Here is a 57523-nt window from a genome sequence, read left to right as displayed (position 1 = left end):
AACGCATGAAAATTCTGAGCCTGCGCCTGAAAAATCTCAACTCCCTCAAGGGCGAGTGGAAAATTGACTTCACCGCGGAGCCTTTTGCCAGCAACGGCCTGTTTGCCATCACCGGCGCAACCGGCGCGGGTAAAACCACCCTGCTCGACGCCATCTGTCTGGCGCTCTACCACGAAACGCCGCGCCTGAATAAGGTCTCTCAGGCGCAAAACGACCTGATGACGCGCGATACCGCCGAGTGCCTGGCGGAAGTGGAGTTTGAGGTGAAAGGCGTCGCCTATCGCGCCTTCTGGAGCCAGAACCGGGCGCGCAACCAGCCGGACGGGAACTTGCAGGCACCGCGCGTGGAGCTGGCCCGCTGCGAGGACGGCAAGATTCTGGCCGACAAGGTCTCGGATAAGCTGGAGCAAACCGCGGCGCTCACCGGGCTGGACTACGGCCGTTTTACCCGCTCAATGCTGCTCTCGCAGGGGCAATTTGCCGCCTTCCTGAATGCCAAACCGGCCGACCGCGCAGAACTGCTGGAAGAGCTGACCGGCACCGAAATCTACGGCCAGATTTCCGCGATGGTGTTTGAGAAACACAAAGCCGCCCGCAGCGTGCTGGAAAAATGCGAGGCGCAGGCGGCGGGCGTCGTGCTGCTCAGCGAAGAACAACAGCAGCAGTTGCAGCAAAGTTTGCAGGCGCTTACTGACGAAGAGAAAACCCTGCTGGCCCAGCAGCAAAGCCAACAGAAAGATTTTCAGTGGCTTACGCGCCATGACGAGCTCTTGCGGGAGCAGCAGCGCGTTGCCGCCCTGCAGCAGCAGGCGCAACAGGCGCAGGCGAACGCGGCGCCGGAACTGGCAAAACTCCAGCTTGCCCAGCCCGCCGCCCAGCTTCGTCCGCTCTGGGAGCATCAGCAGGAGCAAACCGCACGTCTGACGCAAACCCAGCAGCGAATTAAAGAAGTAAATACTCGCTTACAGGCCAAAGCCGCACTGCGCGCGCGGATCCGCAATACCGCCCTGCGTACCCATGAGCGGCTACAGGCCGAACTGACGGCGCTGGCGCAGTGGCTGGCGGAAAAAGAGCGTTATCGCCTGCTGGGCCAGGAAATTGCCGGCTGGCGCGCCCAGTTCTCACAGCTCAACCGCGACAAAAGTCAGCTCGCCGCGCTTGCTGCGCGGATGACTGAGCTTCGTCAGAAGCTGGCTGAGATGCCGGAAAATACGCTGACGCTGACGGCGGATGAGGTCAGCGCGGCCATGGAGCAGCAGTCCCGGTCCCGCACGCTGCGCCAGCAGCTGACGTCGCTGCATGCCCGCTATCAGCCGCTGCAAAAGCGCCTGAGCCAGAACGGTGAAAGCGTGCAGAAAGCCCAGGCGGAGCAGAGCAAGCTCAATGAAACCCTGGCGCTGCGCCGCCAGCAGTACAAAGAGAAACACCAGCACTATCTGGATCTGAAAGCCCTGTGCGAACGTGAAGCGACGATTAAAGATCTGGAAAGCTATCGCTCACAGCTTGAGGCAGGCAAACCCTGCCCGCTGTGCGGCTCCCACGAGCATCCTGCCGTGGAGACCTACCGGTCGCTTGAGCTAACGGACAACCAGCGTCGCCGTGATGCGCTGGAAAAAGAGGTCGCCGCGCTTAAAGATGAAGGCCTGCTGGTGCTGGGACAGGTTAATGCCCTGGCTCAGCAGATCCAGCGTGAGACAGACGAAGCGCAGGCCTTGTCTCAGGAGGAGCAAGCGCTCACTAAAGCGTGGCTGGAGGCCTGCGAGTCCTTGAATATTACATTGAATATTCAGGAGGATATCGCGCCGTGGATGAACGAGCAGGAACACTACGAGCGTCAGCTTTATCAGCACAGCCAGCGTCTGACCCTGCAACACCAGCTGAGCGAGCAGGAAGCGCAGGAACGCCAGTATCAGCAGCAGCGCACGGCAACGCGCCAGGCGCTGGAACATACCCTGCTCGCGCTCTCGCTTAGCGTTCCCGAAGAGGGCAATGAAGCCGACTGGCTGCACGCCCGCGAAGCGGAATTTGCCCAGTGGCAGGAGAAGCAAACGCAGCACGGCATGCTTCAGGAACGCGTGAGCGCGCTGAAGCCGCTGCTCGACACGCTTCCGGAAACACACGGCGAAGAGGCTGAACCGGCCATTCCTGATGACTGGCGCGACGTCCATAATGAATGCGTGTCGCTGCAAAGCCAGCTCGCCGCCCAGCAGCAGCAGGAAGCGCTGGAGCGCGAGCGACTGCAGCAGTCGCAGACGCAGTTCACCGCGGCGCTCTCCGCAAGCTGTTTTGCCGATCGGGACGCGTTCCTTGCCGCGCTGCTGGATGACGACGCTATTCGCCGCCTCGAACAGCTGAAACAGTCGCTGGAAAACCAGATACAGCAGGCCGCGGCCCTTTCCGGCCAGGCTAATCAGCAGCTGCAGGCGCACCTTGCGCTGCGCCCGGAAGAACTTGACGCGGATGCGTCTACCCTGCAAAGCCAGCTGCAGCAGCTGGCGCAACGGCTTCGTGAGAACACCACGCATCAGGGCGAGATCCGCCAGCAGCTTAAGCAGGACAGCGATAACCGCCAGCATCAGCAGGCGTTAATGCTGCAAATTGAAGAGGCCGCGCGCCAGGCCGACGACTGGGGCTATCTTAACGCGCTGATCGGCTCCAGCACCGGCGACAAGTTCCGCAAGTTCGCGCAGGGGCTGACGCTGGATAACCTGGTCTGGCTGGCTAACCAGCAGCTTAACCGCCTGCACGGGCGTTATCTGCTGCAGCGCAAAGCCAGCGAGGCGCTGGAGCTGGAAGTGGTCGACACCTGGCAGGCCGATGCGGTGCGCGATACGCGCACGCTCTCCGGCGGCGAGAGCTTCCTGGTCAGCCTGGCGCTGGCGTTAGCGCTTTCTGACCTGGTAAGCCACAAAACGCGGATTGATTCCCTGTTCCTCGATGAGGGCTTCGGCACGCTCGACAGTGAAACGCTGGATACCGCGCTGGATGCGCTCGACGCGCTGAACGCCACCGGGAAAACCATCGGGGTGATTAGCCACGTCGAGGCGATGAAAGAGCGCATTCCGGTGCAGATCAAGGTGAAGAAGATCAACGGGCTGGGGTACAGCAGGCTGGACAGGGAGTTTGCGGTGGGGTGAATGGTGGAATGGTGCGGTCTGGAGCCCTCTCCCACGGGCCTGAGGGTTCCCCACAAAATAATGCCGGCACGGACGACCCCCTCTCCCTTGAGGGAGAGGGCTGGGGTGAGGGGGAACATACGGCTCTGGTGGTCATTCCGTTCACTTCACGTTCCTTGCTACTCTGTGAGGACATGACCGGTGAACGTGCCAGGGCGGCTCAATCGCCACCGCCCTGGCGACCCGGGCTCCCGGCGGTAAATCGCCGCTCCGCGGTGCCCTTAGCTTATTCCTTCAGGCTATCGGGTCGGGCATGAGCCTGCATCCCTGCAGGCCACGCCCTCTCGGCGCATCCCTGCACCTCGCCCCGGCCTTACGGAAACGCTTCGGCGATTTACAGCCGGACCAGGGCATCGCTGAAAGCCTTAACTCGTTCTGAAACAACGTTATTGCTTCTGCTTATAAATTACTGGGGATTCCTCAGCCCACGGGGAGAGGGTAAAAACATCAAAAACAGCAACTTGCGTTGCTTTTTTGCGTCTATTCCGGCCACAGCCACGCCGCGCCGCGCACGCCGCTGGAGTCGCCGTGGACGGCTTTGCGGATCGGGGTTTCGCACTCGCCGCCGAAGACCCACTGCTTAACCAGGTTCGGTACCGTGGCGTACAGCCGGTCAACGTTGCTCATGCCGCCGCCGAGCACAATCACGTCCGGATCGAGAATATTCACCACGTGCGCCAGCGATTTCGCCAGACGCATTTCGTAGCGGCTGAGCGCCAGTTCGGCCACCGGATCCTGTTCTTCCACCAAACGCATAATCTCGTTCCCCTTGAGCGGCTGGCCGCTCAGGCGGTGGTAGTCGGTCGCAAAACCTGTGCCGGAGATAAACGTCTCAATACAGCCCTGCTTGCCGCAGTAGCACGGCACTTCAGCGCGGTATTTGAGTTCATCTTCATCCATCCACGGCAGCGGATTGTGTCCCCACTCGCCCGCCGTGCCGTTGCCGCCGATATGTGAACGTCCGCCAAAGGCCACGCCTGCGCCGCAGCCGGTACCGATAATCACCGCAAACACGGTCTGCGCCCCGGCTGCCGCGCCGTCGATGGCCTCAGAGACCGCCAGGCAGTTGGCGTCGTTAGCCAGACGCACTTCCCGTTTCAGGCGCGCGCTTAAATCTTTATCAAACGGCTGACCGTTGAGCCAGGTGGAGTTGGCGTTTTTTACCACCCCGGTATACGGTGAGATCGACCCCGGGATCCCCATTCCGACGCTGCCGGTTTGCCCTGTCGCCTGCTCGGCCATCTCAACCAGTTGGGCAATCGTCTCGATCGTCTGGTGATAGTCATCGCGCGGCGTCGGCAGACGGTGGCGGAACAGCTGTTCCCCCTGCTCGCTCAGTGCGATGACTTCTGTTTTGGTGCCGCCCAAATCAATCCCAATGCGCACAAGACTCTCCTCATTATTTTGATTATCAACAGAGTAGAAGCACGCTTCCCGATTAGCAATGCAAGCGATGCGACAATTCGTTATCATGCCCGCTGATTTAACGACAAGGCCGTGGAAATTATCATGCTGTGGTTCAAAAATTTGATGGTTTACCGTCTCAGCCGCGACGTTTCGCTGCGCGCAGAAGAGATGGAAAAACAGTTAGCCGCTTATAGCTTTTCCCCTTGCGGTAGCCAGGATATGGCGAAAACCGGTTGGGTTCCGCCAATGGGTTCACAAAGCGATGCACTGACCCACGCCAGCAGCACGGGTCAAATCATCGTCTGCGCCCGCAAAGAAGAGAAAATTCTGCCCACGCCGGTGGTTAAGCAGGCGCTTGAAGCAAAAATTTTCAAGCTGGAAGCCGAGCAGGGCCGCAAGCTGAAAAAAACCGAAAAAGACTCGCTGAAAGATGAAGTTCTGCACTCTCTGCTGCCGCGCGCCTTCAGCCGCTTCAGCCAAACGATGATGTGGATCGATACCGTTAACGGGCTGATCATGGTGGACTGCGCCAGCGCCAAAAAAGCGGAAGACACGCTGGCCCTGTTGCGTAAAAGCATCGGCTCTTTACCGGTCGTACCTCTGGCGCTGGAAACGCCGATTGAGCTGACCCTGACCGAGTGGGTCCGCAGCGGTACCGCGGCGCAAGGTTTCCAGATCCTGGACGAAGCCGAGCTGAAAGCCCTGCTGGAAGATGGCGGCGTGATCCGCGCGAAAAAGCAGGATCTGGTGAGCGACGAGATCGCCGTACACATTGAAGCGGGCAAAGTGGTCACCAAACTGGCGCTCGACTGGCAGCAGCGTATTCAGTTCGTGATGTGCGACGACGGCTCCGTGAAGCGTCTGAAGTTCTGCGACGAGCTGCGCGATCAAAACGAAGATATCGACCGGGAAGATTACGCCCAGCGCTTTGACGCGGACTTTATCCTGATGACCGGCGAGCTGGCCGCGTTAATTCAGAATCTGGTGGAAGGTCTCGGCGGCGAAGCGCAGAGATAATTTCCCCTCACACTGCTCCTCTCCCCAAAGGGGAGAGGAAAGAAGATTATTTCAGGTAGCGGCAGAGATAAGAGGTCGGTTCAGCGACCTGTAAATGAAATTCGCTGTGGCCAGGGACGTTGAAAACTTGCCCGGCAGCGTAAACTTTCCATTCCGTTTCACCCGGCAGTAAGACGTTCAGCGCGCCGCTGACCACCGTCATCTCTTCCGCTTCCGCCGTGCCAAAGGTGTATTCCCCTTCGGCCATAACGCCCACACTGGCGCGGCCAGTGCTGCTGCTGGTAAAACCGATGGATTTTACTTTACCGGAAAAGTATTCGTTACTTTGAAGCATGAACTGGCCCTTATATTCAGAGATAAAAATTCACTATAGGGGCCATGCTCATCACCTGTCACGCAAAATCATTACGTCAGAAGCTCTGAGGCCAGGCGAGCCATCAGAACGTTGGACAACAGCACCGGCACGTCCAGCGCCTTTTGCAGTAAATCCCGGTGATGCTGGTGGAAACCAAGACAGTCCAGAATCAATACATCTGCCCCTCTCTCCAACAGCTCCTTCCCGGCGGCAATGAGTTTAGCCTCGCTGTCCCAGAAGGGGTTTGCCAGGGCATACAGGGGCGTTTTTTCGAGCACGTGCCATTTTGCTTCCTGGTTGTCCATGAGCTCCTCAATGGGGACAATTACCCCCACCTGATGCCCGTCAACAATGGAGGCCACCAGAGGAGGAATAATGCGCATCGGCTCAAGCAAAATTGCATTGCGCGCAATGAGTCCCTTAATGGGGGCGGTGCTCATCAGCAAAATAACGTCATATTGTTGATTATCGAGTACTTCTATTACTGCCTGCAGCGAGCGCTCTATTTTCTGTCGAGAAACATGCGCCAGTTTACCGTCGCTTAATAACGTCGCCAGGGGATCCTCCCCCGCCTCTACAGCGTAGTCTTCCATGACCTCTTCCCGACTCATCTTACCCAGCAGGCTGAGATGCGTGATCTGTTGTTCAGATACATGCTCGGTTAAGAGCGGTAACACTTCGCTTACAGGGACCACACCAATGGTGAGGATCGCCAACGTTGCCTTCATTTTCTTCGCCTTCCATCACTACAAAAACGTGTACACAGGTACAGGCTCACTACGCTGTACAGTTCGTTTTTTCAACAAAACAGCACCAAGCGTAGCAGGCGATCTCTGCCCCGAAATGTAAAGATCGCCTGCCGGTAACGGAGCTACCTGTAATAACTAAATATTAACTCCTGCTTAACATTTGCGATGAGTAAAAAGTGTGATTCAGGCACGGTATTGGAGCGTTTAGGAAAACATTCACGACTTTTCGGGATCTTCGTAGCGCCGTTTGGCATCCAGCGCTTCCTGTTCAGTCTCATGTTCACTGATCAGCGAGTCCGGTTTGGGGTGATCGGCACGCAGCTGGTACCAGGTCACGGTCTGGTCGCCATTGCCTTTTTCAACGGTAACGATACGTGCTTCGCGCGGATAGGGAGGTCTGGTTGGCATAGCTCATCCTTTTTTTATGTCTGAGCTATCAGTATAGACGGCGCTTAGCTGGCACACGCCAGACGCAGGGCGGTAATAATCTGAATTACCACATCTTCCGGGGCCGCAGAGGCATCCACGACATGGTGCGCCGCTTCACGATAGAGGGCATCACGCTCGGCCAGCACTTCGCTCACCTCTTCGCTGAGCGGTCGTGACGTCAGCGCCGGGCGTTGTCCCTCTTCAGGAAATGCCTCAAGGCGCCCTACCAGCGCCGCCACCGGCGCGCAGAGATAGATCACAATGCCTTTTTCGCGCATAAAGTGACGATTACATTCGGCCAGAACAATGCCGCCTCCCGTCGCAATGACGGCTGACGGCGTGGTGACCGCTTTCAGCGCGGCCGTTTCGCGGGCGCGAAAGCTTTCCCATCCCTCTTGCTCCACGATGTCGGCGATGGTTTTGCCGGCTTCGGTCTGCAGCCAGTGGTCGGTATCAACAAACTGACGATGACACGCGCGTGCCAGTTCCACGCCAACGGTGGTTTTCCCACAGCCGCGGGGGCCAACTAAAAAGATGGGTTGGGTCATAGCCAGGTGTTCCCCTTGATGCCGAATGGCTGAAGAGTGTAAAGAAATAATTGCAGAAGATGTGTCGATTACTTTACTGCAAAGCGGTACGGGATGACAACCCTGTGGAGGCCACACTGTACCACATATTGACAATAATTATCATTACGCCGTACGGCGCTTCACTTCCAGCAGCCATTTATCCAGTTCGGCAGCAAACTGCTGGCGATCGCGCTGGGACAGGCTGTCCGGTCCACCGGTCTGCACGCCGCTGGCCCGCATCGTATCCATAAAATCACGCATGGTGAGTTTTTCCCGGATGGTCGAAGGCGAATAACGCTCGCCGCGCGGATTGAGCGCCGCCGCCCCTTTCTCAAGCACTTCCGCCGCCAGCGGTATATCGGCGGTGATGACCAGATCCTCCGCGCAGCACAGACGAACAATTTCATTATCCGCCACGTCGAACCCGGCTGGCACGCGTAAAGAACGGATGAACCGCGAAGGCGGGACGCGAATATTCTGGTTCGCAACCAGCGTCAGCGGCATCTGAACGCGCTCGGCGGCGCGGAATAAAATCTCTTTAATCACATTCGGACACGCGTCCGCATCAACCCAAATCGCCATGTTGTCTCCCCATAATGACTCTGCCGACTATTGTCGCCTGCATTTCGTTGTTAAGCTATCAATCAGAGAAAACAACGCATAATGACGGAGAATCATGATGGACAAGAAAATCGGGTTTATCGGCTGCGGTAACATGGGCAAAGCCATCCTGGGCGGCCTGATCGCCAGCGGGCAGGTTCTGCCGGGTCAGATTTGGGTCTATACCCCGTCACCGGAGAACGTCGCCGCATTGCGCGATCAATACGGGATCAACGCCGCCGAAAGCGCGCAGGAGGTGGCCCAGGTTGCCGATATCGTCTTTGGTGCCGTTAAGCCGAACATCATGATCAAAGTGTTAAGCGACATTACCTCCAGCCTGAATAAAGAGACGCTGGTCGTGTCGATTGCCGCAGGCGTGACGCTCGATCAGCTGGCGCGCGCGCTGGGCCACGATCGTAAAATCGTCCGCGCGATGCCGAATACCCCTTCACTGGTCAACGCCGGTATGACCTCCGTTACCCCTAACGCGCTGGTGACCTCAGAAGAGGTGGCGGACGTGCTGAACATTTTCCGCTGCTTCGGCGAGGCGGAAGTGATTGCAGAATCCATGATCCATCCGGTGGTCGGCGTGAGCGGTTCAGCCCCCGCGTACGTTTTCATGTTTTTAGAAGCGATGGCGGACGCCGCCGTGCTTGGCGGCATGCCGCGCGCGCAGGCGTATAAATTCGCCGCGCAGGCCGTCATGGGCTCCGCCAAAATGGTGCTGGAGACCGGTAAACACCCGGGTGAACTGAAGGATATGGTCTGCTCCCCGGCCGGTACCACCATCGAAGCGGTGCGGGTGCTGGAAGAGCGCGGGTTCCGTTCGGCCGTCATCGAGGCGATGGCAAAATGCATGGAAAAGTCAGAGAAGCTGAGTAAATCCTGATATCTGGTCGGGCGTCAGGCGGCCACTTCGGTGCGGCCGCGCCCGGCATTTTTCGCCTTGTACAGCGCCACATCTGCCGCCTTCAGCCATTCCCGATAGTGCACAAACTGCGGCCCCCAGGGAGCCACGCCCACGCTGATGCGCAGAGGCTCTTTCGGCGCGCACGGTAACGACAGCGTTTCCAGCCGCGCGTGAACCCGCGACATGACGGCGATGGCGCTTTCAGCGGCAGTCTGGGACATAATCACCGCGAACTCATCCCCGCCAAACCGGCCTATCGCATCGCCCGACCGTACCGACATCTGAAGCTGGCGGGTGATGGCCACGATGGCCTTGTCGCCTGCGTCGTGCCCCCAGGTATCGTTGATGTTTTTAAAGTGGTCGATATCAATCAGCAATATCGTGGCGGTGCAGTGGCTCCGGCGACAGTGCTCAAATTCATTGCGCAGCAGCATCTCCCAATGTCGGCGGTTAAAGACCCCGGTCATACCGTCACGGGTGCTCATCATTTCCAGCCGCCGCTTATGTTCCGCCAGCCTGACGGCCGTTCGATGGCTAAGCCAGGCAAACAGCATGGGATAAAGCATAAGGATGGGAAGCGTTAAGCCCCACTCCAGCGCCCCCGGATTAAAGGGCACCGCACTGCCAACGAGGGGTAATGTGACCAGCACGGAAAGCGCGGTGAGCGCCACCCCCGAAATAAACAGACGGCAGCCCCCTGAGCCCATCATATTTATTCCCACCATCATCACCAGCGCTGCCGCAGGTAACGCATAAATTCCCATCACGCCAATCCAGAGCCCGGCGACAATGGCATCCGTCTTAAGGTTGAAGATCTCCTGCTGATGAGGTGAGGCGGCGCGGCAGGATAACTGCCAGGCAAAATGCGGCCAGATGAATGCCCACCCCACCAGCAACAACCACCAGCCGCCAGGTAAAAAACGGCTGACCAGCATCTCCGCCACGGGGAAAAACATCGCCGCCAGCCCGACAACGCGGGCCAGCCGGGCTCGCCTGGCAAACTGGATGCCGGTACGGTAAGGGTCATCCTGAGAAAGGGTTAAACTCCACTCTCCCCGAATGCGCTTTTTATTGTAATAAACGTCATCATTCATCATTTTTGGGAATATTCTGAAACATTTTCCCAAATTATAGAGAGGGGGTCTGCGGGGAAAGTATGAAATTTCGGGTGAGCCGCCGGAGCCGCTCACCCGTTAGAACTACACTTTTTTCTTCAGGCAGGCACTCATGAACTTGCTGCGATCGTCACCCTTGAGGGACTGTTCGGTCGCTTTCGCATTACACTCGCGCATTTTTTGCTGCTGCGGCGTCAGGCTTTTTTCACCGGGTTTCGCGGCGCCGTTTTTCAGGCAGTCGCTCATGTAGGTTTTACGTGCATCCCCCTTCAGACTCTGGGACGTCGCCTGTTGATTACAGGTGGTCATGCGTTGCTGTTGCGGCGTTAATGTTTTTTCTTCCGCGTTCGCCGAGGAGAACAGGAACAGGCCGGAGAACAGAGTAACCAGTAATGTCGTTTTCATTGCACCATCCTTTTGTGAACATTCCCTGTAAGTCTGGTTCGTGACGGGAAAAAAACCACCCGGCAGATGTGATTTCCGCCGGGAATTTATCATTTCAGATCCAGCGCGCAGGAATTGGCGGTATCGGCATAAATGGCCGGGGTAATTAACAGCGGTTGTAACGCGATAAAAAGCGCGCTCTGTTTCAATTTAATTACTTCATGTACAAATACAAAAATAAAACAGAGCGACTCAGGCATCCTGCATGACAATCCTATGACATGTCAGTAACGGCTTAACTGCGCGGATGCCTCAACAGCTTCTTTACGTATTGCTGCAGCAACTCGGCATCCTCTGGCGGAACCTGGGTATCGGGCCGTGCCTTATCCAGCGCCCCTTCAATGCTATCGATTAACGCCTGCTGGTCAGATGTTGCCATCTGCCGCAGCAGCGCGGTGACAACAATTTCCAGCGCTTCGACCTGGGCGACCAGCTCTTTCGACTCCTCTTCCTTTTGTGCAAGCTTAACCAGCAACTCAGCAATGAGATTTTTCATCGTGCTATTTCCTTATGGGATTTCCTCTGAAATTAACACCAGGAATGAAATATGCAAAGCGGAGAAAAGTATTATCTTATGCAAAAGTGACATTGCCGCCAAATTAGCGCAGCGATCTTTTCAGCGAAACGTTTTTCTATAAAAAAACGCCGCATTTTGTTATATAAAAATGCGGCTACCATAAGAATATATAATACATCTGGCAATGATTATTTCGCCGATTTCGCCTCCGCTAATTGCCTGCGGCGACGCAGGGCAATAGCCAGCTGGATAATATTGATTAAAACGACAATCGCCGTCGCGGCAAATACCCAGCGAAAACCCGCCATTGCAGAAACGGATGCACCAATAAGCGGACCGGCAACGTTGCCTAAATACATAAACGACTGGTTATAGCCAAAAATACGCCCCGTGACCTGGTCGCTGGAATATTTGACCAGCAGTGTCTGTACGGCGGGCAACATAGCGCCATCCGCAAAGCCGAGTAAAAACCGCAGCACGCCCAGCTGAAGCGGAGAGGTAACAAACGACATGGCGAAAAAGAGCACCACCGCAAAAATCAGCGTCGCCATCAGGATGCGCGCCGTGCCGATCCTGTCGCCCAGTTTTCCCAGACGCGGGGCAGAGATCAGCGCGGAGACGCCCGGCACGGCGGCAATCATGCCGCTGAGAAAGGCGATATTATTGCTGTCCGGCTCCATCGACTTGATAAACAGCGCCAAAATCGGGCCGACCGAACCGTTGCAGAGCTGGATCACCATGGTGGTGACAAACAGGCTAATCACGAGTCCGGGGTAAGGCAGCGAGGCGAAGACGGCCCTGCCGCTCAGGCGCTCAGATTTACTGATAACGGGGCGGCCACCCTCCTTGATAAGAAAGAGCGTAACCAGAAAGCTGATCACCAGCAGGATTGCGGTGATGATGAATACCGCGCGCAGACCGACATGGTCAGCCAGAAAGCCTCCCAGCAGCGGGCCGCCGATAACGCCGCTGATCTGGGCGGTGGAAAGCGTACTCAGCGCCCAGCCGCTGCGCTCGCGCGGCACCTGAGAGGCAACCAGCGCCATGGCGTTGGGAATATACCCGGACGTCAGCCCCATCACCGCCCGCAGGAAAAACAGCTGCCAGACGTTGGTGGCGAAGGCCTGGAGCAGAATAGCAATCGCCATCCCGAGGGAGGCGCGCAGCAGCATCAGCTTGCGCCCTTTCCGATCCGCCAGGCTGCCCCACATCGGAGAGACAATGGCGGAGACCAGAAACGTAACGCTGAACGTCAGCCCGGACCACATGGAGAGCGCTTCGTGGGAGGTGACCCCCAGCTGTGACACGTACAGCGGCAGGAACGGCAGGATCTGGCTGATGGCAAGCCCGGTGAAGAAGCAGCCGAACCAGACCGAGATAAGATTAACTTTCCAGGATTCCATACAGAAATAGTCTTCATTTTTAGGCGAATTCGCCGTCAGATTAGCAAGTTACGCGCCTTAACGTCGCACCAGAGATGCGGCCTCGCTGACTTTGGTGTTTTATCTTCCCAGTCATCATATTTGTGAAATAAGTCACAATTCATCCATTTTCTGGCGGAAGATTATGCTTCAACGGCAGAGACCAAAGCCGCGCATTCCCAGATGAAAGTGGCTGGCGTGCGCCGCGTTATATTCCGGCCCAAGACCGTTTCCGTAGTAGCCGCAGCTTGCCGCCAGCAGAGACTTAAGCCAGGGCTGCGTTTTTGCCGATTTCCAGCCGTTAAGTACCGTAACGCGCTCTCCGTTCGCCAGCCGAAAAGCGGCGATATCCAGCGCCTCTGCCGTGGCATGCTCGCTGCGCCGCGCATCGGGCCGGTGGTAGATATTGCGGCAGGCAAAGCTGCCGAGGTGCTCAATGCGCGTCAGTTCACTGCCGGTAAAGCGTTTGGTCAGGGGCCGGGCCTGCTGGCTGACGAACAGTGCTGAGCTGAGCGCCAGCGGACAGCTGGCAAGAAAACTGCCGTTCAGGCTCACCGGGCCGAAGTCACGCACGCGCACGACGTTGTTCAGCGGGCATTCCCCGCCGCTGTCAGCGACCGCCTGGGTGCGGATCAGTTTTTTTTGATTAGCCTGCGCTAACAGGCTCGCGCAGGCTTCGGGCGTTAAGCGCCGCAGCTTATACTGGGTAATACGGCCAGGCGGGTCGTCCAGGTTCAGCGGCGTGAAAGGGTTGTAGTGAGACGGCAACCAGCGATAGCCCGCGGTTGCGATTGCTCCAAGGATGAAAATGGTCAGCAGCGTTTTTCCTTTCACTCTCCCCCCTCACTGTTCCCCAAAACATTATGGCAGAAGGCCGCGAAACCCGCAGGGCATCGTGGTATGTTATTGGCTTTTCGTCAGACTGGAAGAGAGTGAGATGGCAAAGCAGCGCGTAGGTATTGTCTTTGGGGGAAAATCAGCGGAGCACGAGGTGTCCTTGCAATCGGCTAAAAATATCGTCGATGCGATCGATAAAAGCCGTTTCGACGTGGTGCTGCTGGGCATTGATAAACAGGGCCAGTGGCACGTTAACGATGCCAGCCAGTATCTGCTGAATGCCCACGATCCGGCACACATTGCCCTTAATCCTTCGGAAATTAGCGTCGCCACCGTACCCGGCGTTGTGAAGGGACAGCTTATCAACGCCGGCAACGCGCAGGCTCTCGCCCAGATCGACGTGGTCTTCCCTATCGTGCACGGCACCCTCGGCGAAGACGGTTCCCTGCAGGGGATGTTACGCATGGCTAACCTGCCGTTCGTGGGCTCGGACGTGCTGGGATCCGCCGCCTGCATGGACAAAGACGTCACCAAACGCCTGCTGCGCGATGCCGGGCTGAATATCGCGCCATTCGTGACCCTCACCCGCGCCAACCGCGACAAGCACAGCTTCGCACAGATTAGCGCTGAGTTGGGCCTGCCGCTGTTTGTGAAGCCAGCCAACCAGGGCTCCTCCGTGGGGGTCAGCAAAGTCACCACCGAAGCAGAGTTCACGCAAGCCGTCCGTCTGGCGTTTGAGTTCGACCATAAAGTGGTGGTTGAGCAGGGGATCAAAGGCCGAGAAATTGAGTGCGCGGTGCTGGGCAACGATTTTCCACAGGCCAGCACCTGCGGTGAAGTGGTCTTAAACAGCGACTTCTACTCGTACGACACCAAATACATTGATGATAAAGGCGCCCAGGTTGTTGTTCCTGCGGATATCGATCCGGCCATCAACGATAAGATCCGGACGATCGCCATTCACGCCTATCAGACGCTCGGCTGCAGCGGCATGGCGCGCGTGGACGTGTTCCTGACGCCGGAGAACGAGGTGGTGATCAATGAAATCAACACGCTGCCGGGTTTCACCAATATCAGCATGTATCCAAAACTGTGGCAGGCCAGCGGGCTTGGCTACTCTGAGCTGATCACCCGCCTGATCGAACTGGCGCTGGAGCGTCACGCCGCCGACAGCGCCCTGAAAAGTTCCGTTAACGGTTAATCGGCACCCTTAGCCGTTTCCTCCGCTGTCGTCTCTTCCGGACGGCGGCGGATAATCAACCCTGCCAGCCAGAAACTGATTACCCAGGTCACCAGACCCACGGCATAGGTTTGCCAGCCTTTTGCTTCAAATCCCAACAGCCCCACGACGCCGTTAAGAATAAAGATCAGCCCGATAGCAAAGGCGTAGTAGTGCCAGTCACGGCGAAGTTTGGACGTGAGCTTCATAACAACTCCGGCAGGGAAAAAAGACATCCTCTCACAGTTTTACCGACAGGTCTGTGGCAGATGCGGAAATTCTGAAATGCGGCGCAGTTTCATTTAAGTTAACAAATTGTGACATGCTGCAGAAATCAACACTCCAGGAGAAATCCTGAGCGAAAATTACCACGATTCTGATATTGACAAATGCGTTGACCTGTCAAACTCACCCCGTAAGACGCGTATTAAAACAGAGTGATATTTCGGGAGGTCAACATGGCTGACTTTACATTGTCGAAACCGATTTTTGGCGGCAAACCAAAAACCTCCACGGCGGGTAATATCGCGTATGCCCTGTTTGTCCTGTTCTGCTTCTGGGCTGGCTCCCAGCTGCTTAATATGCTGGTGCACGCGCCAGGCGTTTATGAACACCTGATGCAGGTGCAGGATAACGGACGCCCGCGGGTTGAAATCGGGTTTGGCGTGAGCACGCTGTTTGGCCTCGTGCCCTTCCTCGCGGGGTGTATGATTTTAGGCGTTGTCGCGCTCGTCCTGCGCTTTCGTCGCCGCCATTAAAGCCCCATACAGCGAGCCCGGCGATCGTCCACGCGTTTTGCGAACCATGCGGTGGTCAGGTTACGCGTGATCTTCGGGCTTTCCAGCTGAATCCCCGGCAGGACAGCCCTCGGTAACGTTTTCCCACTCTTCTTCTCTGCAAGGGCAAACACCTTCTTGTAGAGATCCGTTTTCTCAAATGCCAGGCTGTCGCCTTTCTCAAGCTGACGGCGAATGTCGCTGTTGCTCATATCAAGCGTTGTCGATAATTTCCGGATCGCCCGCTCGGTGCTTCCCGCCTCGCTGCTGCCGTAGGCGATAAGATCGCCGTCCAGCGCCAGCTTAACGCCGCTTGCGCGGCTGACCGCGCTCTGAAACGCCGCGTTACGGCTGGCATACCAGCCCGCGTTAAAGTCTGCGAAGCGGTACAGGGGCTCGCTGTAGTTCGCCGGATAGTTCAGCAGATGATATGTGCCGAACCACAGCCCGCCGCGCAGGGAGAAGACCTCCTGGCGCACCGTACCGTCAATTTCCCACGGGTAGCCGTCGGTATGCTTCTCGGCAAACGCAATGCTCACCTGCATCGGGCCGCCGGTGTGAACCGGGTTCAGTGAGCCAAACAGCTTCTGCCCCATCGGCACCATGTTAATGAAATCATCAAAGATGGCGCTGAGCTGTTTTTCGGTTTTCACCGTGTCCAGCCGTTCGCTGTAGCTTTTGCCGTTTGGCGAGGTGATTTTCAGCGCGGTATGCACGAGGAACACCGGGATATGCATCGACTCCGCGCGGCGGTCGATCTCTTTCCAGGCGATTTTGTTGAGACCCGGCACCACCGGGTCTGACTGGTACATTGACTCCTGCTGCGCCACCGCCAGCACCGAGCAGATATTCTCCTCGGTGGGGGCAATCTTCTGGCTTTCAAAGGTTTTTGCCAGCGCATCGGCCCACGCACTGCGATCCTTCACGCTGGCGGGCATTTTTTGCCGCACAACGCTTGCGACATCCACGGGCTTCTCGCCCTTTTTAAGCGGAGCAGCCCCTTTTTCGGCACAGCCCGCCAGAACGAGGGCAGCCAGCAAGGACAGCGGTAACGCACGCGGTACGGCAAAAGACATAGCAACTCCCTGTATTAGCTAAATGTGTTGGTGACTTCCTGCAGGTCCCGATCGTCCAGCTCATGTTCAAAGCTGCGCAGACGTTTGTAGATGGACATCAGCTCCACCAGCGTAGTCCAGGAGTTGATCAGATACTGGAACGAGTTTCTGACCTGATCGAACACGTTGGTTATCTGGGTCAGTAAGCCCAGCGTGATTGTTCCCGCAACAATAGACGGGAACAACAGGAATAGTCCAAAAACAGTATCGACCTGCAGATAGAAAATACGGGCAATATTGAAATACATGTAGTGGAAATAGAGCCTGAAATAGTTGAAACGGACGTTGCGGAACAGCTCTTTTATCGTCGGGGGCGCAGCGCGCGTTGGGTCGTCCTCTCCGTAGACCAGTTCCTTACGATAGGCTGCTTCCACACGCTGATTCTTAAACTCTAAGCCCGGCAGCTTAATCCCGACGACGGCGAGCAGGCCTGTGCCCATAAGCGACCAAATCAGCGCCGGGATGAGCAGGCCGTACGGTAAATGTCCGACAATCGGCAAGGCTGAAATATGGGGAGAAAGCGCAACCAGAATCGGTAAGAACGCAAACAGTTTCAGGATGGCATTAAGCAGGCTGACGCCCATATCCTCAAGCGTTGACGCGAAACGCATGGTGTCTTCCTGAACGCGCTGAGCAGCGCCTTCAATATGGCGCAGACGCTCCCAGTGGGTCATGTAGAATTCGTTCATCGCCGTACGCCAGCGGAAAACGTAATGGCTGACGAAGAAATTATTCAGCACCGCCACGGTGACGGCGATCATCGCAATGCCCATAAAAATTTTTAACTGATTGTAAAGCTCGCCGATTGGCACCCGGTTAGGGGCGCTCAGCGCTTTCTGGATGAGATCGTAGAACGGGGCATACCACGCGTTAATGGCCACGCTCACTTCGACCAGAAACCAGGTGACAAAAATAATCAGCGACGTTCCCAGAATGGACCACGTCTGCCAGCGATGTGGGGAATAATTAAACCAGAACAGCGCAAACAGCCCGACGCACAGCGCGTAATAGGCATAAAACAGCAGATAGCTGAACGACCAGAAGCGCGCCGCGCTAATCGGCACCTCGCCTGTCGCCCCCGCGATGCGCGTCAGCCATGCACCGCCGCCCGCCAGCCAGAACACGACGGCGATCAGTGCCCAAATAAATGCCGACAGGAAAAAAGGCCCCGGCTTTGGGAAAAAAGACTTAAACATGATACTTCCTTCTTGTTGTTATGGTTGCTGCTGTGCTCAACACATTACCACACGAATACCTTGCCCGAGCCGGTCTCCCGGCTCGGGCAAAAAGGTCAGACCCGTGGGTTGATTATTAGTTCGCTTTCCAGTTTTCGAGAATTGTTTCGGTGCGTTTCACCGCGACAGGGTTCGCCGGCGCAATGAAATTTCGCCAGACGTCGTTGTGGTGGTTAATCAGGATCTGTGCTTCGGCAGCCGGGCGGTTGGCGGTGGTATGGGCATCTTCCGCCACGGTAATGTGGTAACCGCGGCTGACGCCATTCTTGACCGTGGCGTCAACGCAGTAATCGGTGGCGCAGCCGCAGATGACAAACTCGCGAATGCCCTGCTCGCGTAACAGCGCTTCAAGCGTGGTGTCGTAAAAAGCATCACAGGCGGTCTTGGTCACGTACAGCGCGCCAGCAGGTTGATAGAGTTCAGGCAGCAATGCAAACCCGTCACTTCCCTCTTCCAGCCCCCCGGCCTCGGCATGCTGAATAAAAATCACCGTGTCGGCAGCCTGCGTAAGCTGGTTGATCAAAGAGACACACTTCTCGCGCTGATGACGCGGGGTTTCAAACACCCCGTTCTGCATATCAACCACCATTACCACACGCTTTTCAGACATACCGTTCTCCGCAAGATTGAGTAACACTGGTGCCTATCATAAGCCCGATGTCACAAAATGGGAGAGCGCTCGCAGGGAAATTCTTCATATTTACCCATGGTTACGTTTTTCTCGCTATGGTTATGCTATTAGGGGCATTGCACGGTGCCGATTAGTAGTATAAATACCCATTACTTTCCTCATTCACTTCATGGATGCTTTTCGTTGAAACGTTGTCTGCTCTCTTTTGCCGCGCTGTGTGCGGTGAGCTTCTCCACCGCCCAGGCAGCCCAGCCGCTGACGGCGCCCGTTTTGGCTTCAGATATTGCCGATCGCTACGCGAACCTTATCTATTACGGCAGCGGCGCGACCGGGATGGCAATGGTGGTCATCGACGGCAACCAGCGCGTTTTCCGCAGCTTTGGTGAAACGCGTCCAGGTAATAACGTTCGCCCGCAGCTGGATTCCGTTGTGCGCGTTGCGTCCTTAACCAAGCTGATGACCAGTGAAATGCTGGTGAAGCTGCTCGACCAGGGCGTGGTGAAGCTCGACGATCCGCTCAGCAAATACGCCCCGCCGGGGGCCCGCGTGCCGACGTATCAGGGCACGCCAATTCGCCTTGTTAACCTCGCGACGCACACCAGCGCTCTGCCCCGCGAACAGCCGGGCGGCGCGGCGCACCGCGACGTTTTTGTCTGGCCAACGCGCCAGCAGCGGTGGAACTACCTGAGCACCGCCACGCTGAAATCCGCCCCGGGCTCGCAGGCCTCTTACTCGAACCTGGCGTTCGATCTGCTGGCGGATGCGCTCTCAGCGGCAGCGGGCAAACCTTACCCGCAGCTGTTTGAAGAGCAGATCACGCGTCCGCTGGGCATGAAAGACACCACCTTTACCCCTTCCCCGGACCAGTGCAAACGCCTGATGGTGGCAGAGAAAGGCGCAAGCCCGTGTAACAACACGCTGGCGGCCGTGGGCAGCGGCGGGGTCTATTCCACCCCTGGCGACATGATGCGCTGGATGCAGCAGTTCCTTTCTTCGGATTTCTACTCCCGTAGCAGCCAGGCCGATCGCATGCAGACCCTCATCTATCAGCGTACTCAGCTGCACCGCGTCATCGGGATGGACGTGCCGGGTAAAGCCGATGCGCTCGGCCTGGGCTGGGTCTATATGGCGCCGAAAAATGGTCGTCCGGGCATTATTCAGAAAACCGGCGGCGGCGGCGGATTCATCACCTACATGGCAATGATTCCGCAGTCCAACGTGGGCGCGTTTGTGGTGGTCACCCGTTCTCCGAACACGCGCTTCGTTAATATGAGTGACGGCATTAATAACCTGGTGGCCGAACTGAGCGCCAATAAAGCCCAGGTACTTACCGCGTCTAACTAATCTTAATACTCCGTGGGCAAGCGGTTGATGCTGACCAGCTTGCCCCGGCTCATATTGATGTAATTCCCCTGCCGCAGCGCAGCCAGGACTTCTGCAACAACCGAGCGTGAAATACGGGTGCTACGCTGAATATGATTCATAACGCCAATTTTCGAGCGCAGCGAGTCATCCCACTCGGCCATATTGATCAACATCGCCCGGATCTGACTATAAGAGTTATTTCCCACCAGCTGCAGGTCACGCTTGCCCAGAATATGGTTAATCCATGACACCCAGCAAAAAGCATCCTGCCAGAGATGATCTTGCTGAATAAGTTGACGCGTGGCAGAGACCGGTAAATAAAATCCAGAACAGGGGGTGTGTGCCATCATGGAATATTCAAGATAACTATCATTTATCCATGCGTTCAAACCATAGATAAAAGGTGCCTGCGCAATGCCCATCAGAAGTTCATCAGATTTCCGGTGAACAGCGGTAAGTCCAGACTGTATTACAAAAGTAAACGGCTCATCATCATTATTGCCGGTTGTTATTAATTGCTGAGGTTCGATCTTAAAGGGGGTACCGGCGACTTCCAGAGATTTTGCGAGCCGGCTTAATTCAGAAAGTGGTTTCGCATTAACGTTCATGCATACCTCAAAACATCTGTATCTGTCGGTTCTTTATTTTTTTAAACCATATAAAAAAGCGGGGGAAAAATCCCCCGCGCTTTCTCTTTACCAGGTATATTTCACACCCAGGTTTGCTCCCCAGTTCTGGTCAACGTCGCCGCCGCCCAGATAAGTCGCATCGGTGTAAGCACTGAAGTTTTTCGTGAAGCTGAACTGGGTGCCCAGCCCCACGCGAACCGCAGAGCCTTCGACGCCGTTATCAATGCTGTCAGTGTTGATATCTGCATTATTGTCAGCATCGTCATAGACGTAAGCCAGCTTGAAGTACGGGGTCAGCGCCTGTTCGCCGCCGTAGTTGAAGGTGTAACCCGCATCCATACCAAGCTCATAACGCATGCTGTCGTAAGACTGGCCGTCGATACGCATATCGTTGCTTAACTGATAGTCATCTCCAGACTGGAACAGGCCGGAAATCGCCGCATAAGGGGTAATATAGCCTGACAGGTTTGGTTTCCAGTCATAGCCCAGCTTCATCCCGAAGCCAACAGCGTCAGACGTTGTATCACCATCAACATACTGACCGTTGCTCATCGTGGCTGAGAGTTCGTTGTTGAAGCGGGTGTAGCTCAGGGAACTGTCCAGGAAGAGGTCGTTCATGAACTTCGCCGACGCGTAGATCATCGCCGTCTGGCTGTCCTGATCGACCTGGCCCGTACGATCGCTGATATCGCCTTTCGCAAAACCTGCTGCACCACCGACGATCCACTTCGCATTATTACCGTCAATCTGCGTATCCAGACCGACCATAATGCCGCTTACGTCCTGATCGTAGCTGACGGTGCCGTTATCCGCGTCAAAGTTGCCGCCGAAATAGCTCACCCACGCGCCGCCGTTGTCTGCCAGGCCATGACGGCTATTGGTCAGACGCGTGCTAACGGTATCCTGCTGTAGATTCCAGATGTTAGTATTGGCAGAAGGAATGCTCAGCGCCATGTTGGCGTAGTCAGTCAGCTCTTCCTGCTGAAGAACAACGGAATCCCCCTCCTGCTGCGCCTGATAGGTATAAGCACCTAAATCAGCTTTGTTTGCGGCAGTAAAGCTGGCTGCGGTATCTGCGTTATTGTCGTAGACGCGAACGATCTCTTTGTTTTTGTAGTCGGCAACTGAACCAGCGCCGGTTGCATCGTCGATGCGCACCTTGTAGTTACCGGCAACGTCACCATTCACCGCCAGATGACCGTCGGAGTTCAGCGCGACAACGCCGTAGTCATACTCCGCGCTGTAGCGATCGTTGGTGACATAGCGTGCGTTGCCCAGGTCGCTGTTCAGCACATAATCGCGGCTCGCGACGTTGAGCACGCCGCCATCGGTCAGCACCATATGGTGCGTATCAACCTGACCCATACCCAGCGCCAGCTCTGCACCGTTGTCTACGGTAATGGTGTTGGCATACAGCTCTGCTGTCTCTTCAGTCAGCGCTGCACGGCTATAGCTGTCCAGATACAGGCTGTCGGTAGCCACAGCTCCGCTGTCGCCGATATTCAGGCCAGACGCATTGGTCAGGGTGATGGAATCCGCCAGCAGGCCTGAGTTTTCAACATTGACCTGCGACTGGTTATTGACCGTCAGCGCGTCGATGTTAGAGGCCTTACGGGTATCCCACTCGGAACCATTATCCAGCGCCACGTTGAACAGGCCACTCTGATAAACGTCTTCACCCGCAACGTGACCGTTGCTGTCGAAGGTAGAATCAGGCCAGATGCTGTTCGGGGACAGAGCGTGCCAGTCAACGTTGCTGTAACCCTGACCGTACATCTGCGATGTGCTGATAGCTTCAACGCTGGACTGCGCCGCACCGACCCACTTAGTGCCGTTGGTCAGCGTGACGTCCAGCTTATCGGTGCCATCCCAGCCGTTGGTGGTTGGGTTATAGACGCCATCGTCTGTGGTGTCCGTTGCCGGATCGCCATTCTCGTAGAAGTTGTTATCGAAGGTGCTCGAGAAAAGAATATCACCCGTCACGGTGGAGTGATCGAAGGTGGCGGTGGTCTGCATGGCGTTATCGGACGCGCTGGCTGCAACGATCAGCGCCGCGTCATCCATGGCCGTGGCGTTCGTTTCACCGTAGTCGCTCGGCTTCGCGGTTTGACCATAGAACCCGCTGGTGCCCAGATCGCTGTACGCGCCGGAGGTCAGCACAGAATCTTTCACCACCAGCGTATCGGTAAAGACTTTGCTGTTGTCTGCCACACCTTCAGTACCATCGTATGGCGTGTTATCCAGTTCCTGATAACCTTGCGTCAGCGTGATACCCGCTACGTGGGAATTGTTCTGAATAACGATATCAGACTCAACATCCAGGGTGATTGCGTTACCCAGACCGTAGGTGTCCAGATAATCCGTTTCAGTGGTTTCGCCGTTAACGACATCATACGCGTAATGTTCGTAGGTATCGTTAATGGTGGAATTATCCACCGTCAGGCTAAAACGATCGTACTGTGTATGATTGGTGCCGTCAGCATCCACGCCACCTGAGCACGCCGGGGTCATACATTCTGACGTAATCATGCCGTTAATAGTGCTGTTGGAAATACTCAAGGCATTTGCATGGCCATTGGCACCATCATCCAGATAGTACGTTGAAATAATCCCGTTAACGGTTGATTTATTCACGACAGGATAAATGTCGCCATCATGGGCGGCATCCGAGTAATCCCAGTCTGCGTAACCATAATACCATGGCGTAGATGCGGTATTATCATATCCAAACGTATTATATGTTGTACCGGAAATATCTTTCGCATTAGCCTGAGAAGCGATAGCCAGCGTACAAGCTAATGCAAGTTGAGATACAACCAGTTTCTTTTTCCATGTTTGCATTGGGTCATCCCTCCTCAGGGACGTAAGCATGTTTGTCCGTAAATCAATTAGCAATGTTTAATTGCGGAGGGAATTATGCAGTTTCAATCAGAAAAGGTTCAATGAATGATTCATTTAAGTCCGTATCCAGACAAACAGCAGAAGTAAAACAAGAGAAAAGGAGCGCTAAATACAAATACTATAAAGAAAAAAGTCAAAATAAACAAAACAAGCAAAGGTGATATAATTTTTATAAACAGATCATTTCTATTTATATATTGCCTTCGTAATAGAATTAACATCAATAATTCGAACCGACATTCCGCAGGATTGGTTAACTAAATATAATTCAGAGGCAATCATAGACAGGCTGCATTAGACGGTATCAAAATGCCCACTTTAGTAAAACACCTCACTTCACTTTGAGGTACACTAACCTTCTTTGTTCCACAAACATCAGGCATACCATGACCGATTTAATTGCACGTCCCCGCCGCCTGCGCAAGTCACCTGCACTGCGCGCTATGTTTGAAGAGACAACACTGACCTTAAACGATCTGGTGTTGCCGATTTTTGTTGAAGAAGAGATTGATGACTACAAAGCCATCGAAGCCATGCCGGGCGTGATGCGCATTCCTGAAAAATACCTGGCGCGCGAGATCGAACGCATCGCCAACGCGGGGATCCGCTCGGTGATGACCTTCGGCATCTCCCACCATACCGACGCCACCGGCAGCGATGCCTGGAAAGAAGACGGCCTCGTGGCCCGCATGTCCCGCATCTGCAAAGAGACCGTGCCGGAGATGGTGGTCATGTCCGACACCTGCTTCTGCGAATACACCTCCCACGGCCACTGCGGCGTGCTGTGCGATCACGGCGTAGACAACGATGCCACCCTGCTGAACCTTGGCAAGCAGGCGGTCGTGGCTGCCGCTGCGGGTGCGGACTTCATCGCGCCGTCTGCGGCGATGGACGGACAGGTACAGGCGATCCGTCAGGCGCTGGACGCGGCGGGCTTTACCGACACCGCCATCATGTCCTACTCCACCAAGTTTGCCTCCTCCTTCTACGGCCCGTTCCGTGAAGCAGCGGGTACGGCGCTGAAGGGCGATCGTAAGACCTACCAGATGAACCCGCTGAACCGCCGGGAAGCGATTCGTGAATCCCTGCTTGATGAAGCCCAGGGCGCAGACTGCCTGATGGTGAAACCGGCTGGCGCGTATCTCGATATCCTGCGCGACATCCGCGAGCGCACCGAACTGCCGCTGGGGGCTTACCAGGTGAGCGGTGAATACGCGATGATCAAATTCGCCGCGCTGGCCGGGGCAATCGACGAAGAGAAGGTGATCCTCGAAAGCCTGGGCGCGATCAAACGCTCGGGCGCGGATCTGATCTTCAGCTACTTCGCGCTGGATCTGGCCGAGAAAAAAATCCTCCGCTAATCTTCACCAAACTGCAATACAACCGACATCTGCTCCTTCTACTGTCTTCGCAAGACGGCAGGAGGAGTAATCATGTTTAGCCTCGATAGCGTTCTCGACGATCTTTGGCCTCAGGCGAGGCCTGCACCCTGGCAAAAAAGTCTGTTAAAAAGGCTGTTTTACGAAGAAGAATTCCAGCAGTTTGCCGCCGCTCACCGCCACCTGAAAGGACTGGATATGGTGGAGCAAGTTCTGGAGCACCTTGATATTCTCTGCACCGTTTCCGCCCGCGATCTTGAACAAATCCCCGAACATGGCCCGCTGGTCATTATTGCCAACCACCCGACAGGCACGCTGGACGGGCTGGCGCTGATGTACGCCGTCTCCCGCGTGCGACGCGACGTTAAAGTCGTGACCAACCGGATGCTGACCCACCTTGAGCCTCTCAGTTCGCTGTTTATTCCGGTGGACAATATGGGCGGCAGGACGGCGAAATCGTCTCTGGTTCAGATGGAGCAGCATCTGCAAAACGCGGGCGTGCTGATCTTCTTCCCGGCGGGAGAAGTTTCACGCCCCACGCGCAAAGGCATTCGCGATAAAAAATGGCACTCCGGCTTTATCAAACTCGCCAGCAAGCTGCGCGCCCCGCTGCTGCCTGTGCATATTCAGGCGCACAACAGCCTGCTCTTTTATGCCAGCACGCTGGTGTCGCCGACATTGTCGATGCTGCTGCTGATGCAGCAGATGTTCCGCCGCCGCCACAGCCAGCTGCCGATTAAAATCGGCCAGCAGATCGCCTGGCATCACTGGCATAGCGCCACCCTTTCCTCGCGTGAGATGGCCGAGCAGTGCCGTCAGCACGTGATGCGTCTTGGCAAGGGATTGCCTGGCGTCTTCAAAACCCAGTGCGCCATCGCCCGTCCGGAAGACCGGGCCACCCTGAAACGCGAGCTGGCGCAGGCCGAGTGTCTGGGTAAAACCAGCGACGGTAAAACCATCTACCTGTGGCAGCGCAACGGGCAGGAAGAGGCGCCGCTTCTGCGCGAGCTGGGCCGCCTGCGTGAGATTGCGTTTCGCGCGGTGGAGGAAGGGAGCGGGAAACGCCGGGACACCGACAGCTACGACGACGATTATCTGCACCTGATCCTCTGGGATGAAGCGGATCTGGAGATCGTCGGCGCGTATCGCTTTATGCCGACGGCCATGCAGCTGGAAAAACGCGGCGTTGACGGGCTGTACAGCTACAGCCTGTTCCACTACGACGACAAAATGCAGGACGTGCTGGAGCACGGCATTGAGCTGGGGCGCAGCTTTATTCAGCCGCGCTACTGGGGGCGTCGCGGTCTGGACTATCTGTGGTCCGGCATCGGGGCTTATCTGGCGCGCTACCCACACTATCGCTACCTGTTTGGCCCCGTCTCCATCTCCGGCGGCTTACCGCCTGCGGCGCGGGATCTGCTGGTCGCCTTTTACCGCCTGTGGTTCCCCGCGACGCATCCGCTAGCCGCGTCACGTCAGCCGTATCCGGCGTCGTTACCGGACGTGCTCGCGCAGTTTGGCGGCGTGGACTACGTGGATGACCTGACGAAGCTGAAATCCCTGCTCGGTAATCTGGGCTGCGGCATACCGCCGCTATACAAACAGTATTCCGAGCTGTGCGAGCCCGGCGGCGTGCAGTTTATTGATTTTGGCAGCGACCCGGCGTTCAACAACTGCGTCGACGGTCTGGTGCTGGTGGATTTGTGTTACCTGAAGGCGAACCGCTATCAGCGGTATATTGAGGCGCATTTAATACCCTCACCCCAGCCCTCTCCCTGAAAGGGAGAGGGTGAAAACCGCACCGTACAGTCCCCTCGCCCCTTTGGGGAGAGGGTTAGGGTGAGGGGCTCAAAGCGCACGATAATACGGCTTATCCCCCAAAATCGTCGCCCGCTGCATAATCCTTCGCTGCGGCAGATAGTCCGCATTGGCATAGTGCTGCGTCACGCGGTTATCCCAGATCGCCAGGTCGTTCTCCTGCCAGCGCCAGCGCACCTGAAACTCCGGCTTAGTGATATGCGCGAACAGGAAACCTAACAGCGCCTCGCTCTCTTTTTCCGTCACGTCCACGATGCGCGTCGTGAACCCTTCGTTCACGAACAGCGCCTGCTTGCCCGTGACCGGATGGGTGCGCACCACCGGGTGCAGCAGCGGTGGATGCTTCGCCACCGCCTCCTGCCAGCGCTGATGTTCCTCTTCGCTTTTACGGTACTTGTATTCCGGGAACGATTTTTTGAAGTCGTGCTCCGCCCGCAGGCCGCTCAGCAGCGTCCGGAACGGCGCAGAGAGCGCCTCGAATGCGGCGATCCCGCTGGCCCACAGCGTATCGCCGCCGGTTTCCGGCAGCAATTTTGCCGTCAGAATCGCGCCCGCGGGCGGCGTTTCGATAAAGGTCACGTCGGTGTGCCAGTTGTCGTTGTCCGGCGGGTTATCGTTGTGGGTATCCAGAACGATAATCTCCTCCACCCCTTCCGCATGCGGATAGACCGGGTGAATATGAAGGTCGCCAAAACGCGACGCCAGCGCGCGCTGCAGCTGCGGGGTGATCGCCTGCTCGCGCAGGAACACCACCTGATGGCGCAGCACCGCGTGGTACAGCTGCTCAAACTGGTTGTCGCTCAGCGGGCGGGTCACATCCAGGCCCGACACCTGCGCGCCAATGTACGGCCCCAGCGGGGTGATGGTCAGTCGTTCACTCATTGTATTTCTCCATGCCAGGGCGTCAGGCGGCGCTGTAGCGCGCGCAGCCCCAGTTCTAATCCGAAGGCGATCGCGGCAATCACCGCAATCCCTGCCAGCACCACGTCAGTCGCCAGGAACTCTCCCGCCGACTGCACCATAAACCCTAATCCTCGCGTGGCGGCGATCAGCTCTGCCGCCACCAGCGTGGACCAGCCCACGCCGAGGCCGATGCGCAGCCCGGTTAAAATCTCCGGCAGCGCGCCGGGTAAAATCACGAACAGCAGCACCTGCGTGCGGCTGGCGCCCAGCGACTGCGCCGCACGAATGCGCACCTGCTGGGCACTCTTCACGCCCGCCAGCGCCGACATGGCAACCGGCGCGAAAATCGCCAGATAAATCAGCAGGATCTTTGACGTTTCGCCGATACCGAACCAGATCACCATCAGCGGCAAATAGGCCAGCGGCGGCACCGGGCGATAAAGCTCAATCAGCGGGTCGAGGATGCCGCGCACCGTCGGGCTTAGGCCCATCGCGATCCCGACCGGGATACCGATAACTACCGCCGCCAGCAGCGCCACCAGAATGCGCGTCAGGCTTGCGCCGAGATGCTGCCAAAGCGTAGCGTCCATAAAACCCTGCGGCCCGGCGATGGTGATGAGTTTCGCCAGCACCTGCCCCGGCGGCGGCAGAAACAGCGGGCTGACCCACTGCTGGGCCGCAACCGCCCACCACGCTGCCAGCAGCACCAGCAGCGTGCCGACGCTCAACGCGAGCGGGCGCGAGAACGGCCAGCGCAGCGCCGGACGCGTGCGGCGCGTTTTTTCACTGAAGACGATGCTCATGAGAAGGCCTCCCGCTGTTCGAACACGCGGCTTAAGACGTATTCACGCTGCTCAATAAACCGCGGATCGGATTTGATGCTGCGCACGGGTTCTCCCGCGACGTAGCGACGGGCGAAATCCAGCGGCAAACGCTCCAGCACGCGCCCCGGCCCCGGTGAGAGCAGCACCAGCTCTGTCGCCATAAACATCGCCTCTTCGATATCGTGGGTAATTAACAGCACCTGCTTGCCCGTCTCATGCCACAGGCGCAGCAGCAGGGTTTGCATCTGCTCGCGGGTAAAGGCGTCCAGCGCCCCGAACGGCTCGTCCAGCAGCAACAGCTGCGGATTCGCCGCCAGCGCGCGGGCGATCCCGACGCGCTGGCGCTGGCCGCCGGAAAGCTGCCAGATAAAGCGTTTTTCCGCCCCGTCCAGCCCCACTTTTTTCAGCATCGCCCGCGCGGTTGCCAGCCGCTGTTCGCGATTGATGCCCGCAAGCTGGAGCCCAAACGCCACGTTTTCCTGCACGTTGCGCCAGGGAAGTAATCCTTCGTTCTGGAAGACCACGCCGCGCTCGGCGCCTGGGCCCTCCACCTTTTTGCCTTCCAGCTGAATGGTGCCGTGCTGATACGGTACAAACCCGGCGATCAGATTCAGCAGCGTGGTTTTTCCGCAGCCGGACGGGCCGAGCACCACCAGCAGTTCACCGCTGCCCAGCGTCAGGTTGATGTCCTCCAGCGCGGGTTTACCACCGTAATCGGCATACAGGTTCGTAATGTTCAGCATGGCGGACTCCTTATTTCACAAAGCGGTCGGTGACGTACTGGCTGTAATCCGCCGCCACCGCGGGCACTTTGCCCTGCTCTTTCAGGAAGGTGGCGGTATCCACAATCGCTTTGCTCACCGGCCCGTTCAGCTGCTGCACCTGCTGCGCGGGGGTCAGATAGGTATTGCCCCTCACCAGGCCCGGCACGTCCGCTTCCGGCACGCCGCTCAGGCGGGAGAGTTTTTCCAGGTTGGCGGGCTGCTTCAGCCACTCATCCGGATTGCTGATGTACGGCTGCTGGGCGTCGATCGAGCTTTTGGCGAAGGCTTTCACCACCTCAGGATGTTTCTCGGCGAAGTCTTTGCGCACTACCCACACGTCGAGGGTTGGCGCGCCCCACTGGCCCACTTTTTCGGAGTCGGTCAGCACGGTGCCGTCTTTTTCCAGCTCGTTCACTGCCGGCGCCCACACGTAGGCCCCATCAATGTCGCCGCGCTGCCAGGCGGCTATAATCGCCGGCGGCTGAAGGTTGACGATCTGCACCTGACCCGGCTTGATGCCCCAGTGTTTGAGCGCCGCCAGCAGGCTGTAGTGGGTGGTAGAGATAAACGGCACGGCGATGCGCTTGCCGATCAGGTCTTCCGGTTTGGTGATGTTTTTCTTCACCACCAGCGCTTCAGAGTTACCGAGCTGCGAGGCGAGCAGGAAAACCTCAATCGGCACCTGCTGGCTGGCCGCGACCGCCAGCGGGCTGGAGCCGATATTGCCGATCTGCACGTCGCCGGACGCTAACGCACGCACGACGGACGCGCCGCTGTCGAACTTGCGCCAGTCGACGTTCGCGCCGCTCTCTTTCGCAAAGGTGTTGTCCGCCTGCGCAACCTTCGCCGGCTCCGCCGAGGTTTGATACGCAACGGTAACGTCCACCGCCTGCGCCTGAAATGCCCACAGCGCCAGCGCGCCGAGAAGTGTGATTCGCGATGAAATTGCCATAGTGCCTGCTCCCCTTGTTGTTATGAGGGCAGTATTTCCGGCGCGGGAATTTTGATAAAGGAATAAAAAAGAATCGCTAATGACGATTCGTTTTTAGAAAAAAAGCGGGAAAGGATAGTCAGTATTGTGCGGTTGGTTTTTCCCCTCCCCCTAACTCTCTCCCCAAAGGGGAGAGGGGATTGTTCACTGCTCGCATTAAACCTCAGCGCTGCGCGTTCAGCTCCGCAATATCCTTCGGCGTGGTGCGACAGCATCCGCCGATTAACTTCGCTCCCGCCGCCAGCCACTGCGGCAGATACCCCGCCAGCGTCTCGCACGCTTCGCCGTGGTGGTGCCAGGTTTTGGTTACCGCATCATAATGCTCGCCCGAATTCGGGTAGACCACCAGCGGCAGCGGCGTCAGGCTTTGCAACTGCTTCAGCGCCGCCGTGGTGTTTTCCAGCGCGATACAGTTGATGCCCAGCGCGACAACCTGCGGATAGCCCTCCAGAGAAGAAACCACCTCCCGCAGCGGCGTGCCGTCGCTCAGGTGCTCGCTGTCGCGCAGGGTGAAGGAGAACCACGCCCGGGCACGGGGATACGCCGTCAGCAACGCGACCAGCGCCTTTATTTCCGTAAACGACGGCAGCGTTTCGCAGGCCAGCAGGTCTGCACCCGCGTCCAGCAGCGCCTCCACGCGCGGGCGGTGGAATTCTGTGAATTCTTCGGCACTGCGCACGTAGTCGCCGCGATACTCTGAGCCATCCGCCAGATACGCGCCGTAAGGCCCAACGGAGCCCGCTACCAGCAGCGTACCCGCGTGCGGGTTTTCCGCCAGGTACGCTTCGCGCGCCTTACGCGCCAGCTCCACGCTTTTGCCAATCAGCGCGCGGGACTGCGCCTCGTCCAGACCGCGTGCCGCAAAGCCCGCAGGCGTGGCCTGGTAGCTGGCGGTGATCGCCACCTGCGCGCCCGCGCGGTAGTAATCAAGATGCACTTCGCGGATAAGATCCGGGTTTTCCACCAGCACTTTGGCCGACCAGAGGCTGTCAGCAAGGTTACAGCCGCGCGCTTCCAGCTCCGTTGCCATTGCGCCATCCAGCACCACAAACGGCTGTTTTTCAAGGATGTCGGTAAGCGGATTATTCTGCGACATGTTCAGGCTCCTGCGATGTCATATTTCGGGTCAGGTAGTAGGCACCATAACACAGGGCGACGAACGGAAGCCCGCAATAAAGGGCAATGCGCTGGCTGGGGTCAAACCACAGGCCGACGCAGGCCACCACGCAGAGGATAAAACCGAGCACCGGCACCAGCGGATACCACGGCGCGCGGTACTGCAGCGCAGAGAGCGGCTGGCCGGACTGCAGATGGCGGCGACGGAAGACGAAGTGTGACGCGCAGATGCTGATCCACACCGCCACCACCGCAAAGCCAGAAATGGCCGAGAGCGCGACAAACACCGTGTCCGGGGCCACGACGCTTGAGAACAGCGCCAGCACGCCGCCGAGCATGGAAACCGAGAGCGCCGTCAGCGGCACGCCGTTTTTGTTCACGCGGGCAAAGCAGCGCGGGAGCGTTTTCTCATTCGAGAGCGACCACAGCATGCGGCCAGACGCGTACAGCCCGGAGTTCGCCGCCGAGAGGATCGCCGTCAGGATCACGAAGTTAAAGATATCAGCCGCATAAGGAATGCCGACCTTCTCAAACACCAGCACGAACGGGCTCTTTTCCACGCCCGCCTGCTGCATCGGGATCAGCGCCGCCAGCACGAACACGGTACCGATAAAGAAGATGATCAGCCGCGCGATGGTGGTGCGGATCGCAACCGGAATGACCTTGTGCGGATTTTCGGTTTCACCCGCCGCGATGCCGATAAGCTCGGTCCCGGAGAAGGCAAAGTTCACCGCCACCATGGTCATCAGGATCGGCAGGCCGCCGTGCGGGAACCAGCCCTCGGCAGTGAGGTTGCTTAAGCCCGGCGCGGGTGAACCGTCCTGCATCGGGATAAAGCCAAAGACCGCCGCCCCGCCGAGGATGATAAAGGCGATGATGGTGATGACCTTCACCAGCGAGAACCAGAATTCCCCTTCGGCAAAGAAGCGCGTGGAGATGACGTTAAGGCCAAAAATCACCACGCAGAAGACCACGCACCACGCCCAGACGGGCACCTGCGGGAACCAGTACTGCATGCAGAACCCGGCGGCAGTAAAGCTCGACCCTAGCGCCACCGTCCAGGTGAGCCAGTAGAGCCACGCCACGGTGTAGCCCGTCGCCGGGCCAAGATAGCGGGCGGCATAGACGTGGAACGCGCCGGTTTCCGGCATCGCCACGGAGAGCTCGCCCAGACACTGCATCACCAGCCAGACCACCAGCGCGCCGATCAGGTACGCCAGCAGCGTGCCTGCCGCACCGGTGGTGGAAATGATGTATCCGGTATTGAAGAATAACCCTGTCCCAATCACGCCGCCCAGCGAGAGCATAATCAGGTGGCGTGTTTTCATGGTGCGCTTAAGCTGTCCATTTTCTTGTTGTGTTTGCATATTACCTTCTATACGTATGGACATCTAAACATCCAAAGAAGGTGTTATACCGCGATTGTTAATAAAAAGCTAGATGACCAGACGCAAACGTGCGCGCCGCGCGCTGAGTCTGGGGTGGGTCGTGAGGATCACATAAAGAATGGGACGCCAGGCCATAAGCACCTCCGCAAGCAGATACTCACAGCATGGTGCGGGAACGTGCGATTTACGGTCAGTCGAAAGTGCTAAATTCATACCACGATATTGCTCCACTGGCCGCCGGGTTGGTAATTCTCGCAATCGGTTCTATAGTCGTCACAGTTTATTAGTAACCAGGACTGACTGATGCGCTTTAACGGACTGACCAAAGGTTTCTTTATTTTCATTCTCGCCCTTGTGACCTGGGCCTTCTTCGACGTGCTGTCGCCCTACTTCTCCGCGATACTGTGGGCCGCTATTCTGACCGTCATTTTCAACCCGGTAAAAAACAAACTGCGCGCCGCGCTGGGGGATCGCAACGGGCTGGCCTCGCTGCTGACGATTGGCATTATCTGCCTGATCGTCTTCATCCCGCTGATGGTGATCCTCTCCTCGCTCGCCATTGAGCTGAACGTGGTTTACACGAAGCTTCAGGAGAACAACACCCAATTCCCGGAAGTGGTGGCGAGCATCTTCAACCACCTCCCGGACTGGGCCAGCGGCTTCCTGGCGGATCACAACCTGACCAACGCGGCGCAGATCCAGAAAAAACTCTCCGACGTCGCGCTGCAGGGCGGGCAGTATCTGGCGGGCAGCGCGTTCCTGATCGGCAAAGGGACGTTTGGCTTTGCGATTAGCTTCGGCATCATGCTTTATCTGCTGTTCTTCCTGCTGAAGGATGGACCGTATCTGGTACGCCAGATCCTCGACTCCCTGCCGCTGTCTGATTTTGTTAAACAGCACCTGTTCGCCAAGTTCGTCGGCGTCTCCCGGGCGACGGTGAAAGGGACGGCGGTGGTGGCCGTCGTTCAGGGCACGCTCGGCGGGATCGCGTTTGCCATCGCGGGCATCGACGGCAGCGTGCTCTGGGGCGCGCTGATGGCGTTCCTCTCGCTGGTCCCCGCCGTCGGCTCGGCGATTGTCTGGGTGCCAGCCGCCATCTACCTGTTCGCCACGCACCAGCTCTGGCAGGGGCTGTTTATTGTTGGCTTCTTCGTGATTATCGTCGGGCTGGTGGACAATATCCTGCGCCCGCTGCTGGTGGGGAAAGACACCAAAATGCCGGACTACCTGATTTTGATCACCACCCTCGGCGGTATGGAGCTGTACGGCATTAACGGCTTTGTGATTGGGCCGCTCATTGCCGCGCTGTTTATCGCCTGCTGGAACCTCTTCTCCGGCCGCGATCACGAGGGTAATGCCGAAGAGCTGGACGCCGATTTCATCGAAGAGGGAAAAAACTCTCCAGATTTGTAATAACGGGCGTTCTGAAAGGCGGCACAGTGCCGCCTTTTTTTCGCCCTGAATCAGAGGTTTTCTATAATCTGATAAGAACGCTTTTCCATTATGTCGTAGAGGAAACCATCAGGTGCGAATCGCCACGATCACAAACTGGGCTTATGGAGTCACGGTATGCCTGACCATTGCATCCGGCATCGTCATGCTGATGGCTTCCCATGCCGACAACATAGAACGTGAGGCCGTTAAACAACGACAAACCTTTGATCAGCTTACGGAAGAGATTGAAATAGACACCTGGATGCTCTCTGATCTGGCGCGACTTTACGCCATCAAAAAAGAACCTGATGTGCTGGAAAAATATCAGGCAAAAGAAGCTGAACTGAAGAATATTGAACATACGCTGCAACAGCTCAAAAACACGGGGGCATCGGGTGAGGAGCTGGCGCTGCTGTATGACGGACTGAAGATTGTTGACGAACTGCAGGATGAGCAGCAGGCAGCCATTGACGGCATCGCCCGCGGCGAGGAACAGCAAGCCGTTGCGCTACTCTTCGGTAAAAGTTATGAACTGGAATTAGAGCGGGCGCAGAGTAACATCGACCGCTTTCGCATGCTGCTGGACAAACGCATTATTGCCGACGTGCAGGCAGCCACCAGAACGTCAAAAGCGCTTCGTACCGCTTCTGAGGTGATGGTCGGACTGACCGCCGTGCTCTTCCTGTTTGTGATGGGCTTTATCCTCAAGCGCCGCGTGCTGCGTCCGGTAGTACGCCTGAGCGACGTGGTCCATCGTCTGGCATCACAGGATTATGCCGTCGAACCTCCTAATTTCACCCAGGTTGATGAGATAGGCGATATGGCTCAGGCCATCCGCATCTTCCGCGAAAATGGCCTTGCGCGGCAGCGCCTGGAAAAAGAGCGCGATGCCGACTGGGCCATCCGCGAGCTGCTGGCGCGCATGACGCAGCGGCTGCAGGGGTGTGAAAATTTTAAAGACGTGATTAACGTGGCGGAGCAGTTTGCGCCCAATATCGCGCCGGGGATAGCGGGCCGGCTCTACGTTTTTGACCGCGATCCGTGGCAAATGCGCTGCGTCGCCCAGTGGCTTTCACCGGCAGATGATGAGACCACGTTCCACCCCGATGCGTGCTGGGCCGTGCGTCGCGGTCAGAGCCACCCGCCGGTTAACGGTGAGCCGGATGTCGCCTGCTATCATCTCCCGGCGTCACAGGCGGAAAGCGCGCTGTGCGTACCGCTTATCGCCCAGGGCGAGGCCATTGGGTTGCTCTCGTTCCAGAACATCACACCGGAAAATGCCCCTGCACGCGCGTATCTGGAACTGATGGCCGAGGCGCTCGGACTGGCGCTGGCGAATCAGCGCCTGCGCGACGCGCTGCTGGAAAAAGCCTTGTTTGACCCGCTTACCGGCCTGCGTAATCGTCATCATTTGGAAGACACCCTGCATACGCAAATGACGCAGGCCGTGCGCAACGGCGAGCCGTTAAGCTGCATGATGATCGATATCGATCACTTTAAGAGCATTAACGACCGCTTTGGCCACGAGGCCGGCGATGGGGTAATCAAAAACGTGGCGACGATTGTTCAGCGGGCCGCGCACGACGGCGGGCTGGCGTTCCGCTACGGGGGCGAGGAGTTTCTGGTTCTGCTTCCCGGTGCCGGTGAAGCAGAGGCGCACGCCTGCGCGCAGAAGATTTACAACGGCGTGCATGGTCTGTCGCTTCGCTACGGGCTGACTGAGATTGGTCCGGTGGATGTGTCGATTGGTATCGCCAGCTATCCAGAGCATGCCGAGAGTGACAACCTGCTGCGCGCCGCGGACGTGGCCCTGTACCGGGCGAAAGAGTTGGGACGCTCGCGAATTGTGAGTTTTGGGATGCTGGAGGCGGGTTAAGAATAAGACGCTTTTTTCATGACGGAGACACCCGCGTCATGGTTCCGTGGTCAGAAGATCGATCATGGCCCGGGTGGCTGCCGACTGACGTCGGTGTGGCGCATAAATCAGCGAGAAAGGCCGCGAACGTCCGCGAAGTTGCGGGAGCACCTCAACGAGTTGGCCGCGCTGTATCCGCTCACGAACGATAAATTCATAGCTCTGACAGATCCCCATCCCGCATTCAGCCAGCGATACCACGCCAAGAACATCATCTGACGTTTCGATGGTGGAAGCCGGCAGCCAGTCCACATCGCGTTCGCCCATGCGAAATACCCAGGGGGCAATGCGGCCCGTACGCGGCATGATAAAAGGCAGACACATATGCTGCTGCAGTTCATCCAGCGTTTGCGGCATTCCCATCCGCTGAAGGTAAGCGGGCGAGGCGACCAAAAGCAGTGCCGCATCCTGAAGTTTACGCGCGACGAATCCACTGTCAGGCATTTGACCCAGACGAATAGCCAGATCGAATCCTTCGGCGATCAGATCTACGTTGCGATTGGTGATGTTCAGCTCCACCTTAACGCGCGGATAGTGCCGGGAAAAGCGAGCCAGCAAGGGCGGCAGGCAATAGTGTCCGAACGTGGTCGGGACGCTGATCCGTACCCGGCCGGTCAGATCGCCCCCCTGCCCCCGGCCATCGCGTTCGGCCTCATCAAGCAGGGAAAAAGCAGAACGCGCCTGCTCAAGATAAATCCGTCCGGCTTCCGTTAGCCCCACGCGGCGTGTGGTGCGCTGTAATAGCTGTCGTCCAAGACGCACTTCAAGGCGGGATACCGCGCGGCTCAGGACTGAGGGGGTGGTTGAAAGGGCAACCGCAGCCGCGGTAAATGAGCCATGTTCAACGACAGTAATGAAGACTTCAACATCGCCGAGATAATCGAATTTTCTGCTCATTTTGCTCTTTCAGGAACAAATGTTTTTCAATTTCGCTAATTTATCTCCGATTGGGCGATGAGTAAAGTGACCGCACTCATCACCAAAAGGCAAAAATTATGGATCTTCAACTCACTGGTAAGACCGCACTTGTCACTGGAGCTACCGCAGGAATTGGGCTGGCTATCGCCAGCACGCTGGCGCGCGAAGGCGTTGCCGTTACGATTACCGGACGCGATCGGGAAAAATTACAAAATGCAGTATCGAAAATAACCCACGCGGCTCCCCAGGCGCAGGTATCCGCCGTTGTCGCCGATCTGGCGAGCGCTGAGGGTACAGAAGCGCTGTTCAAGGCCTGCCCGGATACCGATATCCTTATCAACAACCTGGGCTTTTATGAAGCCAGAGCCTTCGCCGACATAACCGACGAAGAGTGGCTGCGTATGTTCGAAATTAACGTGATGTCCGGGGTGCGTCTTTCCCGCCATTACTTCCCACGCATGCTTGCCCGCAACTGGGGCCGGGTGATTTTTATGTCCAGCGAAGTGGGGGCTTTCACGCCGCCTGACATGGTGCATTACGGCGTCAGCAAATCGGCTCAACTGGCCGTATCGCGAGGAATGGCCGAGCTGACAAAGGGCACAGGCGTGACGGTCAACAGCGTACTGCCTTCCGCAACCCGCTCTGACGGCATCATCGACTACCTGCGCCAGACCGCCCCCAAACCGGGCATGACAGACCAGGAGATCGAAGCGCATTTCTTCCAGACCTACCGCCCCAGCTCGCTGATCGCGCGAATGATCGAGGCTGACGAGATAGCCGCTATGGTCGCGCTGCTGGCAAGCCCACTCGGCGCAGCCTCTAACGGAGCTGCGGTACGCGTCGAGGGCGGCACGTTCCGCTCCATTCTTTGATACCGGATTAAGACGCCGCTTCTTACTCTCTTCACCGGAGCATGTATGTCCCAATCTACCCGTACTTTCTCCGCCATTGCGATGGCGGCATTGTTCTCTTTCGCAAGCTGCGCCAGCGCGGCAAATCAGCTGCCTCTTGAACGCTGGCGCAGTTATTCAGGCGTAAGCTGGGATTCACCAGAGAACGGGCAGCCGACGCTTTTTTCCGGGTCGGTTAATGCCCCTGTCGCCGGTATTCACTTTGATGCAAAGGGCCGAGCCTTTGTCAGCACGCCGAGACTGGTTTCGGCCAGTGCGCCCGCCACGTTAAGCATTCTGGACACCCGCACGCAGTCGGGCCCCGCGCGCCTGACGGCATTTCCGTCCCGCCAGGGTAATGCGGTAGATTCTGCTCCCGACCGGAACCTGCGCAACGTGCTCGGCTTTTATGTTGATCGTAAGAACGGCTGGTTATGGGCGCTGGATATGGGGTTCGTCGCGGGAGAAGCGGAATCCCCCGCTGGCTCGCAGAAACTGGTCGTGCTGGATCTCGACTCGGGCCGCACGGTAAAACGGATCCCCCTGGACGGCGTGGCTGACCGTAAGGCGAGCTTCCTCAATGATGTCGTTGTCGATGAGGATCGTCGTATCGCATACGTATCCGACAGCGGATCGCGAAGTGCGCCTGAAAACCGCGTTGGTCTGATCGTTGTGGATTTCACCACCGGTACAGCCCGACGCGTGCTGGATCGCCACCCTGCCCTGCAGATTGAACCCGGCGTAAAAGTCGTCTCCCACGGTGCGGAAGTGTGGCCGGGTAAACCGCTGCTGATTGGCATCAACGGGATTGCGCTTTCTCCCGATGCAGAGACATTGTACTGGACGGTAACAACGGGAACACATGCGTACGCGCTCCCGACTGCCGTTCTGAAGCAGCAGGGCTCAACCGATGCGCAGATTGCCGGGCAAATTCAGAATCTGGGTACGGTGGGAGGTAACACGGACGGTCTGGTGACCGATGCAAAGGGCAACCTCTATATTACGGACGTCACCCGCAACGGCATTGTCCGGTATGATCCGAAGACCCGGACAATGTCGCTTATTGCTGTAAATGAAGCCGTACGCTGGCCAGACACGCCGGCTATTCGTCCGGATGGTGACCTGATCTTCACCTCAAGCAGCCTTAATGACCACTTTGCTGGCGCGGTCAAGCCCGGTCATGAACGCTACGAGCTATGGCGTTTGCCGCTCAGTGCTTCACCGGGCACGAAAAAGTAACGGTGCACTACGCTGGACAACCGCTAAATATGACGACGCCGCCCATTGGGTGGCGTTTTTTTTACCTGTCCATCACAGGTACATTCTTCGAGGTGAGGAAATAACGCTCAATTAAAACGATCGTTTTTTAAACGTAAGAGAGTTTATTCAAGTAAGTGTAGCGTGCCTCAAAAAAAAGAGGCGTTGCATGTGATGCAAATCACTCTTACAGAACCACATAACTCATTGATTTAATTGCACTTAACCATCATGAGAGTACAGAAGTAATAGCGACTCAATAAAATACATAAACTACTGTGATAACTAAATTATAATTCATATACTTCTGTGCAAAAGTGGAGGCCATAATGCGATTAATCCTAATGCTGGTATGCTGTCTGGTTCAGAGTTTAGCCTGGGCGGGTGAACTGCCGAAACCCACGGGAAAACCTATTTTGACGATTTACGGAAATATAGAAAATACTAACGAAGATGGAAAAGCAGTGTTTGATCTCGCAAGCCTTGAAAAACTCGGGATGGTGAGTTTCGAGACGACGTCTCCCTGGTATACGGGCCGAACGAAGTTTGAGGGTGTTCCAATGAACAAACTCATGGATTATGTTGGCGCAAAGGGTTCTGTCGTTAATGTTATTGCCCTTAATGATTACGCTACCGCTATTCCTCTCAGCGATTTTAAAAAATATAACGCGATTCTTGCCTTAAAAATTAATGGCGAATATATGCGTATCCGCGATAAAGGTCCATCATTCATTGTATACCCTTATGACAGTCTTCCTGAGTTGAATAATCAAATTTATTACTCGCGTTCAGCATGGCAGGTTAGCAAAATGAAGATTGAATAGTAGTTCAGGAGAACATAATGAACAGGATACTGGTTGGTATCATTTTTTCTCTTTTTATCACGACGGGATATATTGCATTTCTTGTTTACGATCGTCAGCAAGAGCTGCAAAAACTGACTCACTACACTGAGTCCTGGTCCGTGGCTCAACTGGTATCTGAGTATTACCGATTTGAATCATGGCTTGGTCTTTACGCAACCGATACCGATGACGTTACGATAGACCAGGCCCGCATGCGTCTCGAAATAATGCTTAGCCAGGGCGAGTTACTGAACGGGGGAGATTTAGGCCGCTATATTGAGAGCGATAAAACGCATCAAGAGATCGCTGCACGTCTGAAAGAAATACTGGCTTATCTGGACAGCAACCTGGAAAAAATGAGCCATGCAGAGTTAAAAACGTACCTGGCATATATGCACCAGCTCGACGCGCCGCTCAGTCAACTCTCTTCGACCGCCTTAACAAAAGATATTAACACGATTAATGAATCTAACCATAAAATACAGATTCTTTATTATATCTATTCCGCACTTTCGTTACTCCTGGTGATATTAAGCTTTATTCTGGGGTTCTTAATGATCTACCAGAATAAAAATATTCTTAAAGCCCACATGCAGGTTAAAACCCTCGCTGACGAACTTCAGCGGTCAAAAGAGACGCTGCAAATCCAGAATTCGAAGCTGGAATACGATGTGTATCATGACTCCCTCACCGGAATGAAAAACCGTCTATTCTTCTGGGACGACCTTAATAAAATTACCCTTCAGGCGGATAAAGACCACATCCCTGTGACGGTGATGTTATTTGATTTAGACCGCTTCAAAGAGGTTAACGATACCTATGGCCATGACGCCGGCGATTTACTGTTGAATCAGGTATCCCGACGGCTTACCTCAATGAGCAACGCGACGGATACGTTTTACCGCCTGGGCGGTGACGAGTTTGCACTTCTCTCCAGCGGCCTGACCGAGAGCGCGGCGGTGTCGCGTGCCAAAGAGATCAGCGCTCACATCAGTCTGCCCTATACGATCAATAACCAGCTGATAAAAATTGCCACCTGTGTCGGTATCGTTTTATCTGATAATGAGCGGCGCTCTGATTATCTCTATAAATTTGCCGATCTGGCCCTCTACGAAGCCAAAAAAGAGGGCTCCCAGCAGATAAAAGTCTTTCGTCAGTGGATGCTGCAAAAGCTGCAGGAAAGCAGAACCCTTGAGCATGATATGGCTCTCGCGATCGACAACCATGAATTCGTTGTTTATTACCAGCCTATTGTCGATTCCTTCAGCAATGAAATTTACGGCTATGAAGCGCTTATTCGCTGGATACACCCGGTGAAGGGGATATTGTCTCCTGATTACTTTATCTCTGTTGCTGAAAAAACAGGGATGATCAATGAGATCGGCAAAAATGTGCTGGAACTTGCCTGCCGGGAGGCGGCTTCCTGGACGGTTCCGGCCAGAATCTCGGTAAACGTCTCACCCGTTCAGCTGGGCACTAAATCCTTTACTGCGATGGTTCAGTCCATCCTGAAAGAGACAGGCCTGCCGGCCAGCCGTCTTGAGCTGGAAGTTACGGAGTCTTCGCTCTTCAGTGACAGCAACACGCCGCTCACTATTCTTAAAAAGCTCAGATCGCTGGGGGTAAAGATCTCCATTGATGATTTCGGAACGGGTTATTCCTCGCTATCAAGGCTGAGTGAACTCAATTTTGATAAAATTAAAATTGATAAATCCTTTGTGAATCCGATATCCACCCAAGACGACGCGCTTAATATCGTTAAACTGATTACCGGCATGGCGAAGAGCCTCAATATGCGGGTCATTGCAGAAGGTGTGGAAACCGAAGCGCAGCTTGAACGGCTTCAGGCGCTGGGCTGCGATCTCGTGCAGGGCTATCTGTTCGGAAAGCCCCAGGCTGAAATCGATAAAAATATAAAAAACGGTACCGTGTGATCCTACCGGGATCACACTTTTCAGCCCTGGGTATACACATACAGTGACCCGATGTTATCATTCACCCCGTAAATACCTTTCAACTCAATCCGAGGCTTTGATGCTGGAGAATGTAATCATCCGATAATCAGCTCCCCGACCTTTTCAGGCCGGACTGATTATCAATGCGCCGAAATCGAATGCGGACACCGCTGTGTGTTTGCACGTTTTGCACATGATGATTAAACAGGTTTTCCAGTATGAATTTATCCCGTCAGGAACAGCGTACCTTACACGTTCTCGCCAAAGGTGGCCGTATTGTGCACGTCCGCGATACGTCCGGCCGCGTCACCGCCGTTGAATGCTATAGCCGCGAAGGTCTGCTGCTCAGCGACTGCACGCTCGCCGTCTTCAAAAAGCTTAAAACCAAAAAGCTGATCAAATCCGTTAACGGTCAGCCCTACCGCATCAATACTACCGGGCTGAACAACGTCCGTGCCCAGCCTGATAATCGTTAAGGAGAGGATAATGGATATCCCACGTATTTTTACCATTAGCGAAAGCGAACATCGCATTCATAACCCCTTCACGCCAGAAAAGTACGCAACGCTGGGGCGCGTGTTACGTATGAAGCCAGGCGCACGCCTTCTCGATCTCGGCAGCGGTTCGGGAGAGATGCTCTGCACCTGGGCACGCGATCACGGGATTACCGGTACCGGCATCGACATGAGCCCGCTCTTTACCGCGCAGGCAAAGCGGCGCGCAGAGGCGCTCGGCGTCAGCGAACGGGTCCATTTTATGCATAACGACGCGGCAGGCTACGTCGCGGATGAGCAATGCGACGTGGCGGCCTGCGTTGGCGCCACGTGGATTGCGGGCGGCGTTGCCGGGACGATGGACCTGCTGGCACAAAGCCTTAGGCCCGGGGGAATCATGCTCATCGGTGAACCTTACTGGCGACAGGTTCCCGCAACGGAGGAGACGGCTCGGGCTTGCGGCGTCTCCTCCACTGCAGACTTTCTCACCCTGCCCGACCTTGTCGCGTCTTACGATCGCCAGGGCTATGACCTGGTCGAAATGGTGCTGGCAGACCAGGAAGGCTGGGACAGATATGAAGCCGCGAAATGGATGACAATGCGCCGCTGGCTGGAGCAAAACCCCGACGATGATTTTGCACAGGAGGTTCGCGCGGAGCTGACGGTAGCGCCTAAGCGCCATGTGGCTTATACAAGGGAATATATTGGCTGGGGCGTGTTTGCGTTAATTGCACGATAGGAGGGAGTGGCGGTATAGCCTGAAGGGGCTATACCGCCTTAAGCAGGAAGCGCTAGCATTGTGAACGATGCGCTACGCCTAACATGAAAAAACTTCTATCATTGCTTTTTCCGTTACCACAATCACAGGCGCTTTATGGACACCCCTTCTTTTCTCTATTTATTGCTTTTCCCGGCACAAAAAATGATGAAAGTGGGTAAAGCTAACAACATCTATAACCGCATTCAGTCGCTAAAACGGGTCTGGGGCGATGTGGATTATGCCCATTCATATCGCATTGCCTTGCCGCAGTCCGAGGTCTTTAAGCTGGAAAAAATGCTGCATTTTCTTTTGGCCAAATATCAAACGGGCATTGATGCCGGCGACGGCTATACCGAGCTGTTTTCCATTGAGGCGCTGGAGCCCGCCATTAAGCATATTCATTACGTTATTGAGCATGGGGTCATTAATGCTCAGCTCCTTCAGGGAATCGAAAAGCCACAGCTTCGGCCCGGCAAAAGCGCGGCGCACCGCCACGCGAAAATGAAAAAGCGGTCAGATACTATGATTAGCAACGTTGTCACGGTGACGGAACAGTTCAGCAGGATAAATCGTTTACTGCTTATCTTGTTGTTTAAGCAGCATCGCCTTCGTTATCAATATGATATTGAAGGTAATACCATACTGTTTCGGGTAGCGGACAACCGTACTGACCAACGCGATGTTCACAAAATAATGCGTATGTTCAGCTTTTTTATTGAAGACTTTAGATACATGGGCGGGACCAACTACTGCTCGGGGGTCTTTGGTGAAGGCACGGTCACGCAATACAACGTGGAGTTGATTTCAGGCGACCCTGACGCACATCCTCTGGTGGCCTATCTCGCCTCGCAAACGGAGCGCTTGTTTAATAAATTGCCATCGCGATCGACGTTATTAATGGAAGATCTGCCGATACTGGAATCGAGCCGAATCCTGCGCAGTGTATTACAGAGTGAGGACGAGGCTTAAGTTGCTTATGCCGCGACGCTTATTGCTATTCAAGGGCAAGCCGAGGCACGGTCATCAAGAAACCCAAAAAATACGTCCACCGTTTTTCCAACGCCGGGTAAGGATTTGAGTTCCAACAACATCACATCCCGCCTCCATTAGTCCAGTCAATTTACGAGCAATACATAATGCTGTTGCACCAGTCATTTCTACCGCTCCGAGTAAAACGCCAGACTCACCCAGTAACAGGATACTTAGCGTTTCCGCTTATGTCTCACTTTTATCTGAAAACACTGCCGCTAGCTGTGAATAGAAAGCTTTATAAATTAGAGTATTTATGGGCTTATGAGGAAGAAATGGTGCGATAATAGGAGTCGAACCTACGACCTTCGCATTACGAATTATAAGAACTACCTTTTAACTCAATAACATACCCTGCCAACACTGCGCTCACACGTCCCATCTTCGAAAAACATGCAAAGCCTTGCAAACCGATGCAAAGCTTTGTGTGTCCCATTTCTGTCTCACATCACCGGGCAATCATCAAACTCACCAGAGCGCGCATCGTTGATGATGTAGGTGATCACCCCGAATATCGCATCCGGGCCATCCCCTTCATCGTGAGCTGGTATCTCTTCACGCCTTCCCGTCTGCAAATCCTCCAGGTGAGGTTTTGGTGATTTTCGGTATCGCTTTATCCTCAGATCACCTTCCATTCTGCAAACCAGCAATGAACCATCACACGGACTCAGAGATGCATCAACGACGAGTAGCGCTCCACTGAGGATGCCTTCACGGTAGTGCGTCGCGCCTGCTCGCATGAAGTACGTCGCCGCAGGTCTGGTGATGATGCGCTGGTCTAGAGATATGCGCTGCTCGACATAATCTTGTGCTGGACTCGGGAATCCCATAACCCACCTCCGATAGTTACTGTATATGCATACAGTATTATCGATCGGTGATGTCGATCAAGTCGCTTTTTGCAAACAGAATGATCAGATTCCTCTTAACTGTTAAAATGGCTGGAATTTTTATCAGGCGCAAAATTGATGACCACTTACAGATCGCGAATGCAATTTACACCGGCCACGCTTGCAGTTACGTCATTGCTGTTGGTGTACTCCACTTTCACTCAATCCGCCTTACCTGAAGCCCCTGAAGGCTACACGACTTGCCGTAACGCACTATGCAGCTATGTAATCGTTAGCAAATTTAATGTTAGACCATCTTTTTTCGGTGGTGATTATGTATTTGCTGACAGTGTTTATGCGTCAAGACAGGTTAGTGGGAGTTTATTATTTAACCCATCAGGAAACACCATCGCGTTTAACCAAAGAAATGGCGATGAATACCATAAAGGCTCAGATTACCATCTGAAAGGGACATCTGTTTACTTTAGCAAAGACTCAAAAATAAAAATGTCTCCTGATGGTTTTTCAAATCCAGAAGCAAAGAGTGACTTTAACATTAAGGTTACCCCGGAGTACATGGATTATCAGGTAGCATTTTCGTATAAGAAATCTGACAAGCTATCTTTGCGTTTAGATGGAAATGTGGATGACCTAAGAAGTTATATTAAAAAATTGAAAGACATGAGAGTGACATTTTATGGAGACAGCATAACTTACGGCTCCAATGCCAGTGATATTTATGCAGAACCTCATCAGCCGCCATTTGTTGGATTAGTCGCTGCATACATGACAATGATTAAAGTAGGTAAATATCACTCATACAATGCAGCAGTGCCTGGCTGGTCATCAGACAATGCTTACTATAACACTGACGGCAGACTTACCAAGATGGACTCTGATGTATATGTGCTGTCGTTCGGGATGAATGATTCTAACAGCCTCCCACCTAAAGATTACGCTTTCAACATTGACGCTCTCATTGCAAACATACGAAGCAAAAATCCAAAATCTCGCATTATTTTGCTTTCGTCAACCCTCCCTAACCCGGAGTGGAATACTCCTAACAAAGAATACTTCCCACTTTATAGTGAAGCACTATCAAAGCTCTCGCATAAATATCAGCACGTAACATTTATTGATATTACTGATGTATGGACGCAGATATTGAAAAGGAAAAACTTTTATTCAATCACGGGTAACGGGGCGAATCACCCTAACGATTTCGGCCATAGAGTTATTGCGGAAGCATTGCTTACTGCCTTCCTTGGCGATGACTTCACTTAAACGACAATTTTCAGGAAGTTTGACGCATCTTTATAGATGGTGCCCGCAGGGGCACCGGATATTTCAGCCAGTGTTTTAACATTTTTCAGAGTCACCATTCCATCAGCTAATAATTCAATACTCTGCGCTCCGTTGTTCATGTTGATCTTCAAGGTTCCTACAGCACTCCCTCCGTTTGAGCTATTCCATTCAATGGAGGCAATATCAAGTGCTACTCCAGTATTAGAGGTTCCTTGAAGTTTTATTTTTGCGTTCCCTATTCCGTCTATGCGAAATGCAGCATTAGTGCCGGAAGGCATCAGAACATCTAATGGTTCTTTTGGGAATAGAGTATGAACACCCACAAACGGCAGGTCATTTACCCCGCCTGCGGCAGGTGTTATGGTTATCCCTGGAATCTTTGAATTGCTAAAGAATGCTACAGATTTTGCGTTTGAATTTACTGCAGGACTGCCAGGGTTTATTCCTGATCCAATTGCGACAGCGCCTCCGTATGATTGGATATCTCGACCAACTGCGAACGCCCCATCTCCGGCCGCTCTCGTTGTATATCCCAATGCAGTGGCGCCTACACCATCACTGGCTACGCCGCCCGGGTCAGACGTGAATCCTGCCCGGGCCTGGGTAAAGTACCCTGCTGCAAATGAGGCGCGAGATTTTGCCTCTACTTCCTCACAAAACGCTGCAGACTTGGCTCCAAGTGCAATAACGTTTTTACCAAAGGCAAGGGAGCAGTAACCCTCACCATTTGGCGACGTAATATCATCGGGGTTACCTGTTGCACACCCCGCACCGCCAGCAAGAGATGCCACGCCATACGCAACGCAGTCATGCCCGAAAGTTGTGGTGTATACCGCGAATGACGCGCCGTTTCTGTTAAATGACACAGAATAATCGCCTATCATGGCGGGGTCGCCCCACGAGTTTCTCGATGGAAGCCCTCGCCAGTAGTTCTTCTCATCATCAAGAGGCTCAAGGTCGGAGCCACCAACTCGCAGATATCCTTTTATCTTGTCAAATAACCACATCACCCCCTGAGTAAGTGATGAGCCTGCGGGGATTCCGTAGTTTACCTTCTGCCCGATTAACTTCATGCCATCGTCCTGCGCCAGCTCATCACGCAGGGTGTTTGGATTGTATTTCAGTACGTCAGCAAAATAGTGCTGCTGAACACCAACGGCATCGTACACGGCCATGGAATACTCGTCGGACACAACGAACTTTGCGATTTGACCGCTGTAAACAAGATACCCCCCACTATTGATGATCAGTGGCTGGGAAACAGGGATAACTGTTCCTGATTCGGTTTCAACATAAACCTGAATTTGATTTGAAGGTACGGTAGGGTCTGTGTCCTTTGCTCCTATGTATACCGTGCCGTTAGCAATAGCCTTAAATGAACTGGCTAACGTATACGGTGTTACTGGCATACCTACTAAAATATTCTGAATATCATCAGCCATTCATGTACTCCGGACGTGTAAAAGCAGCGCAAGGGTTAACTTGCGCGACTTTGCGTTATGGGTGGTTATAATCGTTAAAATATTGGAGGATTTATGGAACGTGACTTACTGAACTTTGCTTTCTTAATCTTCGGCCTGGTAGTTGGAATGCTATTATTCGCTTAAGGCTTCTGATTTGGCGCCCTGAGCGAATGAGTTAACAACTCGCTCTACATCAGACAGCGCCTTCTCAAACGCTGTAGAGCCTCGCGGAGTATTAGCAAGGCGAAGCATTGCATTACGTGCAGGTTCGCTCTCGTACATTCTTGCAAGTAATCCATATCCACCGCCAACCCCCAACAAAGCGGGGTTTGTCACAGACCCTATTCCCATGATGAATGGAATAGCCTGCTGACCTGTAGGAGTTGTAACGCCAGCCTGACCTGCCCTCTTCGTTGACTCAAGATAGTTCTTCAGCCCTTTCAGATATGCAGCATCACGCCCCTTGAAAGCAATTCCTGTCTGGTTAGACATCAGGTTAACTTGTCGAAGGAACTGGTCAGGTGAGCCACCTGATTTCTCCATAGCCTTACCGATAATGCCGTTACGCATCTGAGCTCGACCAATCTGGCCTACAGAGTTATATAGATTCTGCACCTCAGATTTGTTCTTGCTGAAAAGCATGTTGTTGACAACTTCTGGTGTCAGGTCGCCTTTCATCAGAACGTTCTTCAGTCGCGTATTCTGTAGCTTGCTGGCCTCATCTGCGTAAACCGCATTGGCTTGCTTAAATCTGCGTAGAGTGTCATTCCCTAGGCTCTGTCCGATGGAGCTATCAATGTCACCTGTCATAGCTCGGTACACGCGCTGAATGGCAGCATCAGAGCGATTGGGCATTACAACTCGCTCACCTTTTACATCCTGCCTGAACTGGCTGCGGAGATTGCTTAACTGCTGCAGGTCTACATTCCCTCCTGCAAGCTCATCCCTGTACGCCTGAAGTTTGCTGATAGTGTCTGTATCAGCGACCTTGCCCAGTTTCTGAAGGTTGGCTATCTCATCGTCAATTTGCTGCAGTGCTCTCGTAGGCTGTATGTTTACCCCGGTCATTGCATTTTGCACCTGCTCAAGCCGATTTCCTGCCGCCTGTTTTATTCCAGCCGTTTTTGATTTGAGGCTGCCAATTACGATGGATGGGTCATACTCACCAAAGCGAGATGCATACTCATTCACCAGTTGGCTGCGAGCCTCCTGTTGGCCTGCCCGCATTGAGCTTGTGCCAGCAAAAGGAATGTTCTCAGCAGTAGTCTGCGCCATGCGGCCGACACGTGAGTTAGGCTGCAGAACGTCAGTTGTATGAAGCGGAACATCAGCAGAGTTAGCGAATCGGATCGCCTGTTGTGCCTCTGGTGAAATAGCACCTTTAACGCCACGATATGCAGCCCCTGCGACGCGACCTAGCTGATTAATTGCGCCACCCAATACAACACCAGTGCCAAGGTCTGTCGCCAGTGCAGAAGGGTCATTTTGCTCACTATTCGCAGCCATGGAACCAACGGCGTTTTCTGCCAGTAAGCGTGATGCACCCTGCACTACTCTTCCGGCAATAGTTGGTGCTTGAGTGGCGATTCTCTCAGCGCCGACAGGTGTGAGATAAGGCAACGCTTCTGCGAAAATCTTACCTTCTGTTGTCTGTGGCGTTAACGCGCCCTGTTGAAGCCCTAAATCCTGCGCCAGTCCTTCGGTGGTTACGCGTGGTGCTGGTTGGTATGTTCCGTCACCTAAACCAAGCTTATTGCCAGCCCATGCCCCAGCACCAACTACGGCATCAGCCATTGATGCAGGGATGTTTGCCAGGTTAACGCCAGCCTGAAGCAATCCACGACCTGTTTCTGCTGCCGCATTGCCAAGGTCTGACAGGAAGCCACCCTGCTCCTGTTGCTGTGATGATTCCTGCGGTTGTGATAATTGTTGGCTTTGCTCTGTAGGCTGCGATGCAATTGATTGACCTGCAAAATACTCATCAATTGCCGCACCAATATCATCAGTACTTGTTCCGTCAGGGAAGGTAAATGTTTTGCCGTTGGCTGTAACTTCCATCATTTCACCTTAAATTGAATGCCTGATTTAGAGGTATACACTCCTCCGGACGGTTGCTGTTGCGCTGGTTGTGTTTGCTGAGATTGTTGTGCTGGCCGTGAAGGCTGTGACTGCTCACTTCGATTACCAACGTCTACGCTGTACTGCTGGTTGTAGTTGTCGGTGTACTGCTGAATGTCACGTAGTGATTGCTGCATTGCTTCCGGGCTTGAGTAGTCGACCTGCGGCATGCCCTGAAAATACATCTTCGCTTCCGCTACGGTGTTGATGCCAGATGCGCCCATATCCCTTGCGGCTGCAATGCCCTGGTTCTGCATCTTGCCCTGAATGCGCTTTGTAGCATTGAATAGCTGACGCTGCTCGCCTCCGCCAAGACGACTACGGACTTCAGCATCCCATGAAGGTGATCCATTACCACCAGTCATGCCAGTCATAAACCCGAGCTTATCGTCTAATTGCTCTTTCGGCACTTCAAGGATGGCATTTATATCTTTAGCCATTGCATAGTTCTGTGCCGACGCTGCAGATGTTGCCGGTGCAGCAATAGAACTTGCCGGTACGCGAACGGTGTTCCCTGCGTTGTCTACGCCTTCATAGAATGCATTCTGCCCGGCACCGTGAAGCTTTCCAACAATCTGTACAGTTCGCCCATCTGATAACTGAACTGTTCTACCATCTGAACCTGCATTTCCAGATGCATTAGCTCGCTGGTTAGCCATATCCTGTCCGCGACGAGCAGTAGCGGCTGAGATGTCCTGGCCGCGTGCGGTGATATCCTGCCCACGGCGCTGTAATGATTCACCGGCCTGATTACTGCGGATGGTTTCGTTTAGCTTGTCGCGGTTAAGTGCCTGACCGACAATCTTGTCCTGGGCATTAAAGTAATCAACGGGCCCAAGCGCAGCCATGCCAAGATGATCAACAAACTCACCGAATTGCTGAGGGTTCTGCTGGTATGTCTGCGCGACTTCACGCGGGTCAAGCCCTACTCTCTGCAGGTCTGCTGCGTTATTCTGAAGCCACGCTCCCATAGCTTCTGGCGAGGTAGCGGCGAGACGAGCGGCTGCAGCAAGATTTCCAACCGTGTTGCGCTGGTCTTCATCGACAAACTTCATTCCATTGCGAACAGCATCAACCTGGTCAGGATATTGCGCGGCAAGTTGTCGCATGGCATTGCGATCGCCTGATGCATACGCTTGTCCATAGGCTTTCTGGAATTCCTGTTGGCGCTGTGCACTCTCCTGCTGCTTGTACATGTCCATTACAGAGCCTATTCCCTGCAAGGCCTGCAACCCTATGTTGTTGCGACCAGAGCGCTCATCTTCATTATTCTGCCGAATGTATGCCAGTGCAGTATTCGCATCGCTGGCCTGCGGAGCATTAACATTATTACCGCCGAGGCTTGCCAGGAGACTACCTGAATTACCTTGCTGCCATGTAGCCATTTATCACCTCAGAAAAGTAATGAACCAAGGCCACCCACAGCCCCGCCAATTGCAGCGCCCCACGGGCCAGCAACAGAACCTACCGCCGCACCAGAGGCGGCACCGCTAAGGAACTTCTGCCCGGTAGATGGCCGGTTGGCATTAGCCGCTGCTGCATTGGCTTGCTGTTGATAGAGTTGACCGACGTTGTTAGCGTAGTTCTGCCCTGCGGTTGCCTGTCCGGTTAGCGCACCAAGGCCGATATTTGCCAGGTTCTGATAGTTATTCATCTGCCCTGACAGCCAACTTTGGCCTAAAGTAGGGGCGATGGTTGCTAATTGGTTGCTTGTTGCTGTTGAACCAAGTCCACCTGTTGCCTCTGCTGCAGTGAGAGACTGATATCTAGCCTGGTTAGCCAGGTCTTTGTACTGCTGAGAGTTGTAGTAGTCATTTAGTGCCTGCCCCTGTCCTTGCAGTGATGACAGATTTTGCAGCTGAGATACATACTGCTGTGCAAGTGGCGTGAACGGCGCAAGATTCTGCATATTCGTTTGCCACATCTCGCGCTGTAATTCCACACCCTTCTTCGTTGCATCAGCCTGAGCGCCAGCACCTCCATCACCACCCTTCTGATATACAGCTTTGCTGAGGTGCTTATGGGCAATCTGATAAATTAGCATTTACTAGCTCCTCATATTTCTTGCGCGGTAATTGATAGAGGGTTACCCCAACAGACTTTCCATTGCTTATATAGGCATCATCGAGGTGACCGATGCGCGTAGCACCAAGCAGGACGATGAATGATCGACCGTATTTTGTGGTGTCGGGCACCATCGTGATGCTGTTAAGGAATGGGGAATTTTCGAGAAGCCATTTGCAGAATAAGCGATGACCTTGCAGTGCGTATTCACCACGGAATCCAGGAGAATAGATAACGTGGCATTCCACTACGCTATGCCAGAATTTTCTGACCTCATGCACGCCAGTAAGCATGACGCCTTCGTAGATGCCGACATAAACTGCATCAGGCTTGATGAAGTATGTGTCTCCGCTATCTACGATGTTACCTGTGTTTTCTGGGTCATTAAGGAATTCTGCAAGCTTCACTGGGTTATCGATGAGCTTTATTTGCATTAGTTTATTAATCCGTGACTTCGCATAGCATCTTCAAGTGCTTTCGCTACCTGTCTCACCTCAGTCAGGCCGGTTGCGATGTTAGATACTTCCGCCTGGCTATAGGTTGCGCTTACCGTATAGGTCTGGTCTGCAAAGAACCCTGTCTTTCTTGGGCTTCCAGTAGATGTTGTCCATCCAGTTACGCGTGCTCCAACGACCTTTGTTCCATTGACAGAATATGAAGTGGCTACGTTTAAAGTTGATGCGAGAGATTGAGGTGAAGTGGTTGTCTTCGAAACATAATCAGCCTGTAGGGATGTTATTGCAGATTCTGCGTTAGTAACCCTGGTCGTCAGGCTGGTCAGGTTCGTCTGAATTGTGGATATTTGCCCCTCAGCACTTGTCACTCTTACCGTAAGAGAAGAAATAGCTGTTGAGTTAGCTGTTATCCGTAATTCGTGATCATCAACTTCAATGGTTAACTGATTAATGTCAGATTCGTGCTGAGCAAGGGTGGTGTCCTGCTCGTTATTCTTAATTGTTGCCTCATAAGCCAGGTCATTGGCGTTATTAGAGGCGTTTGCGATGTTCTGGATGTTTGACGACTGACGCATAAGGTAGAGGTAATATGCGTTTGTCAGGCCTTCAGGTAACGCAGAGGAGTCAAGCCTGTTAGGGGTGACAGTAACTTTCTGTGGTTCTGCCATTATTCTATCCTCACCTGACAACCGCTTAGCGTCACAGGAGATGACGTAACGATGCGGATTTTAAAGCCGAGGTTTTTACGAATACGACCTATACGCTTCCAGATTGCTCGCTTGTCATACCTGAACGGCGCGTTCCACGGAATCATCTGCTCTCTTCCGTACATGATTCCGTCTGTCGTTGCGGATATAAACATACGCTCTGCTATCTGCTCTACCCCGGTACTGGATTCAAGCTCAAAGTCGAAAACTCGCGCGTTGTCAGCTTTGAAAAGAGGAGTAAAGAGAAGATGCTCCTGGTGCTCTCCGTACTGACTTGAAATGGCAGTGTTTAGCTGACCTTTAAGAGGTCTTGTTTTATCTCCACAGGTGATTCTGTTTCCTTCATACACAAGGTCAATTGCGCTATAGACTTCATCATCAAGGCCACTTTTCAGAATCGACCATTGCTGCCCTGCAGTCGTTACTGCAGCATCGTAGACAAGAACGCATCTGTTGAGGTGAACGAGCAACAATTCATGACCTTCAAACCTGATAGCCTCCATAACACCCTGTGCTAACTCATCACTGGTATGTGACTGAAGAATCTTCTCAACTGTCGAGGTTGCTATCTTCACTGCAGCGCCGGAGTTGATGATGTAGATAGAAGGTGCGCCAGTTGCCGGGTTGCTGATAAACGCATGGGTGTCTGCGAATTTTGTTTTGCAGTATGTCCCCGCGATACCTTTCTGAACCATCATTGATGGCTGCGTCTGGTAAAGAGCCACCCCTGGTGCAGACGCGTTTCCTGTCAGGTCGAAATACTCAATGGTCGATGTGCCGAAGCAAACTACATAATCGCGCCAGTTATCGATGCCAATAATTCCATCAGGCTGGCTTTCTGCCCTGTACTCTGCGCTGTATCTGTCCGGCTTTGATTCATCCTCCAGGTCGCTGATAAAGAATGAATCGGTACCTTCTTTCGCCCAGATGTAACGCGATCTGTTTCGACACATGTCTCGCAGATAACCGAGGTCATACTGAATGTAACCAGAATCGACAGGCCAGTTGTTGAGGGTTTTAACTTCCCCATTATATTTGAACAAGGTGTAGATACCGTTTGTGCCCACAGCATGGCTGTTGTAGCTATAGGCCATGCTTACACGACCAGTGACAGCAACAAGCTCAGAAACAACCGAGTCACCACGGTATAACTTCCTTCCCATTACGCGATACACAGCGCCCTGATTTGCGTTGTAAATCGCCCCCATTGATGCTCCATCAACATCAGCGGTCTTTACTATTCCCGGGAATGAGCGGAGATAGCCATTGGAATTCAGGACTTCTTTTGGCACTGCCAGCATGTTAACTGGCAGATAATCGATGTAGTCGGCGTTCCTGAAGTCTTTGCCGACTCCTTTCATTAATGGAAGCTGCTGTACTGGCATCATTCGCTCCCGTTATCACATGGGTCCTTGCGCCGGTAGAAGTTCCAGCCGTTATAGGTAGCAAGTCTGTTCCCGCTGCCTACCGGCATGCGGTTTGGATAACCGGACTTACATTTGGCACTGCTTGCGCGTGACATGGCAGAGAGTTTTATAAGGCGCTCTTTCCCATATCTCGCTGTAGTGATGATTTTTGCAGTTGGTTCTACCGCATAGTCAGGTGCAATTCGGATCGCGAGATTATGGAAAACAGCGCTTAGCTTTCCTGTTGCTAGTCCGTGGGCGTCACCTGGGTTTGGAGGTGTATTATCAGCTGAGAAGATATAGCCAGCGTCTATACCTGGCGTATCTTCGCCACCTTCTAACCACTCCGACATCATCATTTCGAGGTCATTGAGGCCGTCTTCCATGGACTGAGGCTCGACATCAGTTAGCGTGGCATTTGAGGCGACGCCCAACTTACGTAACGCAGCGAGAACTAGATCGCCTTTAGTCGTGAGATTCATCTGTTGCCGCCTTAGGTTTACGACCTGGCTTTTTGCGTTCTTTCTTCTCTGGCTCTGCGTCTTCTTTCAGAAGGTCGTCAGGATGTGAAAACCAGCCAGCATCGAGATATTCCTTAAGGTCATCATCACTCACGATTTCATAGTCGTAACCAACGCCTCTCCATTTCTTGCTGTCACCGTGGCGATAAACCATGTTAGACATTGCTTTTCTCCAAGGAAGAAAGGGGCCGAAGCCCCTTTTAATTACGCCTGGTCAGCCAGACCCACACCGATTGACTCTGGGCGGGTGGCGTTAACGCCATACCACACCGCGATACGGCACAGGCCAGACAGGGTGCTGATATCACCCTGAGTAGCAAAGATGCCATTCAGGCCAACTTCCGGGATGGTGAATGACTTGGTTTTCATGCCAGCAAACAGTTCGTGGTTAGCCGGGATCGGCTGGCTCACGATACGGATTGAGTCATCTGCCCAGAACACGTTAGTACGCGTAGTGGCGGTGTTAAGAACGTTCACCGCCATGCTATTTGCCAGCGAGGTGTTTACGTTGGCGTATGCACGCTGCTCTGGTGAAAGCGCTGTGTCGTCCAGTGCAATAGGCTTAGGAGTGATTTCGATGTGAGTACCATCGATAACGCGAACCACAGAGAAGGTGGCGTCGTGGGTCAGAACGTTTTTAGCCATCTGCGACAGGAACTTCACGCCGGTGAAGCTAATTTTGTCGCCACGCTTCAGGCCGGTAGTGGCGGACAGGGTTACTGTTGCCAAGCGGTTATCCACGTTGCGTTTGTTACCGTCAGCATCCAGTTCCCACGCTACAGGCTGGAATTTCTGTGCGCCGCTAACAGTCAGGCCTGTCGCAGTTGAGGCATTCAGCACTGGAAGTTTAGGAGAGCGCAGTACGTCATCAAAGCCAGCGACCTGACGCTGGATAGTGCCGTTTTTGTACGCCTCTTCAGGGATGCGGCCAAACATGTCGCGGTTAATCAGGTCGTGACCTGCTGCCTTATAGTCTTTTGGGTTGAAGAAGTAAGACAGGCCTGAGTCGCGATTCAGTTCGCGAGAGAACATGATTTCTTCGGCATCAGCTACGAAATCCCAGCCGCTGCCTGCAGTAGTGCCAATTGGATCATCACTGGTGACAACCAGAGAGCCCATTTCTGCGGCCAGGTTAGCGACTTTAACTTCACAGTTGCTTGCCAGTTTCTTGGCGGAAGCGTTGATACGACGACGATATGATGTTTCATCTCGCAAATCGTCAGCACGTAACTGGAAGAAGTCGTTATCAGGCTCACCGAGGCTTACCGGAACGTTAAGCTCCAGAATTCCAGTGGATTGGCCTGTCAGGTCCCAGCCTTCCTGAGTTGGGGATTCCTGCTCAACAGGCATCCAGATGGTGTTGCTTGAACGCTGCATCTCTGCAGCAGGTGGAGTGTACTTGCCGGCCTTTTGAGCCATAGGGGTGAGACTGGTGATGGTTTCGATTACTTCATCGATAGCCAGAGTCACCATTTGACCTTCGTTAAGAGCCATTATCGGATTCCTTGTAATTGTTTCTTAATCTTGCGGTAGGTCTCTACGTCACCCTTGCTCGATGCTTCTTCCATCTTTTTCCTGAGAGCGGCTACATTTGCAGCCACTACTTCGCCGGTGATGGGCTCATCTACAGGGGGAGCGCTAGAGACCTGCTTACCGCGAGGTTTGAGAGATAAACGTTCTGAGAGTAGGGCGAGCTCAATCAGCGCTTGCTGCTGGTTCATCTGGAGAATTTGACGTGTTTTTTCTGGGTTAGAACCCAGGTGATACATCAATACGGCGGATTTCTCCGGGAACAACACCATCAGGTCGGAAACAATTTGCGGAGGGACAAGTTGTGCAAATGCTTCTTCTTTGTCCTGATAATCAGGGATGTTGAGCTTCTCTGCTGCGTCGTAGTGTCTACGAGCCGCCTCGACATATTGCGCTGACTGCTGGGTGTACTCCTGAGTCTTACGCCCCTGCTCTGCCACTGCATTACTGCGAGCATCGAGTGACTTCTGATTCCACTCTGCAAGGTCACGGTTAAATGCAGCCGTAGCCAGTGCGCTGTCGTAGTTGTATTTAACGAGAGCGTCGTCTGACAGGTAATCATTTGGATCTGGCTGCTTCGGTAACTCAGGATTAACCCGGATGTGCTCCGGCAACTCGCCACGCTTCACCTGCTCCATCTTTTGCTCAAGCTCGCGCTGACGCTTACGCTCAAGACGTTTAGCTGCGAAGTGTGCGTTTGTTGCCGGGTCTTGTTTTGGTTTTGCCTCATCGTCTTTCAGGACGATCTCAAAGCCTTCATCATGTCCTGCGTTGTCATTGGCATTCTCGACAACTGAGCCATCAGCAGATGCCGCTGCTTGATTGCCGGACGTGTTTAAGCCTTCAGTTTCCTGAATTTCGGTGGTTTCTTGGTACATATAACTCTCTCTTATTGAGGAATCTCGGCTGCTCTGCCGGAAGGTTGATTTTGTCTCTGCGATTGCAGGATGTTGGCTAAGTCCATGCGCTGCGAGTGCTGCTGACTGTCGCCTTTCAGAAGTAGTTCTGCGTTGGCTCGTGCATCGTC

56 protein-coding genes (2 of these 56 only partly in view) are annotated in these 57523 nt (G+C 54.5%); 19 read left to right on the top strand and 37 right to left on the bottom strand.

Annotation, left to right across the window (positions count from 1 at the left end; translation table 11 throughout):
• On the top strand, nt 1-9 hold the end of the coding sequence (gene sbcD / locus USG84_RS14975; protein WP_151413371.1) for an exonuclease subunit SbcD. Its footprint begins 1197 nt before the window's first position; 9 of the gene's 1206 nt are visible here — the last part of the coding sequence; its start codon lies off the left edge, out of view; its stop codon occupies nt 7-9.
• Nucleotides 6-3137 carry an exonuclease subunit SbcC gene (sbcC, locus tag USG84_RS14970; protein ID WP_253540897.1) on the top strand — a complete coding sequence of 1044 codons (3132 nt, stop codon included), beginning with the start codon at nt 6-8 and terminating at the stop codon, nt 3135-3137. The genes sbcD and sbcC overlap by 4 nt, the downstream gene beginning before the upstream one ends.
• Before the next feature lie 519 nt (nt 3138-3656).
• Here the strand turns inward: sbcC and mak are convergent.
• Nucleotides 3657-4562 (bottom strand): fructokinase, encoded by a 906-nt coding sequence (gene mak, locus USG84_RS14965; protein WP_061099066.1) that lies wholly within the window; start codon nt 4560-4562, stop codon nt 3657-3659.
• A 123-nt stretch (nt 4563-4685) separates the two neighbouring features.
• Here mak and rdgC point away from each other — a divergent pair, with 123 nt between their 5' ends.
• Complete coding sequence (rdgC, locus tag USG84_RS14960) at nt 4686-5600, top strand: recombination-associated protein RdgC (RefSeq protein WP_014882739.1); 915 nt, start codon at nt 4686-4688, stop codon at nt 5598-5600.
• A 46-nt stretch (nt 5601-5646) separates the two neighbouring features.
• On the opposite strand, the gene ppnP is transcribed toward rdgC, so the two are convergent.
• From ppnP to USG84_RS14935, 5 genes are all read right to left on the bottom strand, one after another.
• A complete protein-coding gene (ppnP, locus tag USG84_RS14955; RefSeq protein ID WP_008503270.1) occupies nt 5647-5934 on the bottom strand; it encodes a pyrimidine/purine nucleoside phosphorylase in 288 nt (95 codons plus the stop codon).
• A gap of 71 nt (nt 5935-6005) precedes the next feature.
• Nucleotides 6006-6683: an AroM family protein gene (locus USG84_RS14950; protein ID WP_028012129.1), complete on the bottom strand. Its 678-nt coding sequence runs from the start codon at nt 6681-6683 to the stop codon at nt 6006-6008.
• A 237-nt stretch (nt 6684-6920) separates the two neighbouring features.
• Nucleotides 6921-7112: a protein YaiA gene (gene yaiA, locus USG84_RS14945; RefSeq protein WP_003859135.1), complete on the bottom strand. Its 192-nt coding sequence runs from the start codon at nt 7110-7112 to the stop codon at nt 6921-6923.
• A gap of 44 nt (nt 7113-7156) precedes the next feature.
• Nucleotides 7157-7681 carry a shikimate kinase AroL gene (gene aroL / locus USG84_RS14940; RefSeq protein WP_028012127.1) on the bottom strand — a complete coding sequence of 175 codons (525 nt, stop codon included), beginning with the start codon at nt 7679-7681 and terminating at the stop codon, nt 7157-7159.
• Nucleotides 7682-7825: 144 nt separating this feature from the next.
• A complete protein-coding gene (locus tag USG84_RS14935; protein ID WP_151413372.1) occupies nt 7826-8284 on the bottom strand; it encodes a YaiI/YqxD family protein in 459 nt (152 codons plus the stop codon).
• Nucleotides 8285-8381: 97 nt separating this feature from the next.
• On the opposite strand from USG84_RS14935, the gene proC reads away from it, so the two are divergent.
• The gene (gene proC, locus USG84_RS14930) at nt 8382-9191 is read left to right on the top strand and encodes a pyrroline-5-carboxylate reductase (protein WP_151413377.1); all 810 of its coding nucleotides are present in this window, start codon (nt 8382-8384) and stop codon (nt 9189-9191) included.
• Nucleotides 9192-9205: 14 nt separating this feature from the next.
• Here the strand turns inward: proC and adrA are convergent, their stop codons facing one another.
• The 5 genes from adrA to USG84_RS14905 form a co-directional block, all read right to left on the bottom strand.
• Nucleotides 9206-10309 carry a diguanylate cyclase AdrA gene (gene adrA, locus USG84_RS14925; protein WP_151413373.1) on the bottom strand — a complete coding sequence of 368 codons (1104 nt, stop codon included), beginning with the start codon at nt 10307-10309 and terminating at the stop codon, nt 9206-9208.
• A gap of 102 nt (nt 10310-10411) precedes the next feature.
• Nucleotides 10412-10732, bottom strand: coding sequence for a phosphate starvation-inducible protein PsiF (gene psiF, locus USG84_RS14920; RefSeq protein WP_151413374.1), 321 nt, complete (start codon nt 10730-10732; stop codon nt 10412-10414).
• 274 nt (nt 10733-11006) lie between these two features.
• Nucleotides 11007-11267 (bottom strand): anti-adapter protein IraP, encoded by a 261-nt coding sequence (gene iraP, locus USG84_RS14915; RefSeq protein ID WP_061099070.1) that lies wholly within the window; start codon nt 11265-11267, stop codon nt 11007-11009.
• A 209-nt stretch (nt 11268-11476) separates the two neighbouring features.
• Entirely contained in the window at nt 11477-12691 is a 1215-nt protein-coding gene (locus USG84_RS14910; RefSeq protein ID WP_061099071.1) for a multidrug efflux MFS transporter, read from the bottom strand.
• Between the two features lie 168 nt (nt 12692-12859).
• The gene (locus USG84_RS14905; protein WP_253540888.1) at nt 12860-13543 is read right to left on the bottom strand and encodes an extensin family protein; all 684 of its coding nucleotides are present in this window, start codon (nt 13541-13543) and stop codon (nt 12860-12862) included.
• Nucleotides 13544-13646: 103 nt separating this feature from the next.
• Here USG84_RS14905 and ddlA point away from each other — a divergent pair, with 103 nt between their 5' ends.
• Entirely contained in the window at nt 13647-14747 is a 1101-nt protein-coding gene (gene ddlA, locus USG84_RS14900) for a D-alanine--D-alanine ligase (protein ID WP_253540886.1), read from the top strand.
• Here ddlA and USG84_RS14895 read toward each other — a convergent pair.
• Nucleotides 14744-14974, bottom strand: coding sequence for a DUF2754 domain-containing protein (locus USG84_RS14895; RefSeq protein WP_028012119.1), 231 nt, complete (start codon nt 14972-14974; stop codon nt 14744-14746). The genes ddlA and USG84_RS14895 overlap by 4 nt on opposite strands.
• Before the next feature lie 249 nt (nt 14975-15223).
• Between USG84_RS14895 and USG84_RS14890 the strand changes: the two genes are divergently transcribed.
• On the top strand, nt 15224-15523 hold the full coding sequence (locus USG84_RS14890; RefSeq protein WP_014882725.1) for a DUF2755 family protein: 300 nt from the start codon (nt 15224-15226) through the stop codon (nt 15521-15523).
• Here USG84_RS14890 and USG84_RS14885 read toward each other — a convergent pair.
• The 3 genes from USG84_RS14885 to USG84_RS14875 all read right to left on the bottom strand — a co-directional run bounded on the left by USG84_RS14885 (nt 15520) and on the right by USG84_RS14875 (nt 18501).
• Nucleotides 15520-16617: a DUF1615 domain-containing protein gene (locus USG84_RS14885; RefSeq protein ID WP_151413375.1), complete on the bottom strand. Its 1098-nt coding sequence runs from the start codon at nt 16615-16617 to the stop codon at nt 15520-15522. The two genes, USG84_RS14890 and USG84_RS14885, sit on opposite strands and share 4 nt — an antisense overlap.
• Before the next feature lie 14 nt (nt 16618-16631).
• Nucleotides 16632-17852, bottom strand: coding sequence for a peptide antibiotic transporter SbmA (gene sbmA, locus USG84_RS14880; RefSeq protein ID WP_253540885.1), 1221 nt, complete (start codon nt 17850-17852; stop codon nt 16632-16634).
• Nucleotides 17853-17967: 115 nt separating this feature from the next.
• Nucleotides 17968-18501 carry an isochorismatase family protein gene (locus tag USG84_RS14875; RefSeq protein ID WP_253540883.1) on the bottom strand — a complete coding sequence of 178 codons (534 nt, stop codon included), beginning with the start codon at nt 18499-18501 and terminating at the stop codon, nt 17968-17970.
• A 204-nt stretch (nt 18502-18705) separates the two neighbouring features.
• Here USG84_RS14875 and ampH point away from each other — a divergent pair, with 204 nt between their 5' ends.
• A complete protein-coding gene (gene ampH / locus USG84_RS14870) occupies nt 18706-19866 on the top strand; it encodes a D-alanyl-D-alanine-carboxypeptidase/endopeptidase AmpH (RefSeq protein WP_061099077.1) in 1161 nt (386 codons plus the stop codon).
• A gap of 2 nt (nt 19867-19868) precedes the next feature.
• On the opposite strand, the gene USG84_RS14865 is transcribed toward ampH, so the two are convergent.
• A complete protein-coding gene (locus USG84_RS14865) occupies nt 19869-20495 on the bottom strand; it encodes a helix-turn-helix domain-containing protein (protein WP_253540881.1) in 627 nt (208 codons plus the stop codon).
• 87 nt (nt 20496-20582) lie between these two features.
• Nucleotides 20583-23357 carry an autotransporter outer membrane beta-barrel domain-containing protein gene (locus USG84_RS14860; RefSeq protein WP_253540880.1) on the bottom strand — a complete coding sequence of 925 codons (2775 nt, stop codon included), beginning with the start codon at nt 23355-23357 and terminating at the stop codon, nt 20583-20585.
• 446 nt (nt 23358-23803) lie between these two features.
• On the opposite strand from USG84_RS14860, the gene hemB reads away from it, so the two are divergent.
• Nucleotides 23804-24778: a porphobilinogen synthase gene (hemB, locus tag USG84_RS14855; protein ID WP_061099078.1), complete on the top strand. Its 975-nt coding sequence runs from the start codon at nt 23804-23806 to the stop codon at nt 24776-24778.
• A 72-nt stretch (nt 24779-24850) separates the two neighbouring features.
• Complete coding sequence (locus USG84_RS14850) at nt 24851-26575, top strand: lysophospholipid acyltransferase family protein (RefSeq protein WP_253540878.1); 1725 nt, start codon at nt 24851-24853, stop codon at nt 26573-26575.
• Nucleotides 26576-26644: 69 nt separating this feature from the next.
• Here USG84_RS14850 and tauD read toward each other — a convergent pair whose 3' ends face one another.
• The 6 genes from tauD to mmuP all read right to left on the bottom strand — a co-directional run bounded on the left by tauD (nt 26645) and on the right by mmuP (nt 32579).
• The gene (tauD, locus tag USG84_RS14845; protein WP_253540877.1) at nt 26645-27496 is read right to left on the bottom strand and encodes a taurine dioxygenase; all 852 of its coding nucleotides are present in this window, start codon (nt 27494-27496) and stop codon (nt 26645-26647) included.
• On the bottom strand, nt 27493-28320 hold the full coding sequence (tauC, locus tag USG84_RS14840) for a taurine ABC transporter permease TauC (protein WP_253540876.1): 828 nt from the start codon (nt 28318-28320) through the stop codon (nt 27493-27495). The genes tauD and tauC overlap by 4 nt, the downstream gene beginning before the upstream one ends.
• Nucleotides 28317-29084 carry a taurine ABC transporter ATP-binding subunit gene (gene tauB, locus USG84_RS14835; protein WP_253540875.1) on the bottom strand — a complete coding sequence of 256 codons (768 nt, stop codon included), beginning with the start codon at nt 29082-29084 and terminating at the stop codon, nt 28317-28319. The genes tauC and tauB overlap by 4 nt, the downstream gene beginning before the upstream one ends.
• Before the next feature lie 10 nt (nt 29085-29094).
• Complete coding sequence (tauA, locus tag USG84_RS14830; protein ID WP_151413311.1) at nt 29095-30057, bottom strand: taurine ABC transporter substrate-binding protein; 963 nt, start codon at nt 30055-30057, stop codon at nt 29095-29097.
• Between the two features lie 202 nt (nt 30058-30259).
• Nucleotides 30260-31192, bottom strand: a complete 933-nt coding sequence (gene mmuM, locus USG84_RS14825) for a homocysteine S-methyltransferase (protein ID WP_151413312.1) — start codon at nt 31190-31192, stop codon at nt 30260-30262.
• Nucleotides 31179-32579: an S-methylmethionine permease gene (gene mmuP, locus USG84_RS14820; RefSeq protein ID WP_041911121.1), complete on the bottom strand. Its 1401-nt coding sequence runs from the start codon at nt 32577-32579 to the stop codon at nt 31179-31181. The genes mmuM and mmuP overlap by 14 nt, the downstream gene beginning before the upstream one ends.
• Before the next feature lie 324 nt (nt 32580-32903).
• Between mmuP and USG84_RS14815 the strand changes: the two genes are divergently transcribed.
• On the top strand, nt 32904-34013 hold the full coding sequence (locus USG84_RS14815; RefSeq protein WP_151413313.1) for an AI-2E family transporter: 1110 nt from the start codon (nt 32904-32906) through the stop codon (nt 34011-34013).
• A 112-nt stretch (nt 34014-34125) separates the two neighbouring features.
• On the top strand, nt 34126-35910 hold the full coding sequence (locus tag USG84_RS14810) for a diguanylate cyclase (protein ID WP_253540873.1): 1785 nt from the start codon (nt 34126-34128) through the stop codon (nt 35908-35910).
• Nucleotides 35911-35946: 36 nt separating this feature from the next.
• Here USG84_RS14810 and USG84_RS14805 read toward each other — a convergent pair whose 3' ends face one another.
• A complete protein-coding gene (locus USG84_RS14805; protein ID WP_253540871.1) occupies nt 35947-36846 on the bottom strand; it encodes a LysR family transcriptional regulator in 900 nt (299 codons plus the stop codon).
• Nucleotides 36847-36944: 98 nt separating this feature from the next.
• Between USG84_RS14805 and USG84_RS14800 the strand changes: the two genes are divergently transcribed.
• From USG84_RS14800 to USG84_RS14770, 7 genes are all read left to right on the top strand, one after another.
• On the top strand, nt 36945-37739 hold the full coding sequence (locus USG84_RS14800) for an SDR family oxidoreductase (RefSeq protein ID WP_320738354.1): 795 nt from the start codon (nt 36945-36947) through the stop codon (nt 37737-37739).
• A gap of 45 nt (nt 37740-37784) precedes the next feature.
• The gene (locus USG84_RS14795; protein WP_320738353.1) at nt 37785-38996 is read left to right on the top strand and encodes an L-dopachrome tautomerase-related protein; all 1212 of its coding nucleotides are present in this window, start codon (nt 37785-37787) and stop codon (nt 38994-38996) included.
• A 347-nt stretch (nt 38997-39343) separates the two neighbouring features.
• On the top strand, nt 39344-39838 hold the full coding sequence (locus tag USG84_RS14790) for a molybdopterin-dependent oxidoreductase (RefSeq protein WP_061099091.1): 495 nt from the start codon (nt 39344-39346) through the stop codon (nt 39836-39838).
• Between the two features lie 17 nt (nt 39839-39855).
• Nucleotides 39856-41793: an EAL domain-containing protein gene (locus USG84_RS14785; RefSeq protein WP_151413315.1), complete on the top strand. Its 1938-nt coding sequence runs from the start codon at nt 39856-39858 to the stop codon at nt 41791-41793.
• A gap of 239 nt (nt 41794-42032) precedes the next feature.
• The gene (locus tag USG84_RS14780; protein WP_028012097.1) at nt 42033-42290 is read left to right on the top strand and encodes a YjhX family toxin; all 258 of its coding nucleotides are present in this window, start codon (nt 42033-42035) and stop codon (nt 42288-42290) included.
• A gap of 10 nt (nt 42291-42300) precedes the next feature.
• Nucleotides 42301-43047 (top strand): class I SAM-dependent methyltransferase, encoded by a 747-nt coding sequence (locus tag USG84_RS14775; protein ID WP_320738352.1) that lies wholly within the window; start codon nt 42301-42303, stop codon nt 43045-43047.
• Between the two features lie 135 nt (nt 43048-43182).
• Entirely contained in the window at nt 43183-44037 is an 855-nt protein-coding gene (locus tag USG84_RS14770; protein ID WP_151413316.1) for a GIY-YIG nuclease family protein, read from the top strand.
• 503 nt (nt 44038-44540) lie between these two features.
• Here the strand turns inward: USG84_RS14770 and USG84_RS14765 are convergent.
• Entirely contained in the window at nt 44541-44927 is a 387-nt protein-coding gene (locus USG84_RS14765; protein WP_320738351.1) for a S24 family peptidase, read from the bottom strand.
• A gap of 138 nt (nt 44928-45065) precedes the next feature.
• Between USG84_RS14765 and USG84_RS14760 the strand changes: the two genes are divergently transcribed.
• A complete protein-coding gene (locus USG84_RS14760) occupies nt 45066-46211 on the top strand; it encodes an SGNH/GDSL hydrolase family protein (RefSeq protein WP_320738350.1) in 1146 nt (381 codons plus the stop codon).
• Here USG84_RS14760 and USG84_RS14755 read toward each other — a convergent pair.
• From USG84_RS14755 to USG84_RS14700, 12 genes are all read right to left on the bottom strand, one after another.
• Nucleotides 46208-47674, bottom strand: a complete 1467-nt coding sequence (locus USG84_RS14755; protein ID WP_151413319.1) for a phage tailspike protein — start codon at nt 47672-47674, stop codon at nt 46208-46210. The two genes, USG84_RS14760 and USG84_RS14755, sit on opposite strands and share 4 nt — an antisense overlap.
• A 153-nt stretch (nt 47675-47827) precedes the next feature.
• Complete coding sequence (locus USG84_RS14750; RefSeq protein WP_320738369.1) at nt 47828-49753, bottom strand: lytic transglycosylase domain-containing protein; 1926 nt, start codon at nt 49751-49753, stop codon at nt 47828-47830.
• Entirely contained in the window at nt 49753-51198 is a 1446-nt protein-coding gene (locus USG84_RS14745; protein WP_151413320.1) for a phage DNA ejection protein, read from the bottom strand. The genes USG84_RS14750 and USG84_RS14745 overlap by 1 nt, the downstream gene beginning before the upstream one ends.
• An 8-nt stretch (nt 51199-51206) precedes the next feature.
• The gene (locus USG84_RS14740) at nt 51207-51857 is read right to left on the bottom strand and encodes a DNA transfer protein (RefSeq protein WP_320738349.1); all 651 of its coding nucleotides are present in this window, start codon (nt 51855-51857) and stop codon (nt 51207-51209) included.
• Entirely contained in the window at nt 51832-52311 is a 480-nt protein-coding gene (locus tag USG84_RS14735; protein ID WP_151413321.1) for a DUF2824 family protein, read from the bottom strand. Before USG84_RS14735 ends, USG84_RS14740 begins: the two co-directional genes overlap by 26 nt.
• Complete coding sequence (locus tag USG84_RS14730) at nt 52311-53000, bottom strand: phage tail protein (protein WP_151413322.1); 690 nt, start codon at nt 52998-53000, stop codon at nt 52311-52313. The genes USG84_RS14735 and USG84_RS14730 overlap by 1 nt, the downstream gene beginning before the upstream one ends.
• Nucleotides 53000-54424, bottom strand: coding sequence for a packaged DNA stabilization protein (locus tag USG84_RS14725; protein WP_151413330.1), 1425 nt, complete (start codon nt 54422-54424; stop codon nt 53000-53002). Before USG84_RS14725 ends, USG84_RS14730 begins: the two co-directional genes overlap by 1 nt.
• Nucleotides 54424-54927 carry a packaged DNA stabilization gp4 family protein gene (locus USG84_RS14720; protein ID WP_320738348.1) on the bottom strand — a complete coding sequence of 168 codons (504 nt, stop codon included), beginning with the start codon at nt 54925-54927 and terminating at the stop codon, nt 54424-54426. Before USG84_RS14720 ends, USG84_RS14725 begins: the two co-directional genes overlap by 1 nt.
• A complete protein-coding gene (locus tag USG84_RS14715; protein ID WP_151413324.1) occupies nt 54911-55129 on the bottom strand; it encodes a hypothetical protein in 219 nt (72 codons plus the stop codon). The genes USG84_RS14720 and USG84_RS14715 overlap by 17 nt, the downstream gene beginning before the upstream one ends.
• 41 nt (nt 55130-55170) lie before the next feature.
• Entirely contained in the window at nt 55171-56460 is a 1290-nt protein-coding gene (locus tag USG84_RS14710) for a P22 phage major capsid protein family protein (protein WP_151413325.1), read from the bottom strand.
• A complete protein-coding gene (locus USG84_RS14705) occupies nt 56460-57374 on the bottom strand; it encodes a scaffolding protein (RefSeq protein WP_151413326.1) in 915 nt (304 codons plus the stop codon). Before USG84_RS14705 ends, USG84_RS14710 begins: the two co-directional genes overlap by 1 nt.
• Nucleotides 57375-57385: 11 nt before the next feature.
• Nucleotides 57386-57523 carry the final stretch of a portal protein gene (locus USG84_RS14700; protein ID WP_320738347.1) on the bottom strand. 2034 nt of this gene lie beyond the right edge of the window, so 138 of the gene's 2172 nt are visible here — the last part of the coding sequence; its start codon lies beyond the right edge, outside the window; the stop codon is at nt 57386-57388.

The organism is Enterobacter sp. 168J2 (assembly GCF_034107265.1).
Taxonomy (GTDB): Bacteria; Pseudomonadota; Gammaproteobacteria; order Enterobacterales; family Enterobacteriaceae; genus Enterobacter; species Enterobacter nematophilus.
This window is presented reverse-complemented; position numbering and strand designations above follow the sequence as displayed.

Bases quoted from the DNA above. Each gene is read 5' to 3' on its own strand.
- sbcC (WP_253540897.1), top strand. From the start codon at position 6: ATGAAAATTCTGAGCCTGCGCCTGAAAAATCTCAACTCCCTCAAGGGC.
- rdgC (WP_014882739.1), top strand. From the start codon at position 4,686: ATGCTGTGGTTCAAAAATTTGATGGTTTACCGTCTCAGCCGCGACGTT.
- ppnP (WP_008503270.1), bottom strand. From the start codon at position 5,934: ATGCTTCAAAGTAACGAATACTTTTCCGGTAAAGTAAAATCCATCGGT.
- USG84_RS14950 (WP_028012129.1), bottom strand. From the start codon at position 6,683: ATGAAGGCAACGTTGGCGATCCTCACCATTGGTGTGGTCCCTGTAAGC.
- yaiA (WP_003859135.1), bottom strand. From the start codon at position 7,112: ATGCCAACCAGACCTCCCTATCCGCGCGAAGCACGTATCGTTACCGTT.
- aroL (WP_028012127.1), bottom strand. From the start codon at position 7,681: ATGACCCAACCCATCTTTTTAGTTGGCCCCCGCGGCTGTGGGAAAACC.
- USG84_RS14935 (WP_151413372.1), bottom strand. From the start codon at position 8,284: ATGGCGATTTGGGTTGATGCGGACGCGTGTCCGAATGTGATTAAAGAG.
- proC (WP_151413377.1), top strand. From the start codon at position 8,382: ATGGACAAGAAAATCGGGTTTATCGGCTGCGGTAACATGGGCAAAGCC.
- adrA (WP_151413373.1), bottom strand. From the start codon at position 10,309: ATGATGAATGATGACGTTTATTACAATAAAAAGCGCATTCGGGGAGAG.
- psiF (WP_151413374.1), bottom strand. From the start codon at position 10,732: ATGAAAACGACATTACTGGTTACTCTGTTCTCCGGCCTGTTCCTGTTC.
- iraP (WP_061099070.1), bottom strand. From the start codon at position 11,267: ATGAAAAATCTCATTGCTGAGTTGCTGGTTAAGCTTGCACAAAAGGAA.
- USG84_RS14910 (WP_061099071.1), bottom strand. From the start codon at position 12,691: ATGGAATCCTGGAAAGTTAATCTTATCTCGGTCTGGTTCGGCTGCTTC.
- ddlA (WP_253540886.1), top strand. From the start codon at position 13,647: ATGGCAAAGCAGCGCGTAGGTATTGTCTTTGGGGGAAAATCAGCGGAG.
- USG84_RS14895 (WP_028012119.1), bottom strand. From the start codon at position 14,974: ATGAAGCTCACGTCCAAACTTCGCCGTGACTGGCACTACTACGCCTTT.
- USG84_RS14890 (WP_014882725.1), top strand. From the start codon at position 15,224: ATGGCTGACTTTACATTGTCGAAACCGATTTTTGGCGGCAAACCAAAA.
- USG84_RS14885 (WP_151413375.1), bottom strand. From the start codon at position 16,617: ATGTCTTTTGCCGTACCGCGTGCGTTACCGCTGTCCTTGCTGGCTGCC.
- sbmA (WP_253540885.1), bottom strand. From the start codon at position 17,852: ATGTTTAAGTCTTTTTTCCCAAAGCCGGGGCCTTTTTTCCTGTCGGCA.
- USG84_RS14875 (WP_253540883.1), bottom strand. From the start codon at position 18,501: ATGTCTGAAAAGCGTGTGGTAATGGTGGTTGATATGCAGAACGGGGTG.
- USG84_RS14865 (WP_253540881.1), bottom strand. From the start codon at position 20,495: ATGAACGTTAATGCGAAACCACTTTCTGAATTAAGCCGGCTCGCAAAA.
- USG84_RS14860 (WP_253540880.1), bottom strand. From the start codon at position 23,357: ATGCAAACATGGAAAAAGAAACTGGTTGTATCTCAACTTGCATTAGCT.
- hemB (WP_061099078.1), top strand. From the start codon at position 23,804: ATGACCGATTTAATTGCACGTCCCCGCCGCCTGCGCAAGTCACCTGCA.
- USG84_RS14850 (WP_253540878.1), top strand. From the start codon at position 24,851: ATGTTTAGCCTCGATAGCGTTCTCGACGATCTTTGGCCTCAGGCGAGG.
- tauD (WP_253540877.1), bottom strand. From the start codon at position 27,496: ATGAGTGAACGACTGACCATCACCCCGCTGGGGCCGTACATTGGCGCG.
- tauC (WP_253540876.1), bottom strand. From the start codon at position 28,320: ATGAGCATCGTCTTCAGTGAAAAAACGCGCCGCACGCGTCCGGCGCTG.
- tauB (WP_253540875.1), bottom strand. From the start codon at position 29,084: ATGCTGAACATTACGAACCTGTATGCCGATTACGGTGGTAAACCCGCG.
- tauA (WP_151413311.1), bottom strand. From the start codon at position 30,057: ATGGCAATTTCATCGCGAATCACACTTCTCGGCGCGCTGGCGCTGTGG.
- mmuM (WP_151413312.1), bottom strand. From the start codon at position 31,192: ATGTCGCAGAATAATCCGCTTACCGACATCCTTGAAAAACAGCCGTTT.
- mmuP (WP_041911121.1), bottom strand. From the start codon at position 32,579: ATGCAAACACAACAAGAAAATGGACAGCTTAAGCGCACCATGAAAACA.
- USG84_RS14815 (WP_151413313.1), top strand. From the start codon at position 32,904: ATGCGCTTTAACGGACTGACCAAAGGTTTCTTTATTTTCATTCTCGCC.
- USG84_RS14805 (WP_253540871.1), bottom strand. From the start codon at position 36,846: ATGAGCAGAAAATTCGATTATCTCGGCGATGTTGAAGTCTTCATTACT.
- USG84_RS14800 (WP_320738354.1), top strand. From the start codon at position 36,945: ATGGATCTTCAACTCACTGGTAAGACCGCACTTGTCACTGGAGCTACC.
- USG84_RS14795 (WP_320738353.1), top strand. From the start codon at position 37,785: ATGTCCCAATCTACCCGTACTTTCTCCGCCATTGCGATGGCGGCATTG.
- USG84_RS14790 (WP_061099091.1), top strand. From the start codon at position 39,344: ATGCGATTAATCCTAATGCTGGTATGCTGTCTGGTTCAGAGTTTAGCC.
- USG84_RS14785 (WP_151413315.1), top strand. From the start codon at position 39,856: ATGAACAGGATACTGGTTGGTATCATTTTTTCTCTTTTTATCACGACG.
- USG84_RS14780 (WP_028012097.1), top strand. From the start codon at position 42,033: ATGAATTTATCCCGTCAGGAACAGCGTACCTTACACGTTCTCGCCAAA.
- USG84_RS14775 (WP_320738352.1), top strand. From the start codon at position 42,301: ATGGATATCCCACGTATTTTTACCATTAGCGAAAGCGAACATCGCATT.
- USG84_RS14770 (WP_151413316.1), top strand. From the start codon at position 43,183: ATGGACACCCCTTCTTTTCTCTATTTATTGCTTTTCCCGGCACAAAAA.
- USG84_RS14765 (WP_320738351.1), bottom strand. From the start codon at position 44,927: ATGGGATTCCCGAGTCCAGCACAAGATTATGTCGAGCAGCGCATATCT.
- USG84_RS14760 (WP_320738350.1), top strand. From the start codon at position 45,066: ATGACCACTTACAGATCGCGAATGCAATTTACACCGGCCACGCTTGCA.
- USG84_RS14755 (WP_151413319.1), bottom strand. From the start codon at position 47,674: ATGGCTGATGATATTCAGAATATTTTAGTAGGTATGCCAGTAACACCG.
- USG84_RS14750 (WP_320738369.1), bottom strand. From the start codon at position 49,753: ATGGAAGTTACAGCCAACGGCAAAACATTTACCTTCCCTGACGGAACA.
- USG84_RS14745 (WP_151413320.1), bottom strand. From the start codon at position 51,198: ATGGCTACATGGCAGCAAGGTAATTCAGGTAGTCTCCTGGCAAGCCTC.
- USG84_RS14740 (WP_320738349.1), bottom strand. From the start codon at position 51,857: ATGCTAATTTATCAGATTGCCCATAAGCACCTCAGCAAAGCTGTATAT.
- USG84_RS14735 (WP_151413321.1), bottom strand. From the start codon at position 52,311: ATGCAAATAAAGCTCATCGATAACCCAGTGAAGCTTGCAGAATTCCTT.
- USG84_RS14730 (WP_151413322.1), bottom strand. From the start codon at position 53,000: ATGGCAGAACCACAGAAAGTTACTGTCACCCCTAACAGGCTTGACTCC.
- USG84_RS14725 (WP_151413330.1), bottom strand. From the start codon at position 54,424: ATGCCAGTACAGCAGCTTCCATTAATGAAAGGAGTCGGCAAAGACTTC.
- USG84_RS14720 (WP_320738348.1), bottom strand. From the start codon at position 54,927: ATGAATCTCACGACTAAAGGCGATCTAGTTCTCGCTGCGTTACGTAAG.
- USG84_RS14715 (WP_151413324.1), bottom strand. From the start codon at position 55,129: ATGTCTAACATGGTTTATCGCCACGGTGACAGCAAGAAATGGAGAGGC.
- USG84_RS14710 (WP_151413325.1), bottom strand. From the start codon at position 56,460: ATGGCTCTTAACGAAGGTCAAATGGTGACTCTGGCTATCGATGAAGTA.
- USG84_RS14705 (WP_151413326.1), bottom strand. From the start codon at position 57,374: ATGTACCAAGAAACCACCGAAATTCAGGAAACTGAAGGCTTAAACACG.